The organism is Nocardiopsis akebiae, assembly GCF_018316795.1.
Lineage (GTDB): Bacteria > Actinomycetota > Actinomycetes > Streptosporangiales > Streptosporangiaceae > Nocardiopsis > Nocardiopsis dassonvillei.
In genome coordinates this window covers 6143189-6200012 of record NZ_CP074132.1, presented here as the reverse complement: position 1 = coordinate 6200012, position 56824 = coordinate 6143189, and the positions used below count along the sequence as shown (strand labels likewise).

53 protein-coding genes, 1 tRNA gene and 1 pseudogene (2 of these 55 cut by a window edge) are annotated in these 56824 nt (G+C 72.5%); 35 read left to right on the top strand and 20 right to left on the bottom strand.

Annotated features, from left to right (window positions below):
• From KGD83_RS26520 to KGD83_RS26455, 14 genes are all read left to right on the top strand, one after another.
• On the top strand, nucleotides 1-263 hold the 3' portion of the coding sequence (locus KGD83_RS26520; RefSeq protein WP_013156042.1) for a NuoB/complex I 20 kDa subunit family protein. 283 nt of this gene lie to the left of the window's left edge; only the last 263 of its 546 coding nucleotides appear in the window; its start codon lies beyond the left edge, outside the window; its stop codon occupies nucleotides 261-263.
• Nucleotide 264: 1 nt separating this feature from the next.
• Nucleotides 265-1005: an NADH-quinone oxidoreductase subunit C gene (locus KGD83_RS26515; RefSeq protein ID WP_212641651.1), complete on the top strand. Its 741-nt coding sequence runs from the start codon at nucleotides 265-267 to the stop codon at nucleotides 1003-1005.
• 43 nt (nucleotides 1006-1048) lie between these two features.
• On the top strand, nucleotides 1049-2344 hold the full coding sequence (locus KGD83_RS26510; RefSeq protein WP_212641650.1) for an NADH-quinone oxidoreductase subunit D: 1296 nt from the start codon (nucleotides 1049-1051) through the stop codon (nucleotides 2342-2344).
• Nucleotides 2341-3087 (top strand): NADH-quinone oxidoreductase subunit NuoE, encoded by a 747-nt coding sequence (gene nuoE / locus KGD83_RS26505; RefSeq protein WP_212641649.1) that lies wholly within the window; start codon nucleotides 2341-2343, stop codon nucleotides 3085-3087. The genes KGD83_RS26510 and nuoE overlap by 4 nt, the downstream gene beginning before the upstream one ends.
• Complete coding sequence (gene nuoF, locus KGD83_RS26500; protein ID WP_212641648.1) at nucleotides 3084-4403, top strand: NADH-quinone oxidoreductase subunit NuoF; 1320 nt, start codon at nucleotides 3084-3086, stop codon at nucleotides 4401-4403. The genes nuoE and nuoF overlap by 4 nt, the downstream gene beginning before the upstream one ends.
• The gene (locus KGD83_RS26495) at nucleotides 4400-6892 is read left to right on the top strand and encodes an NADH-quinone oxidoreductase subunit G (RefSeq protein WP_212641647.1); all 2493 of its coding nucleotides are present in this window, start codon (nucleotides 4400-4402) and stop codon (nucleotides 6890-6892) included. Before nuoF ends, KGD83_RS26495 begins: the two co-directional genes overlap by 4 nt.
• Nucleotides 6889-8262, top strand: coding sequence for an NADH-quinone oxidoreductase subunit NuoH (nuoH, locus tag KGD83_RS26490; protein WP_372491815.1), 1374 nt, complete (start codon nucleotides 6889-6891; stop codon nucleotides 8260-8262). The genes KGD83_RS26495 and nuoH overlap by 4 nt, the downstream gene beginning before the upstream one ends.
• The gene (gene nuoI, locus KGD83_RS26485) at nucleotides 8255-8812 is read left to right on the top strand and encodes an NADH-quinone oxidoreductase subunit NuoI (protein ID WP_013156049.1); all 558 of its coding nucleotides are present in this window, start codon (nucleotides 8255-8257) and stop codon (nucleotides 8810-8812) included. The genes nuoH and nuoI overlap by 8 nt, the downstream gene beginning before the upstream one ends.
• Before the next feature lie 20 nt (nucleotides 8813-8832).
• On the top strand, nucleotides 8833-9849 hold the full coding sequence (locus tag KGD83_RS26480) for an NADH-quinone oxidoreductase subunit J (protein WP_249352033.1): 1017 nt from the start codon (nucleotides 8833-8835) through the stop codon (nucleotides 9847-9849).
• Nucleotides 9837-10136, top strand: coding sequence for an NADH-quinone oxidoreductase subunit NuoK (gene nuoK / locus KGD83_RS26475; RefSeq protein ID WP_013156051.1), 300 nt, complete (start codon nucleotides 9837-9839; stop codon nucleotides 10134-10136). Before KGD83_RS26480 ends, nuoK begins: the two co-directional genes overlap by 13 nt.
• Before the next feature lie 14 nt (nucleotides 10137-10150).
• Nucleotides 10151-12094: an NADH-quinone oxidoreductase subunit L gene (gene nuoL, locus KGD83_RS26470; protein ID WP_212641645.1), complete on the top strand. Its 1944-nt coding sequence runs from the start codon at nucleotides 10151-10153 to the stop codon at nucleotides 12092-12094.
• Nucleotide 12095: 1 nt separating this feature from the next.
• On the top strand, nucleotides 12096-13754 hold the full coding sequence (locus tag KGD83_RS26465; protein ID WP_212641644.1) for an NADH-quinone oxidoreductase subunit M: 1659 nt from the start codon (nucleotides 12096-12098) through the stop codon (nucleotides 13752-13754).
• A gap of 8 nt (nucleotides 13755-13762) precedes the next feature.
• Nucleotides 13763-15412: an NADH-quinone oxidoreductase subunit NuoN gene (gene nuoN / locus KGD83_RS26460; RefSeq protein WP_212644616.1), complete on the top strand. Its 1650-nt coding sequence runs from the start codon at nucleotides 13763-13765 to the stop codon at nucleotides 15410-15412.
• Between the two features lie 267 nt (nucleotides 15413-15679).
• Nucleotides 15680-16684 carry a polyprenyl synthetase family protein gene (locus tag KGD83_RS26455; RefSeq protein WP_212641643.1) on the top strand — a complete coding sequence of 335 codons (1005 nt, stop codon included), beginning with the start codon at nucleotides 15680-15682 and terminating at the stop codon, nucleotides 16682-16684.
• A gap of 157 nt (nucleotides 16685-16841) precedes the next feature.
• Here KGD83_RS26455 and KGD83_RS26450 read toward each other — a convergent pair whose 3' ends face one another.
• From KGD83_RS26450 to rarD, 4 genes are all read right to left on the bottom strand, one after another.
• Nucleotides 16842-17762, bottom strand: a complete 921-nt coding sequence (locus KGD83_RS26450; RefSeq protein WP_212641642.1) for a phosphotransferase — start codon at nucleotides 17760-17762, stop codon at nucleotides 16842-16844.
• Nucleotides 17763-18051: 289 nt separating this feature from the next.
• Nucleotides 18052-19380 carry a hypothetical protein gene (locus KGD83_RS26445; RefSeq protein ID WP_212641641.1) on the bottom strand — a complete coding sequence of 443 codons (1329 nt, stop codon included), beginning with the start codon at nucleotides 19378-19380 and terminating at the stop codon, nucleotides 18052-18054.
• 210 nt (nucleotides 19381-19590) lie between these two features.
• Complete coding sequence (locus KGD83_RS26440; RefSeq protein WP_212641640.1) at nucleotides 19591-20571, bottom strand: flagellar associated protein; 981 nt, start codon at nucleotides 20569-20571, stop codon at nucleotides 19591-19593.
• Between the two features lie 120 nt (nucleotides 20572-20691).
• Complete coding sequence (gene rarD, locus KGD83_RS26435) at nucleotides 20692-21753, bottom strand: EamA family transporter RarD (RefSeq protein ID WP_212641639.1); 1062 nt, start codon at nucleotides 21751-21753, stop codon at nucleotides 20692-20694.
• Nucleotides 21754-21984: 231 nt separating this feature from the next.
• Between rarD and msrA the strand changes: the two genes are divergently transcribed.
• From msrA to KGD83_RS26415, 5 genes are all read left to right on the top strand, one after another.
• Nucleotides 21985-22674, top strand: a complete 690-nt coding sequence (gene msrA / locus KGD83_RS26430; RefSeq protein WP_212641638.1) for a peptide-methionine (S)-S-oxide reductase MsrA — start codon at nucleotides 21985-21987, stop codon at nucleotides 22672-22674.
• A 287-nt stretch (nucleotides 22675-22961) separates the two neighbouring features.
• Entirely contained in the window at nucleotides 22962-23435 is a 474-nt protein-coding gene (locus tag KGD83_RS26425; protein WP_249352032.1) for a hypothetical protein, read from the top strand.
• Entirely contained in the window at nucleotides 23423-23578 is a 156-nt protein-coding gene (locus KGD83_RS28865; RefSeq protein ID WP_249352031.1) for a hypothetical protein, read from the top strand. The genes KGD83_RS26425 and KGD83_RS28865 overlap by 13 nt, the downstream gene beginning before the upstream one ends.
• Nucleotides 23579-23625: 47 nt before the next feature.
• Complete coding sequence (gene hisS / locus KGD83_RS26420; protein ID WP_212641637.1) at nucleotides 23626-24921, top strand: histidine--tRNA ligase; 1296 nt, start codon at nucleotides 23626-23628, stop codon at nucleotides 24919-24921.
• A gap of 202 nt (nucleotides 24922-25123) precedes the next feature.
• Nucleotides 25124-25450 carry a hypothetical protein gene (locus tag KGD83_RS26415; protein WP_212641636.1) on the top strand — a complete coding sequence of 109 codons (327 nt, stop codon included), beginning with the start codon at nucleotides 25124-25126 and terminating at the stop codon, nucleotides 25448-25450.
• Nucleotides 25451-25606: 156 nt separating this feature from the next.
• Here KGD83_RS26415 and KGD83_RS26410 read toward each other — a convergent pair whose 3' ends face one another.
• Both KGD83_RS26410 and KGD83_RS26405 read right to left on the bottom strand, forming a co-directional pair.
• Nucleotides 25607-26446 (bottom strand): NAD-dependent epimerase/dehydratase family protein, encoded by an 840-nt coding sequence (locus tag KGD83_RS26410; protein WP_212641635.1) that lies wholly within the window; start codon nucleotides 26444-26446, stop codon nucleotides 25607-25609.
• Nucleotides 26443-26883 carry a nuclear transport factor 2 family protein gene (locus tag KGD83_RS26405; protein ID WP_212641634.1) on the bottom strand — a complete coding sequence of 147 codons (441 nt, stop codon included), beginning with the start codon at nucleotides 26881-26883 and terminating at the stop codon, nucleotides 26443-26445. The genes KGD83_RS26410 and KGD83_RS26405 overlap by 4 nt, the downstream gene beginning before the upstream one ends.
• Nucleotides 26884-26965: 82 nt before the next feature.
• Between KGD83_RS26405 and KGD83_RS26400 the strand changes: the two genes are divergently transcribed.
• Nucleotides 26966-27541, top strand: a complete 576-nt coding sequence (locus KGD83_RS26400) for a TetR/AcrR family transcriptional regulator (protein ID WP_212641633.1) — start codon at nucleotides 26966-26968, stop codon at nucleotides 27539-27541.
• Nucleotides 27542-27631: 90 nt separating this feature from the next.
• Here KGD83_RS26400 and KGD83_RS26395 read toward each other — a convergent pair whose 3' ends face one another.
• The 4 genes from KGD83_RS26395 to KGD83_RS26380 form a co-directional block, all read right to left on the bottom strand.
• The gene (locus KGD83_RS26395) at nucleotides 27632-28471 is read right to left on the bottom strand and encodes a carbohydrate ABC transporter permease (RefSeq protein WP_212641632.1); all 840 of its coding nucleotides are present in this window, start codon (nucleotides 28469-28471) and stop codon (nucleotides 27632-27634) included.
• Nucleotides 28464-29456, bottom strand: coding sequence for a carbohydrate ABC transporter permease (locus KGD83_RS26390; RefSeq protein WP_212641631.1), 993 nt, complete (start codon nucleotides 29454-29456; stop codon nucleotides 28464-28466). Before KGD83_RS26390 ends, KGD83_RS26395 begins: the two co-directional genes overlap by 8 nt.
• Before the next feature lie 60 nt (nucleotides 29457-29516).
• Nucleotides 29517-30836, bottom strand: coding sequence for a sugar ABC transporter substrate-binding protein (locus KGD83_RS26385; RefSeq protein WP_212641630.1), 1320 nt, complete (start codon nucleotides 30834-30836; stop codon nucleotides 29517-29519).
• A gap of 225 nt (nucleotides 30837-31061) precedes the next feature.
• Nucleotides 31062-32114: a LacI family DNA-binding transcriptional regulator gene (locus KGD83_RS26380; RefSeq protein ID WP_212641629.1), complete on the bottom strand. Its 1053-nt coding sequence runs from the start codon at nucleotides 32112-32114 to the stop codon at nucleotides 31062-31064.
• Between the two features lie 210 nt (nucleotides 32115-32324).
• On the opposite strand from KGD83_RS26380, the gene KGD83_RS26375 reads away from it, so the two are divergent.
• The 3 genes from KGD83_RS26375 to KGD83_RS26365 all read left to right on the top strand — a co-directional run bounded on the left by KGD83_RS26375 (nucleotide 32325) and on the right by KGD83_RS26365 (nucleotide 35764).
• Nucleotides 32325-33197: a phosphorothioated DNA-binding restriction endonuclease gene (locus KGD83_RS26375; RefSeq protein ID WP_212641628.1), complete on the top strand. Its 873-nt coding sequence runs from the start codon at nucleotides 32325-32327 to the stop codon at nucleotides 33195-33197.
• Between the two features lie 207 nt (nucleotides 33198-33404).
• Complete coding sequence (locus KGD83_RS26370) at nucleotides 33405-35081, top strand: ATP-binding protein (protein ID WP_212641627.1); 1677 nt, start codon at nucleotides 33405-33407, stop codon at nucleotides 35079-35081.
• A complete protein-coding gene (locus KGD83_RS26365) occupies nucleotides 35078-35764 on the top strand; it encodes a response regulator (RefSeq protein WP_212641626.1) in 687 nt (228 codons plus the stop codon). The genes KGD83_RS26370 and KGD83_RS26365 overlap by 4 nt, the downstream gene beginning before the upstream one ends.
• Here KGD83_RS26365 and KGD83_RS26360 read toward each other — a convergent pair.
• Complete coding sequence (locus KGD83_RS26360; protein WP_394358126.1) at nucleotides 35746-36363, bottom strand: Uma2 family endonuclease; 618 nt, start codon at nucleotides 36361-36363, stop codon at nucleotides 35746-35748. The two genes, KGD83_RS26365 and KGD83_RS26360, sit on opposite strands and share 19 nt — an antisense overlap.
• Before the next feature lie 163 nt (nucleotides 36364-36526).
• Between KGD83_RS26360 and KGD83_RS26355 the strand changes: the two genes are divergently transcribed.
• Nucleotides 36527-36895 carry a VOC family protein gene (locus KGD83_RS26355; protein ID WP_047870979.1) on the top strand — a complete coding sequence of 123 codons (369 nt, stop codon included), beginning with the start codon at nucleotides 36527-36529 and terminating at the stop codon, nucleotides 36893-36895.
• A 133-nt stretch (nucleotides 36896-37028) separates the two neighbouring features.
• Here KGD83_RS26355 and KGD83_RS26350 read toward each other — a convergent pair.
• Both KGD83_RS26350 and sigJ read right to left on the bottom strand, forming a co-directional pair.
• Nucleotides 37029-38175, bottom strand: a pseudogene (locus tag KGD83_RS26350) (FAD-dependent oxidoreductase).
• Nucleotides 38176-38179: 4 nt separating this feature from the next.
• Nucleotides 38180-39073 carry an RNA polymerase sigma factor SigJ gene (gene sigJ / locus KGD83_RS26345; protein WP_212641624.1) on the bottom strand — a complete coding sequence of 298 codons (894 nt, stop codon included), beginning with the start codon at nucleotides 39071-39073 and terminating at the stop codon, nucleotides 38180-38182.
• A gap of 189 nt (nucleotides 39074-39262) precedes the next feature.
• Between sigJ and KGD83_RS26340 the strand changes: the two genes are divergently transcribed.
• Nucleotides 39263-39799 carry a GNAT family N-acetyltransferase gene (locus KGD83_RS26340; RefSeq protein ID WP_212641623.1) on the top strand — a complete coding sequence of 179 codons (537 nt, stop codon included), beginning with the start codon at nucleotides 39263-39265 and terminating at the stop codon, nucleotides 39797-39799.
• A gap of 107 nt (nucleotides 39800-39906) precedes the next feature.
• On the opposite strand, the gene KGD83_RS26335 is transcribed toward KGD83_RS26340, so the two are convergent.
• From KGD83_RS26335 to KGD83_RS26310, 6 genes are all read right to left on the bottom strand, one after another.
• Nucleotides 39907-40122: a hypothetical protein gene (locus tag KGD83_RS26335; RefSeq protein WP_212641622.1), complete on the bottom strand. Its 216-nt coding sequence runs from the start codon at nucleotides 40120-40122 to the stop codon at nucleotides 39907-39909.
• 95 nt (nucleotides 40123-40217) lie between these two features.
• Complete coding sequence (locus KGD83_RS26330; RefSeq protein WP_212641621.1) at nucleotides 40218-40430, bottom strand: hypothetical protein; 213 nt, start codon at nucleotides 40428-40430, stop codon at nucleotides 40218-40220.
• 301 nt (nucleotides 40431-40731) lie between these two features.
• On the bottom strand, nucleotides 40732-41247 hold the full coding sequence (locus tag KGD83_RS26325) for a hypothetical protein (protein ID WP_212641620.1): 516 nt from the start codon (nucleotides 41245-41247) through the stop codon (nucleotides 40732-40734).
• A 153-nt stretch (nucleotides 41248-41400) separates the two neighbouring features.
• Nucleotides 41401-42069, bottom strand: coding sequence for an SDR family oxidoreductase (locus KGD83_RS26320; protein ID WP_212641619.1), 669 nt, complete (start codon nucleotides 42067-42069; stop codon nucleotides 41401-41403).
• 116 nt (nucleotides 42070-42185) lie between these two features.
• On the bottom strand, nucleotides 42186-43277 hold the full coding sequence (locus tag KGD83_RS26315) for a 2-oxoacid:ferredoxin oxidoreductase subunit beta (protein WP_212641618.1): 1092 nt from the start codon (nucleotides 43275-43277) through the stop codon (nucleotides 42186-42188).
• Nucleotides 43270-45120 carry a 2-oxoacid:acceptor oxidoreductase subunit alpha gene (locus KGD83_RS26310; RefSeq protein ID WP_212641617.1) on the bottom strand — a complete coding sequence of 617 codons (1851 nt, stop codon included), beginning with the start codon at nucleotides 45118-45120 and terminating at the stop codon, nucleotides 43270-43272. The genes KGD83_RS26315 and KGD83_RS26310 overlap by 8 nt, the downstream gene beginning before the upstream one ends.
• 526 nt (nucleotides 45121-45646) lie before the next feature.
• On the opposite strand from KGD83_RS26310, the gene KGD83_RS26305 reads away from it, so the two are divergent.
• The gene (locus KGD83_RS26305; RefSeq protein WP_212641616.1) at nucleotides 45647-46510 is read left to right on the top strand and encodes a M48 family metalloprotease; all 864 of its coding nucleotides are present in this window, start codon (nucleotides 45647-45649) and stop codon (nucleotides 46508-46510) included.
• Nucleotides 46511-46889: 379 nt separating this feature from the next.
• Here KGD83_RS26305 and KGD83_RS26300 read toward each other — a convergent pair whose 3' ends face one another.
• A complete protein-coding gene (locus tag KGD83_RS26300; RefSeq protein WP_212641615.1) occupies nucleotides 46890-47387 on the bottom strand; it encodes a YajQ family cyclic di-GMP-binding protein in 498 nt (165 codons plus the stop codon).
• Nucleotides 47388-47619: 232 nt separating this feature from the next.
• Between KGD83_RS26300 and KGD83_RS26295 the strand changes: the two genes are divergently transcribed.
• The 9 genes from KGD83_RS26295 to KGD83_RS26255 form a co-directional block, all read left to right on the top strand.
• Nucleotides 47620-47701, top strand: a tRNA-Tyr gene (locus KGD83_RS26295).
• A 781-nt stretch (nucleotides 47702-48482) separates the two neighbouring features.
• Nucleotides 48483-48734: a hypothetical protein gene (locus KGD83_RS26290; protein WP_013156080.1), complete on the top strand. Its 252-nt coding sequence runs from the start codon at nucleotides 48483-48485 to the stop codon at nucleotides 48732-48734.
• Between the two features lie 56 nt (nucleotides 48735-48790).
• Nucleotides 48791-49042: a hypothetical protein gene (locus tag KGD83_RS26285; RefSeq protein ID WP_212641614.1), complete on the top strand. Its 252-nt coding sequence runs from the start codon at nucleotides 48791-48793 to the stop codon at nucleotides 49040-49042.
• Nucleotides 49043-49052: 10 nt separating this feature from the next.
• A complete protein-coding gene (locus KGD83_RS26280; protein WP_013156082.1) occupies nucleotides 49053-49316 on the top strand; it encodes a hypothetical protein in 264 nt (87 codons plus the stop codon).
• A 10-nt stretch (nucleotides 49317-49326) separates the two neighbouring features.
• Nucleotides 49327-49653, top strand: a complete 327-nt coding sequence (locus tag KGD83_RS26275) for a hypothetical protein (RefSeq protein WP_212641613.1) — start codon at nucleotides 49327-49329, stop codon at nucleotides 49651-49653.
• Nucleotides 49654-49790: 137 nt separating this feature from the next.
• Nucleotides 49791-50345, top strand: a complete 555-nt coding sequence (locus tag KGD83_RS26270; protein WP_212641612.1) for a hypothetical protein — start codon at nucleotides 49791-49793, stop codon at nucleotides 50343-50345.
• 190 nt (nucleotides 50346-50535) lie between these two features.
• The gene (locus KGD83_RS26265; RefSeq protein WP_212641611.1) at nucleotides 50536-52158 is read left to right on the top strand and encodes a DUF2397 family protein; all 1623 of its coding nucleotides are present in this window, start codon (nucleotides 50536-50538) and stop codon (nucleotides 52156-52158) included.
• Nucleotides 52158-53558, top strand: a complete 1401-nt coding sequence (locus KGD83_RS26260) for a TIGR02678 family protein (RefSeq protein ID WP_212641610.1) — start codon at nucleotides 52158-52160, stop codon at nucleotides 53556-53558. Before KGD83_RS26265 ends, KGD83_RS26260 begins: the two co-directional genes overlap by 1 nt.
• A protein-coding gene (locus KGD83_RS26255; RefSeq protein WP_212641609.1) for a TIGR02680 family protein crosses the window boundary here: on the top strand, nucleotides 53503-56824 show its 5' portion. Its footprint extends 1427 nt past the window's final position; 3322 of the gene's 4749 nt are visible here — the first part of the coding sequence; it begins with the start codon at nucleotides 53503-53505; its stop codon lies beyond the right edge, outside the window. Before KGD83_RS26260 ends, KGD83_RS26255 begins: the two co-directional genes overlap by 56 nt.

The following is a 56824-nucleotide window of genomic DNA, read 5'->3' as shown; positions in this document are numbered from 1 at the left end:
AGTGGGTCATCGCGATGGGCGTGTGCGCCTCCAGCGGCGGCATGTTCAACAACTACGCGATCGTCCAGGGCGTGGACCACGTCGTCCCCGTGGACATGTACCTGCCCGGCTGCCCGCCGCGGCCGGAGATGCTCCTGGACGCCGTGCTCAAGCTGCACGACAAGGTGCAGAACACCAAGCTCGGCGCCCACCGGGAGCAGGAGATCACCGAGAACGAGGAGCGGATGCTCCGCCGTTCGCTGCCGCTGGTGAGCAAGGACTGACATGAGCACCGAGAACGAACGCGAACGCGACGAGGAAGCGGCCAACCTCCCCGACAAGCTGGGCCGCGAGCGGTTGGCCGCTCCGGTCCGGCGCACCGGGATGTTCGGCGCCACGACCACCGGCGACACCTCCGGCTTCGGCCGCCTGCAGGTGAGGGGGAGCGCTCCCGCGCGCAGCCAGCGCCCCTTCACCGACCCCGAGGATCCGCGCACCGCCGACTTCGACCGGGTGGCCGACGACCTGGAGGCCGCCCTGGGAGAGGACGCCGGAGCGGTCGAGCGGGTCGAGGTGGCCCGCGGCGAACTGACCTTCCACACGCGCCGCGAGGCGCTGCCGAGGCTGGCCCGCCTGCTGCGCGACGAACCCGCCCTGCGCTACGAGCTGTGCACGGGCGTGACGGGCGTGCACTTCCCCGACGACACCGGCCGGGAGCTGCACGCGGTCTACCACTTCCGGTCGATCACCCACAACAGCGAGATCCGCGTCGCCACCACCTGCCCCGACGCCGACCCGCACGTGCCCTCGATCGTGTCGGTCTACCCGACCAACGACTGGCACGAGCGCGAGGCCTGGGACTTCTTCGGGATCGTCTTCGACGGCCACCCGGCGCTGACCCGCATCCAGATGCCCGACGACTGGCACGGCCACCCGCAGCGCAAGGACTACCCGCTGGGCGGCATCCCGGTCGAGTACCGCGGAGCCACCGTGCCCCCGCCGGACGAGCGGAGGTCCTACAAGTGAGCCCCGCCAACCCCACGCACTCCGTCACAGAGGGAGGCCCGGCATGACCATCACCGAGGACTACATCGACGCCTCCGGCGGGGACTGGGACGACGTCATCGAGAAGGCGCAGGCCACCAGCGCCGAACGCCTCGTCGTCAACATGGGACCCCAGCACCCCTCCACGCACGGCGTCCTCCGGCTCATCCTCACCCTCGACGGCGAGACCTGCACCGAGGCGCGCGTCGGTATCGGCTACCTGCACACCGGTATCGAGAAGAACATGGAGTACCGGACGTGGACGCAGGGCACCACGTTCGTGACCCGCATGGACTACCTGACGCCGCTGTTCAACGAGGCGGCGTACTGCCTGGCGGTCGAGAAGCTGCTCGGCATCCAGGACCGCGTCCCCGAGCGGGCCAGCGTCATCCGCGTGATGATGATGGAGCTCAACCGGATGGCCTCGCACTTCGTGGCGATGGCGACCTTCGGCATGGAGCTGGGCGCGACCACGGTCATGACCAACGGCTTCCGTGAGCGCGAGATGATCCTGGACATCTTCGAGCTGGTCACCGGCCTGAGGATGAACCACGCCTACATCCGACCCGGCGGCGTCGCCCAGGACCTGCCGCCCGGCGCGACCGGCAAGGTCCGCGAGCTGCTCAAGGAGATGCCCGAGCGCATCGCCATCATGCGCAAGCTCCTGGACGAGAACCCCGTCTACCTCGCCCGCACCCAGGACGTGGCCCACCTCAACCTGCCCGGCTGCATGGCGCTCGGCGTCACCGGCCCGCTGCTGCGGGCCTCCGGCCTGGCCTGGGACCTGCGCAAGGCCAAGCCCTACTGCGGCTACGAGGACTACGAGTTCGACGTCCCCGTCTCCGACGGCGGCGACGTCTACGCCCGCTACCGGGTGCGCATGGCCGAGATGGAGGAGAGCCTGAAGATCATCGAGCAGTGCCTGGACAAGCTCCAGCCCGGCCCGGTGATGATCCAGGACGCCAAGATCGGCTGGCCCGCCAAGCTGGCGCTGGGGCCCGACGGCCTGGGCAACTCCCCCGACCACATCGCGCACATCATGAGCGGCTCCATGGAGGCGCTCATCCACCACTTCAAGCTGGTCACCGAGGGCTTCCGGGTCCCCGCGGGCCAGGCCTACGCGGCCGTCGAGAGCGCCAAGGGCGAACTCGGATGCTACGCGGTCAGCGACGGGAGCACCCGCCCCCACCGCGTGCACTTCCGCGACCCCTCGTTCACCCACCTGCAGGCCGTCGCGGCCATGTGCGAGGGGGGAACGGTGGCGGACGTCATCGCGGCCGTGGCCAGTATCGACCCCGTGATGGGAGGCGTGGACCGGTGAGCGAGCACGAGACCACCGAGACCGCGGCGACGGCCGAGCCCCGCGAGGCCTTCGCCGCCGAGGTCACCGCGCGGCTGGAGCCCGAGGCCAAGGAGATCATCGGCCGCTACCCGCGGCCGCGCTCGGCGCTGCTGCCGCTGCTGCACCTGGTGCAGGCCGAGGAGGGGCACGTCAGCAAGGCCGGTATGCGCTTCTGCGCCGACCAGCTCGGCATCACCCTCGCCGAGGTGAACGCGGTCGCCACGTTCTACACCATGTACCGCCGCCGCCCCGGCGGCGACTACCAGGTGGGCGTGTGCACCAACACCCTGTGCGCGGTGATGGGCGGCGACGAGATCTTCCAGACCCTCAAGGACCACCTGGGGGTCGGCAACAACGAGACCACCGAGGACGGCAGGGTCACGCTGGAGCACGTCGAGTGCAACGCGGCCTGCGACTTCGCGCCGGTCGTGATGGTCAACTGGGAGTTCTTCGACAACCAGACCCCCGACACGGCCAAGCGGCTCGTGGACGACCTTCGCCTGGGCCGGGACGTCGCGCCCACGCGCGGCCCCGCCAGCCTGTGCACCTGGAAGCAGGCCTCCCGGGTGCTGGCCGGGTTCGAGGACGGCCGCGCCGGCGAGGGCGTCCAGGCCGCCGCCCCCTCCCTGGCCGGACTGAGACTGGCCCGGGAGCGCGGCTGGACGGCTCCGGACCCCGACAACCTTCCGCCCCGCGAGCAGGGTGAGGAGGACGCCAAGTGACCACCCTGACCCCGATCCTGTCGCGCGACTGGGACCGCCCCGACTCCTTCACCCTGGAGGGCTACCGGGCCACCGGCGGCTACGGCGCGCTGCGCAAGGCGCTGGCCATGGAGCCCGACGCCATCGTGGACCTGGTCAAGGAGTCCGGCCTGCGCGGCCGCGGCGGCGCCGGGTTCCCCACCGGGATGAAGTGGGGCTTCCTGCCCGCGGACAACCCCAACCCGCGCTACCTCGTCGTCAACGCCGACGAGTCCGAGCCGGGCACCTGCAAGGACATCCCGCTCATGCTCGCCAACCCGCACGTGCTGGTGGAGGGGGTGGCGATCGCCGCGTACGCGATCAAGTCCAGCCAGGCCTTCATCTACGTGCGCGGCGAGGTCCTGCACGTCATCCGGCGCCTGCGCCGGGCCGTCGCCGAGGCCTACGAGGCCGGACTGCTCGGCAGGGACGTCCTGGGCACCGGCTTCGACCTCGACGTCGTCGTCCACGCCGGGGCGGGCGCCTACATCTGCGGCGAGGAGACCGCGCTGCTGGACTCCCTGGAGGGCTACCGGGGCCAGCCCCGGCTCAAGCCGCCCTTCCCCGCGGTCGCCGGGCTCTACGCCTCGCCGACCGTGGTCAACAACGTCGAGTCCATCGCCAGCGTGCCGAGCATCGTGGCCAACGGCGCCGACTGGTTCACGTCCATGGGCACCGAGAAGTCCGCCGGGTTCGGCTTCTTCTCCCTGTCCGGGCACGTGGCCAACCCCGGCCAGTACGAGGCCCCGCTGGGCGTGACCCTGCGCGAGCTGCTCGACATGTCGGGCGGGATGCGGCCCGGGCGCCGGCTCAAGTTCTGGACGCCCGGCGGCTCCTCCACGCCGATCTTCACCGAGGAGCACCTGGACACCCCGCTCGACTTCGAGTCGGTGGGCGCCGCCGGGTCCATGCTCGGCACCCGCGCCCTCCAGATCTTCGACGAGACGACCTGCGTGGTGAAGGCCGTCGGCCGCTGGATCGCCTTCTACGCGCACGAGTCCTGCGGCAAGTGCACGCCCTGCCGCGAGGGCAACTTCTGGATGGTCCAGGTCCTGGACCGTCTGGAGAACGGGCAGGGCACCGAGGCCGACCTCGACAAGCTCCTGGACATCTGCGACAACCTGCTCGGCCGCTCCTTCTGCGCCCTCGGAGACGGCGCGACCAGCCCGGTCACCTCCTCGATCAAGCACTTCCGCCAGGAGTACATCGACCACGTGGAACAGGGCGGCTGCCCCTTCGACCACTCCCGGGCCACCCTGTGGGGCGACCGGCCGACCACGACGGGAGGACAGCAGTGACCGTCACCTCCAACTCCTCCGGCGGAGCCGCGCCCGCACCGCCGCCCGAGGACCTCGTCACCGTCACCATCGACGGGTTCCAGGTCCAGGTGCCCAAGGGGACCCTGCTGATCCGGGCCGCCGAACTCCTCGGCATCCAGATCCCGAGGTTCTGCGACCACCCGCTGCTGGACCCGGTCGGGGCCTGCCGCCAGTGCCTGGTCGAGATCCCCGACATGGGCAACGGGCGCGGCATGCCCAAGCCGCAGGCCTCCTGCACCATCACCGTCATGGAGGGGATGGTGGTCAACACCCACCTGACCTCCCCGGTGGCGGAGAAGGCCCAGCGCGGGATCATGGAGTTCCTGCTCATCAACCACCCGCTGGACTGCCCGGTCTGCGACAAGGGCGGCGAGTGCCCCCTCCAGAACCAGGCCATGTCCACCGGGCAGGGCGAGACCCGCTTCGTCGACGTCAAGCGGACCTTCCCCAAGCCGATCGCGCTGTCCACCGAGGTGCTGCTGGACCGGGAGCGCTGCGTGCAGTGCGCCCGCTGCACCCGCTTCGCCGCGCAGATCGCGGGCGACCCGCTCATCGAGCTGATGGAGCGCGGCGCCGACGAGCAGGTCGGCATCGCCGAGGGCGAACCCTTCCAGTCCTACTTCTCCGGCAACACCGTGCAGATCTGCCCGGTCGGCGCGCTCACCGGCTCCGCATACCGGTTCCGGTCGCGCCCCTTCGACCTGGTGTCCACGCCCAGCGTGTGCGAGCACTGCGCCGACGGGTGCGCCCAGCGCACCGACCACCGGCGCGGCAAGGTCATGCGCCGCCTGGCCGGGGACGACCCGCAGGTCAACGAGGAGTGGAACTGCGACAAGGGCCGGTGGGCGTTCAGCTACACCACCCAGTCCGACCGCCTGTCGCGCCCGCTGGTGCGCGACGGGGAGTCCCGGGCCCTGGAGTTCGCCTCCTGGTCCGAGGCCATCGGCGTCGCCGCCCAGGGCCTGGCCGCCGCGCGCGGCCGGGTCGGCGTGCTGACCGGGGGCCGCCTCACCTACGAGGACGCCTACGCCTACGCCAAGTTCGCCCGCGTGGCCCTGCGCACCAACGACGTGGACGCCCGCGCCCGCGCGCACTCGCCGGAGGAGGCCGACTTCCTGGCCGCCCACGTGGCCGGGACCCCGGTCGGGGTGGACTTCACCGCCCTGGAGAAGGCGCCCGCGGTCCTGCTGGCCGGGTTCGAGCCCGAGGACGAGTCGCCCCTGGTCTTCCTGCGGCTGCGCAAGGGCGTGCGCAAGCGCGGCCTCAAGGTCTACTCGGTCGGCTCCCACGCCAGCCTGGGCCTGACCAAGACCCACGGAACCCTGGTCCGTGCCCTCCCCGGCGACGAGGCCCGCGTCCTCAACGCCCTGGACGCCGACGACCCCGACGTCGTCGCCGCCCTGAACCAGGAGGGCGCGGTCGTCATGGCGGGCGAGCGCCTGGCCGCCGTGCCCGGCGCCCTGACCGCCGCCGCGGCCCTGGCCGAGCGGACCGGCGCCCGCCTGGTGTGGGTGCCGCGCCGCGCCGGGGAGCGCGGGGCCGTGGACGCCGGGGCGCTGCCGGGCCTGCTGCCCGGAGGCCGACCGGTCGCCGACCCCTCCGCCCGCGCCGAGGTCGCCCAGGTCTGGAACGTGGGCTCCCTGCCCGAGACCCCCGGCCGCGACACCGCCGCCATCCTCGCGGCGGCCGCCGCCGGTGAGCTGGACGCCCTGGTCGTCGCCGGGGTGGAGCTGGACGACCTGCCCGACCCCGACGCCGCACGCGCGGCCCTGGCCCGGGTGCCGTTCGTCGTCAGCCTCGAACTGCGCGCCAGCGACGTCACCGACCGCGCCGACGTGGTGCTGCCGGTGGCCGCCGTCGCGGAGAAGTCCGGCACCTTCGTCAACTGGGAGGGCCGCCACCGGCCCTTCGGCGACGCGCTCAGGGTGCCCGGCGCGCTGTCGGACCTGCGGGTGCTCTCCGCGATCGCGGACCAGATGGACGTGCACCTGGGCCTGCCCGACGCCGCGTCCGCCTACGGCGAGCTGATGGAGCTGGGCCTGTGGACCGGCGAGCGCGCGGACGGACCCCGCGTGCGGCCCGTCGAGGTCGTGCGGCCCGAACCCGGCCAGGCCCTGCTGTCCACCTGGCGGCAGCTGCTCGGCACCGGCCGCATGGAGGACGGCGAGCCCTACCTCGCCGGGACCGCCCGGCAGGCGCGCGCCTACCTGTCCCCGGCCACGGCCCAGGAGATCGGCGTCCCCGACGGCGGAACCCTGCACGTCACCGGCGCCCGCGGATCGGTGACCGTGCCGGTCATCGTCACCGACATCGCCGACCGCGTCGTCTGGCTCCCGGCCAACGCCGACGGTTGCGACGTGCCCCGCGACCTGGGCGGAGGCGCCGGGCAGACCGTCCTGCTGTCCGCGTCCACCACCACCGGAGCCGGTAGCAACGGGTCCGCCAGCACCCACGGGAGGCAGCAGTGACCCCCGCCGCTCTCGGCCAGGGCGTGACCGCCCACCTGGCCTCCGAGGAGACGCTGAGCGCCTTCGGCGGCGACCCCTGGTGGATCACCACCATCAAGGCGCTGGCGATCTTCGTCTTCCTCATGCTCTGCGTGCTGATGATGATCATGGCCGACCGCAAGGTCATGGGCCGGATGCAGCAGCGCCACGGACCCAACCGGATGGGCCCCTTCGGCCTGCTCCAGTCGCTCTTCGACGGCATCAAGCTCTCCCTGAAGGAGGACCTGATTCCGCGCGGGGTCGACCGGTTCGTCTACATCGCCGCGCCGATGATCGCGGCCGTGCCCGCCTTCATCGCCTTCTCGGTCATCCCGATCGGGCCCGAGGTGAACCTGTTCGGGGTCATCACCCCGCTCCAGCTCACCGACCTGCCCGTCGCGGCCCTGGTGGTCCTGGCCACCGCCGCGCTGGGGGTCTACGGGTTCGTGCTCGGCGGCTGGGCCTCCCAGTCGCCCTACGCCCTGCTCGGCGGCCTGCGCGCCTCCGCGCAGGTGATCAGCTACGAGATCGCGATGGGCCTGTCCTTCGTCGCGGTCTTCATCATGTCGGGGACCCTGACCACCTCGGGGATCGTCGAGTCCCAGCGCGGACTGTGGTTCGCCGTGCTGCTCCTGCCGTCCTTCCTCATCTACCTGGTGACGATGGTCGGAGAGACCAACCGGCTGCCCTTCGACCTCGCCGAGGGCGAGGGCGAGATCGTCGGCGGCTTCATGACCGAGTACGGGTCCATGAAGTTCACGATGTTCTTCCTCGCGGAGTACGTGAACATGTGCACGGTCGCCGCCGTGTCCGTCACGCTCTTCCTCGGCGGCTGGCTCGCCCCGCCCGGGATCGCGGCGATCCTGCCGGGCGCCAACGAGGGCTGGTGGCCCGCCCTGTGGTGGCTGCTCAAGTTCGTCTGCGTGATGTTCCTGTTCATCTGGGCGCGCGGCAGCCTGCCCCGGGTGCGCTACGACCAGCTCATGAAGCTGGGCTGGAAGGTGCTCATCCCGATCCAGCTGGTCTGGATCACCGCCGTCGCCGTCGTGCGGATGCTCGTCCTGGACGGCGCCTCCCCGCTGGTCGTCGGCGCGGTGATCGCCGGCTTCACCGCCGCGACCGTGGCCGCCTTCGCCGCCTGGCTGCGCCACGTGCGCCGCGAGCGCGCCGAGGAGGCCCGCCAGCGCGCGGAGAACGCCCGACGGGCGCACCGGGAGCCCGCCTTCGGCGGCTTCCCGGTTCCGCCGAGCGCCGCACCGCACTACGGCAGCAGCGTGCTCGCCGAACCGCCGCGGACGGCCCCTGCCGCCGCCGACCGCAACAAGAAGGGTGAGGAGGTTACCGGTGCTTGAGTGGCTCAACCCCGTCAAGGGTTTCGGTGTCACCTTCCACACGATGTTCAAGAAGGTGCCGACCGTCGAGTACCCGGAGGTCAAGCGCCCCACGGCGCCGCGCTTCCACGGGCGGCACCAGCTGAACAGGTGGGCCGACGGCCTGGAGAAGTGCATCGGGTGCGAACTGTGCGCCTGGGCCTGTCCGGCCGACGCCATCTACGTGGAGGCCGGTGACAACACCGACGACGACAGGTACTCGCCCGGCGAGCGCTACGGCCGGGTCTACCAGATCAACTACCTGCGGTGCATCCTGTGCGGGCTGTGCGTGGAGGCCTGCCCCACGCGCGCCCTGACGATGACCAACGAGTACGAGCTGGCCGACGACAGCAGGCAGAGCCTGATCTGGACCAAGGAGCAGCTGCTGGCCCCGCTGCGCGAGGGCATGGAGCAGCCGCCCCACCCCATGCGCCTGGGCGAGACCGAGCAGGACTACTACGCCACCGGGCGCGGCCAGCACGGCTCGCAGGACGGGCACGAGGCGCCCGAGACTCCGGAGGCGGTCCGTTGAACCCGCTCACCAATCCTCCTGTGCCGCTCGGCCAGCCGCTGCACCTGGCCGCGCCGATCGGCGGCGGCGAGGCGACCGCGTTCTGGATCCTGGGCGCCGTGGTCCTCCTCGGCGCCCTGGGCGTGGTCTTCTCCCGCAAGGCCGTGCACTCGGCGATGTCCATGGCGCTGACCATGGTCGGCCTGGCGATCTTCTACGGCATCAACGCGGCGCCCTTCCTCATGGTCGTGCAGATCGTCGTCTACACCGGCGCCGTCCTCATGCTGTTCCTGTTCGTGCTGATGCTCATCGGCGTCAGCTCGGCCGACTCCCTGGTGGAGACGCTCAGCGGACAGCGCCTGATGACGGCCGTCGTCGCCCTGTGCTTCGTCGGCGCCCTGGCCGCGGGCATCACCCGCATCGCCGTGGGCGACCCGGTCGGCCTCACCGAGGGCGCCGCGGCGGCCGGGGGCACCATCCCGTGGATCGCGGGAGAACTGCTCCTGCGCTACGTGATCGCCTTCGAGGCCACCGGCGCGCTGCTCATCACCGCGGTCCTGGGCGCGATGGTCCTGGCGCACACCGCCCGCACCAAGAAGCGCCGCACCCAGCGGGAGATCGCCGAGGACCGCATCCGCGGCGACCACCCGACCCCGCTGCCGGGACCGGGAACCTACGCCCGGCACAACGCGATCGACATGCCCGCGCTGCTGCCGGACGGCACGGTCTCCCAGCTCTCGCTCAACCCCGTACTGGCCGCCCGCGCCCCCGAGTACCAGTCCCAGGTGCCCGAGACCGTGCGCGCCGGCCAGGCCCCGCTGCCCGGCGGGGCCTCGGACTCGGCCGACTCCAAGACGGCTGAGCCGGTCGCCGACGACCGGGCCCGGCCCGCCGTGCAGGCGCCCGGGAACCGGGTGGGGAACGGAACGCGGGTCGCGGCCGAGGACGACGCCGACGAGGGCGGCGGGGCCGCGGGCCCCGACGGCCCCGGCGACGCGGACGGGCCGCGCAACGGCAACGGCAACGGGCAGGAGGTCGAGTCCTCGTGGACCCGATGAACTACATCGTCCTCGCGGCGCTGCTGTTCACCATCGGCGCCGTCGGCGTCCTGGTCCGGCGCAACGCGATCATCGTCTTCATGTGCGTGGAGCTGATGCTCAACGCCTGCAACCTGGCGTTCGTGGCGTTCGCCCGGATGCACGGGGACATCGAGGGGCAGGTCATCGCCTTCTTCGTGATGGTCGTCGCCGCCGCCGAGGTGGTCGTGGGCCTCGCGATCATCATGCAGATCTTCCGAACCCGCAGGTCGGCGTCGCTGGATGACGCCAACCTGCTCAAGCACTAGAAGGCGACGTGGCTGTGACATCTCACGCGTACCTCGCCGCCGAACCCGTGGTGGCGACCGCGGCCGACAGCGCGGTGCTGTCGGGCGCATGGCTGCTCATCGCCCTGCCCCTCGCGGGCGCGGCGATCCTGCTGCTCGGCGGCGGGCGCACCGACAAGTGGGGGCACTGGCTGGCCACGGCCCTGCCGGTCGCCTCCTTCGCCTGGGCGCTGCTCGTCCTGTTCGACCTGCTCGGCAGGGCGGCCGACGCCCGCAGCGTCTCCGTCCCCGTCTACGAGTGGTTCTCCGTCGGAGGGTTCTCCGCCGGGGTGGACCTGCTCGTCGACCCCCTCTCGATCAGCTTCGTCCTGCTGATCACCTTCGTGGGGTCGCTCATCCACATCTACTCCATCGGCTACATGGCCGAGGACCCGGGCAGGCGGCGCTTCTTCGCCTACCTCAACCTGTTCGTGGCCGCCATGCTCGTGCTGGTGCTCGCGGACAACTTCGTGCTGCTCTTCCTCGGCTGGGAGGGCGTGGGCCTGGCGTCCTACCTGCTCATCGGGTTCTGGCAGTACAAGCCCTCCGCCGCGGTGGCCGCCAAGAAGGCGTTCATCATCAACCGCGTCGGCGACATGGGCCTGCTCATCGCGATCATGATCATGTTCGCGGTGCTGGGCGCGGTCAGCTTCAGCGACGTGTTCGCCGCCGTCCCCGGCGCGAGCGACGGCGTGCTGCTCGCGATCGGGCTGCTGCTGCTCCTGGGCGCCTGCGGCAAGTCCGCGCAGCTGCCGCTCCAGGCGTGGCTGCTCGACGCCATGGAGGGCCCGACCCCGGTGTCCGCGCTCATCCACGCGGCCACCATGGTCACCGCGGGCGTGTACCTCATCGTGCGCGCCGGACCCATCTTCGAGGGCGCCCCGGTCGCCCAGACCGTGGTCACCGTCGTGGGCGCCGCCACCATGCTGGCGGGCGGGATCATCGCCTCGGCCAAGGACGACATCAAGAAGTCCCTGGCCGGGTCCACGATGAGCCAGATCGGCATGATGGTCCTGGCCGCCGGGCTCGGCCCGGTCGGCTACGTGGCCGCCATCGCCCACCTGGTCACGCACGGCTTCTTCAAGGCCGGGCTGTTCCTGGGCGCCGGATCGGTCATGCACGCCATGAACGACGGCGTGGACATGCGCCGCTACGGCGGCCTGGCCCGGGTCATGCCGGTCACCTTCGTCACCTTCGGCCTCGGCTACCTGGCCATCATCGGCTTCCCGCTGCTGTCGGGCTGGTGGACCAAGGAGAGCATCATCTCGGCGGCCTTCGGCGTGGGCGGCACCCAGGGCATGGTGCTCGGGACCGCCGTCATCGCCGGCGCGGGGCTCACCGCCTTCTACATGTCGCGGATGGTCTTCATGACCTTCCTCGGCGAGAAGCGGTGGGACGAGGGCGTGCACCCGCACGAGTCGCCGGTCAGCATGACCGCCCCCATGGTGGTGCTCGCCGTCGGGTCGGTCGCGCTGGGCGCCTTCCTCACGCTCGGCGACCGGTTCGCGGGCTTCCTGACCCCGGCCACCGGGGCCCACCCGCACCACTTCGACGTCGTGCACGCGTTCACCGCGCCCTACGGACTGGCCGCCCTGGGCGTCATGGTCCTGGGCGTGGCCGCCGCCTGGGCGGTCTACCTGCGCAGGCCCGTGGAGCGCACCGCGCCCCGGGGCAACCCCGTCACCGTCGCCGCCAGCCGCGAGCTGTACGGCAACGAGATCAACGAGGGCCTGCTCATGCGGCCCGGCCAGCAGCTCACCCGGGCCCTGCTCGTCATCGAGGACAAGGTCATCGACGGGGCGGTCAACGGGCTCGGCGCCGGGGTGCGCGACTCCTCCAGCGGGTTGGGCCGGGTCCAGACCGGGTTCGCCCGCACGTACGCGCTCACCATGCTCTTCGGCGCCGTCATCGTCGCCGCGACGCTGGCTGTGAGGTTCTGACATGATCCCCTGGCTCACCATCGCGATCGCGCTCCCCGCGGTCGGCGCGGTCCTGGTCTGGGCGCTGCCGCGCACCGCCGAGACCGCCACGGAGCGGACGAGCGCTGCCTCGTCCGCCACCGCCTCCTCCGGAGGCGCCACCGCCACGGCGACGGCCGTGCGGCCCGCCGCCGCGGCCAAGGGCGGGGCCCCTGCCGAGACCGCCAAGCGGATCACGCTGGGCTTCTCGCTCGCGACCCTGCTCGTGCTCGGGGCCATGGCCCTGCAGTTCGACACCTCCCGGGCGGGAGCCCTCCAGTTCGAGGAGGTCTACCCCTGGATCCCGCGCTTCGGCGTCAGCTACGCCGTGGGCGTGGACGGCATCGCCCTGGCGCTGGTGCTGATGTCGGCCGTGCTGGTGCCGCTGGTGGTCCTGGCCGCCTGGCGCGAGCACGACGACCGCGAGGACGGGGGGCGCGGGTACTTCGCGCTCATCCTGGTCCTGGAAGCGATGATGATCGGCGTCTTCGCCGCCACCGACGTCTTCCTGTTCTACGTCTTCTTCGAGGCCATGCTCATCCCGGTCTACTTCATGATCGGGCGCTACGGGCGCGGCGACGACCGGTCCAGGGCCGCGGTCAAGTTCCTGCTCTACAGCCTCGCCGGCGGCCTGGTCATGCTGGTCGCGGTGATCGGCGTGTACGTCGTCGGCGGCACCTTCCTGTGGAGCGACCTGGTCGGCGAGGGCAGCGCCCTGGCCGCCGTGGACCCGGCCACGGCCCGCTGGCTGTTCCTCGGCTTCTTCATCGCCTTCGCGATCAAGGCGCCGATGTGGCCCGTGCACACCTGGCTGCCCTCGGCGGCGGGCGCCTCGCGCCCGGGCACCGCCGTGCTGCTGGTGGGCGTGCTGGACAAGGTCGGCACCTACGGGATGCTGCGCTACTGCCTGGAGCTGTTCCCGGCGGCCGTGTCCTGGTTCGTGTGGCCGGTGGTGGCGCTGAGCCTGGTGAGCATCATCTACGGCGCGATCCTGGCCATCGGACAGAACGACATGATGCGCCTGGTGGCCTACACGTCGGTCTCCCACTTCGGCTTCATCACCCTGGGCGTCTTCGCCCTGACCGCGCAGGGGCAGGCCGGGGCCGCCCTGTACATGGTCAACCACGGGTTCGCGACCGGGGCGCTGTTCCTGGTCGTGGGCTTCCTGATCGCCCGCCGCGGCTCCGCGCTCATCAGCGACTACGGCGGCGTGCAGCGGATCGCGCCCAAGCTGGCCGGGGTGTTCCTGGTGACCGGCCTGGCCGGTCTGGCGCTGCCCGGTCTGGCGCCGTTCGTCAGCGAGTTCCTGGTGTTCGTCGGCGTGTACGCGTTCAGCCCGGCACCCGCGATCGTCGCGGCGGTCGGCGTGGTCCTGGCCGCGCTCTACATCCTGTGGATGTACCAGCGCACCATGAACGGACCCACCCGGGAGGACCTGACCGGCCTGCGCGACCTGTCCGCGCGGGAGACGTGGGCGGTGGCCCCGCTGCTCGCGCTCATCATCCTGCTCGGCCTGTACCCGCAGCCGGTGCTGGACGTGATCAACCCCGCGGTGGAGCGCACCGTGGAGGTCGGCGCGGGCCCTGACAGCGGGACCGGGGGCGCCGCGGGCGCCCAGGAAGAGGAAGGAGACGCGGAGTGATCCCCCACATGGACCTTCCCGTCATCACCGAGGCGGCGCCGCAGATGGACTGGTGGCTGCTCGCGCCGCTGCTCCTGGTGTTCGCCGCCGGTGTGCTGGGCGTGCTGTTCGAGGCGTTCGTCCCCCAGGGGCGGCGCCGCGCCGTCCAGATCGGGCTCGCGGCGCTCGCGCTGCTGGCCGCGTTCGTCCTGCTGGTGCTCCAGGTGGGCTCGCTGCCCGAGGACGCGCCGGGGGTGACGGTCGGCGCCGGGGCGCTGGCGGTGGACCGGACGGTGATCTTCTTCCAGGGCACCATCACGGTGCTCGCGCTGGTGAGCCTGCTGCTGATCTCCGAGCGCAGGGACGGGCGCGACGCCTTCGCCGCGCAGGCGGCGACGGTGCCCGGCAGCGAGGAGGAGCGCGCGCACATCCTGGCGGGCTCCCAGCACACCGAGGTGTACCCGCTGGTGATGTTCGCGGTGCTGGGGATGCTGATGTTCCCGGCCTCGAACGACTTCCTGACGATGTTCATCGCGCTGGAGGTCATGAGCCTGCCGCTGTACCTGCTGTGCGGGCTGGCCCGGCGCCGCCGACTGTTCTCGCAGGAAGCCGCCGTCAAGTACTTCCTGCTGGGCGCGTTCTCGTCGGCGTTCTTCCTGTTCGGCGCCGCCATGGTCTACGGCTACGCGGGCTCGGTGAACTTCGGCGAGATCCGCGTGGCCGTCGAGGCGGGCGGCGCGGACGTCTTCCAGGGCGGAGACGGCGAGCCGCTGCTGCTCATGGGCATCGGCCTGGTGGCGGTCGGCCTGCTGTTCAAGGTCGGCGCGGTGCCCTTCCACAACTGGAAGCCGGACGTGTACCAGGGCGCGCCGACCCCGATCACGGCGCTGATGGCCTCCTGCACGCTGGTCGCCGCGTTCGGCGCCCTGCTGCGGGTGTTCTTCGTGCCCTTCGGGGGCTCGGCCCAGAGCTGGGAGCCGATGCTGTGGGCGGTGGCCGTCCTGACGATGGTCGTGGCCGCGGTGATCGCGGTGACCCAGCGCGACGTCAAGCGGCTGCTGGCCTACTCGTCGGTGGTGCACGCCGGGTTCATCCTGACCGCGGTCGTGGCGGGCAGCACGGACGGGCTCGCGGGCGCCATGTTCTACCTGGCGGCCTACGGGTTCACCACGCTGGGCGCGTTCGCCGTGGTGACGCTGGTGCGCACCAAGGACGGCGGCCAGGAGCTGGGCGACCTGGACCGGTGGGCGGGGCTGGGCCGCCGCTCGCCCGCGCTGGCCGGGGCGCTGGCGCTGTTCCTGCTGGCGTTCGCCGGGATCCCGCTCACGAGCGGCTTCATCGGCAAGTTCGCGGTGTTCGAGGCCGCGGTGGCGGCCGGGGCCGTGCCGCTGGTCGTGGTGGGTGTGCTGAGCAGCGCGGTGACCGCGTTCTTCTACGTGCGGATCATCGTGGTGATGTTCTTCCGGGACCCGGAGGGCGAGGGCCCCACGGTGGTGCGCGCCGGAGCGGCCACGGGCGGGGTCATCGCGATCGGGGTGGCGGCGACGCTGCTGCTCGGCGTGTACCCGGGAGCGGTGCTCGACAACCTGCTGCCCCCGTCCGACGCCGACCAGGCCCCGACCTCGGTGATGGTCGAGCAGGCGTCGGCGCAGGCCGGAAGCGACGGAGGCACGGAGTGACCGGCGGCCGTGAACGCACGGTGACCGGCGGGTACGGGCTCCGGGTTCCGGTCGGACGCCAACGCTGACCGCGGATGACCGGCAGAGTGACCAATTACCTGTTCTGACCTGGGATTCGTCACCTGCCGGTTCCGTACCCGGGTGTGGCTTTGGCTGTTCATTCCGGGTCGGATACCGTGGCAAGTCGGATCATGTTCATGTGCTGAGCACGCGGTGGCCCCCTCACCCGGGGTCACCTCCGTGCCGTTCGACAGGTGGAGCTGTACGGTGAGCGGTGCTGTCCCGAGCGGGTTTCTCGCTCTGCCGAGAGTCGACGATGCCCTTGCCCGGGAGGTCCAGGACAACCTGGAGAAGGTCGAGGACCTGCTGCGGGAGTCGGTCGCGTCGAGCGACCCCCTGCTGACCGAGGCCGCGTCCCACCTGCTGGCCGCCGGGGGCAAGCGCTTCCGCGCGACCCTGGTCCTGCTGGCCGCCCACTTCGGCGACCCGACCGTGCCCGACCTCATCCCGGCCGCGGCCGTGGTGGAGCTCACCCACGTGGCCACGCTCTACCACGACGACGTCATGGACGAGGCGGAGCTGCGGCGCGGCGAGCCCAGCGCCAACCAGCGCTGGGGCAACAGCGTCGCCATCCTGACCGGCGACTACGTCTTCGCCCGCGCCTCGGAGATGCTCGCCGACCTGGGCACCGAGGCGGTCCGGCTCCAGGCGACCACGTTCGGGCGCCTGGTGCAGGGGCAGATCCTGGAGACCTCCGGTCCGCAGGAGGGCACCGACCCGCTGGACCACTACCTGCGGGTGATCAGCGACAAGACGGCGTCCCTGATCGCGTCGTCGGCGGAGTTCGGCGGCATGTTCGGCAAGGTCGACCCCGAGACGATCGGAACGGTCACGCGGGCGTGCGACGCGCTGGGGATGGCCTTCCAGCTCGCCGACGACCTGCTGGACGTGGCGAGCGAGAGCACGGACTCGGGCAAGACCCCGGGGACCGACCTGCGCGAGGGCGTGCTGACCCTGCCGATGTTCTACGCGCTGCGATCCCGGGACGCGGCGGACGAGCGGCTCAAGTCGCTGCTGGGCCGCCCGCTGGACGACGAGGAGGCCGAGGAGGCGCTGGCGCTGCTGCGGGTGCACCCGGCGATGGCCGAGGCCGAGGCCACGCTGCGCGGCTGGGCCGACAAGGCGCGCGCGGAGCTGGCGACCCTGCCCCAGAGCCCGGCCAGGAGCGCCTTCGAGGCGCTGTGCGACTACGTGGTCGAGCGCTCGGGCTGACCCTCGGCGGGTGTCCGCGAGGACGCCCGCGGCGGCCGGGGGCCCGAGGACCGACGACGGCGCCGCCCGCTGGGCGGCGCCGTTTCGCTGTCCTCGGGGACGGTCGCCGACCACCCGGCGCATCCGGCGGAACGCGCGGTCCGAGCGCGCCGACGACCTACTCGCGGAACCGGGCCGGACGCTCGGCCAGGACCCGGTCGAGCGCCGCCCGCCCCGCCGGGCCCCACGCCGGCTTGCCGCCGGGCAGGCCGCGGTCCCCGTTCTGGCCCATCAGCACCAGGAAGAGGCTCTTCAGCGCGGCCAGCCCGCGGGCGCGCCGGACCGTCGCCTCGTCGGCCTCCGCGTAGGCGGCGAAGAAGCGTGCCGCCGCGCCCGTCGGCAGCAGCACCCAGGCGGCTGCCAGGTCCGCCGCCGGGTCGCCGGCGGACAGGTCGCCGAAGTCGACGACGCCCGCCAGCGTCCCGTCCGCGACCAAGACGTTCGCGGGATGCAGGTCGCCGTGCACCCACACCGGCGGACCCTCCCACGCGGGGGCCGCGACGGCGTCGTCCCACACGGCCCGGACGTCGGCGGCGTCGGCGCCGGTCGCGTCGGCGTCGAGGGCACCGAGGAACCGGTCGAAGCCCTCCGCGCAGTCCCTGGGGGTCAGCGCGCCCCGGCCCGTGCCGACCGGTGCGTCGGCGGGCGCCGGCACGTGCAGCGCCCGCAGGAACGCCGCCAGGGCGTCGGCCGCGTGCCCGCCGCGGGTGATCGACCCGCGGTCCAGCGGCAGGCCCGGCACCCACGTCATGACCGTCCACATCTTGGGGAACCGCTCGCAGGGGGTACCGCCGCGTACCGGTACGGGGACGGGCAGCGGCAGGCGCGGGGCGAGCAGCGGCAGCCACCGGCGCTCCTTGAGCTGGTCGTCGGGGTCGGTGTCCATGCGCTGGATCCGCACGGCCAGTCCGTCCCCGAGGCGCCACATCTGGTTGCCCCAGCCGCCGTCCACCTCGCGCAGGGGCAGCCCGGCCAGGTCCGGGTGCTGGTCGCGCAGCAGGTCGCGGACGAGACCCGCGGTGATCTCGATCTCGGTCATGCGGAGCACCCTACGGGGTTCGACCACGACGCCGTCATGCATCGGGCGGTCGCGGCGCCGCGACCCCGCGCGAACCCGAACGCGGTCGACCTCGGCCGTCGTGCCGGTGACGTGACGACGGCGCCGCCCGGTGGGGCGGCGCCGTCGCCGTGTCTCTCAGTCCCGCCGTGCGGGGAGGCCGCGCCGGTGTCGCGGTGGGATTCCGTTCAGGTGCCCGGCGGACCGCCCCGCGACCGGCGGACGCGGCGGGGGAGAGCCGCCGCGACCGCCGGTTGTGCGGGGTCGCGCCCTAGCTGATCACGGGCAGGGCCTCGGAACCGGGCAGGTCCATGAAGGTCGGGTGCTGCGTCATGCCCGCGGGGGTCTCCTGCGGGACGGTGCCGCCCTCGACGGACAGCAGGTCGCTGGTGTCCACGTCGTTCAGCAGGTCGGTGCCGCGGCTCAGCTCCGCCACCAGGTCTTCGGCGGTCTGGGTGTCCACGCCCTCGGCGATCGTGGGCACCCCGGCGTCGGCGAGCTGGGGCACGACGGAGTCCACCGCGTCGTCGACCACGGGCACGCCGGTGCCGGACAGGCGGGGCACCTCGGACTCGGCCAGGGGACCCTCCACGTTCAGGGGCCGGAGCTCGGCGGCCCTGAGGTCGCCGCTCTCGGCGCCGCTCGCGAGGGCCTCGGTCAGGTCTCCCAGACCGGGCGACGCGGGCGCCGACTGGTGGACGGTGGTGAGGGGCTGGTCGAGGTTGCGCTGGCCGATCATGCCGAGCACCCTCTCCTCGCCGAGGCTGACGTAGTTGTCCTCGGTCAGGTGGGTGGCCTCCATGAGGTCCTGCACGCCGCCCGGCGTCTCCAGGCCGAAGACGTAGGCGATGTCCCACATGTTCGGGACGGGGGGCGCGGCCGCGCTCTGGCGCACCGTGGGGGAGCCGCCCAGACCCAGGGCCTCCTCCAGGACGGGCGCCTCGGCGCCGTCCAGCGACAGGCTGTTGCCGCCGGTCACCGAGGACAGGTCGGAGGTGTCGGGCAGCTGGGCGGAGTCGCGGAGCCGGGAGGTGTCGGGCAGTTGGGCGACCTGGCCGACCCGGGGCAGGTCCACCTGCTCGCGCAGCCCGTAGACCGACTCCAGGGTGTGCGGCAGCACCGTGACCGCGGTCTCCTCCACGGCCTCGCCCGCACGGTGGCCGCCGTGCTCCAGGGCCCGCCCGGCGTCGTGGCCGATGGTGTCGTGGGGGTCGCCGTCCAGGCCGGTGGCGTCCTGGACCCCGGAGACGGTGTCGGCCAGCTCGGAGGTCGGGTTGTGCACCTCGCCCAGCGGGGTCCGGATGTCCCGGCCCTCGGGCAGCGGGGCTGCCAGGTCCGGAGCGGGCTTCTCGGAGTTGTGCGCGGTCTCCTGGAGTTCGCTCAGGGCGCTGCCGGCGATCGGCCCGACGCCCTCGGGGGCCACGCTGTTCATCGCGGGGGCGACACCCTCCACCAGGGTGCGCTCGACGAGGGGCGCGATCTCGTGGACGGGAGAGGAGAGGGACTCGGCGCCGGAGACCCCGGCGCCGAGGGCGACGAAGCCCGCCGTTCCGGCGGCGAGGAGGACGGCCCTGGCTGATATGCGCTTGACCTGCGTCATGGGTTTCCCTTCGGAGGTTGTGCTCTGGATCAGTGGATACGGGGACCGAACGCGTGGGGCGCGTCCGGCCGGAGCCGGGGCGGACCACCGGCTGGCGTGAATTCCGTGAACGGGGCACGGGACTCAGGTCAGCTCCCAGAGGGCGCGCAGAGGGCCTGGCTGGGACGGGTCCGTGCGCGGGGTGTGCGTCCGCGCTGAAGGGGACGCGTCCTAGTCGGGGGAGACCGTGGGGTCGTCGCTGGGGCCGCCGGGCACCGTGAGCAGGGCCCTGGCGGCGAGCAGGACGGCGTCGGCGGAGGGCGCGGTGACGGGCGCGGCGGTGAGGTACGCCGCGACGGCGGGAACGGGCACGCCGCCCCCGGCGGGCGCGGTCGAACCGGCGGTGAGCTGGTGGGCGGAGGAACCGGGGGCCGGGGCCGCTGCGTCCGGGCGCTCGCCCGCGTCCGCGCCGGCGGAGGCCACGGCGGCGCGGGCCGGGATGACGGAGCCGTGCCCGTAGACGGTGCCGTGCCCGGCCCCGGGAACGGTGTCCTCGTCCTTCGCCCGCTCGCGCGGGCCGCCCTCGGAGCCGTCGCCGTCCCGCGCCGGGGCGGGGTCGTGGGCCGAGGTGGCCGGGAGCCCCGCGTCGGCGTGTCCGTCGCGGTCGAGTCCGCCGACCAGGCTCCGTGCTCCCCCGCCCGTCCCGGCGACCGGCCACGCGGCCTCGGGCAGGACGGCGGCGGTCTCGGCGGCGGTGCGCTCGGCCCCGTGTTCGAGGCGCTGGTGCACCGTGCCCAGGGTGGAGGCGACCGGCTCGGCCACCTGGCCGACGCCCTCGGGAACGACCTCGCCGAGGCGTCCGGAACCCTCCAGCCCGAGGGAGGGGGCGTCCAGGGCCGCCCGGCCGGAGGAGACGCGCTCCCGGAGGGCGTGGTGCGTTGCGGTGCGCTCCGAGGAGGCCTGCTCGGGGTTCCCGGAGGTGCCGGAGAAGCCGTCCGACAGCCGACCGCCGGTCAGCGGGCCCCCGTCGAGCAGGGACCGGGAGCCGCCGGTGTCAGCGCCGGAGTCGGCGGCGGCGGGGGCCGCGCCGAGCAGCCACAGGCCGACCAGCAGCGCCCCGACCACCAGCGGCAGCAGGAGCAGGGAGGGCGCCTCGGGGCACACGGCCGCTACGGCGCGCGTGGCGCGTGCCGTTCGGCTGGTGCGAGGCATGGAAGGGCCCTCCGGGACGTGCGGCCTGGTCCGGGCCGGAGGCTGCCCCCGACCCGCGACCTGACGTTAGCACAGAGTCACAGAGGGTAGTTTGGGTTTTCCGGAACAGGGAAGACCGGATCACTCCGCGGACTCGGGCCGGGCGGGTCCCCCCGGGAGCGGCCTCCCGGGCTGTCCGAGTTCGCGTCGCCGCTGTTCGTCGGGGGTTCCGTCGTCCTCCCCGGCCTCCTCCCCGGACTGTTCCGCGACCTCCGTCCCGATCCCTGCGCCGACCTGATCCCCGGGCCGGGCGGAGGCGCGCGACCGGGAACGGGCGTCGCGGACCTGGTCGACGACGAACGCGCACAGCGCGAGCCACACCAGCGCGAAGCCCAGCCAGCGGGCGGGCGGCATCTCCTCGCCCTGCACCAGCCAGCCGACGAAGAACATGATGACCGGGGCGATGTACTGGAGGATGCCGATGACGCTCAGCGGGACCTGGCGCGCGGCCACGCCGAACAGCAGCAGCGGCAGGGCGGTCACGAAACCGCTGCCGACCAGCAGGACGGTGTGGCCCGGGGACACCGAGAACACGGTTCCCGCACCGGTGGCCTCCAAGTGGACCACGAAGCCCAGCGCGGGGAGGAACATCACCATGGTCTCGACGGTCAGGCTCCGCACGCCGTCCAGGTCCACGTACTTCTTCACCGCGCCGTAGGCGGCGAAGGTGGCGGCCATGAGCAGCGCCAGCCACGGGGTCACGCCGTAGGCGACGGTCATCACGGCCACGGCCAGGACGCCCAGGCCGACCGCCACCCATTGGAGGGCCCGCAGCCGCTCTGAGAACAGCAGCACCCCCAGGCACACCGACATCAGAGGGTTGATGAAGTACGCGAGCGAGGCCTGGAGGGTCTGCTCGGTGGAGACCGCGTAGATGAACCCCCACCAGTTGACGGAGATCAGCACCGCCGCGGCGGCCACCGGCAGCAGGCGGCGGGGGCTGCGCAGCACCGAGGGGAACCAGGACCAGCCCCGGCGTGTGACGAGGATGACGACGCACATCGCGAGCAGCGCCCACACCATGCGGTGGGCGAGGATCTCGCTGGGTTCGGATGAGGAGAGGAGCGGCCAGTACAGGGCCGCTACGCCCCAGAGGAGGAAGGCGGTCGCCCCGAGGACGACGCCACGCTTGGATTCCGGCACGTCAGCAATCGTAGGACGAATCGTCCGGAGTGTCCGCATGGCCAGGGCGGGCGGGCGAGCGCGGCCTCCGTGCCGCGGGCGGGAGACGGGAGGGGGCGCGCAAGGACCGGTGAGGGGGAGAGCGGCGCGTCCCGGTTCGGCGGGTGCTCCGGCGACGGCCGCCGACCGTGTCCGTCCACAGGTTCGATCGCGTCCGTGCGCCGGGCCGGGCCCGTGGATACCCTGGGAAGCATGTTCGGGAGAAAGACGACCATGGTCGATCCAGCACGCGCCCTGCCCGGTCGGGACACCCCGATGGACGTGCCCTTCGGGCACACGGTGCTGGGCACCAGCCTCACCCCGCCCTACCCCGAGGGCAGCAGGATCGCCGACGTGGCGATGGGCTGCTTCTGGGGCGCCGAGCGCATGTTCTGGCGCCTGGGCGCGGAGCGGGGGATCATCACGACCGCGGTGGGCTACGCGGGCGGCTACACGCCCAACCCGACCTACGAGGAGGTCTGCTCGGGCCTGACCGGGCACACCGAGGCGGTGCGGGTGGTGTTCGACCCCGAGCGCATCTCGTACGAGGAGATCCTCAAGGTGTTCTGGGAGGGCCACGACCCGACCCAGGGCATGCGCCAGGGCAACGACGTCGGCACCCAGTACCGCTCGGCGATCCTGTACCACGACGACGCCCAGCGGATCGCGGCCGAGACCAGCCGCGACGCGTTCCAGCCGGTGCTCACCCGCGCGGGATACGGGCCGATCACCACCGAGATCGCGCCGCTGCGGGAGTTCTACTTCGCCGAGGACTACCACCAGCAGTACCTGTCCGACGCCAAGAACCCCAACGGGTACTGCGGGATCGGCGGAACCGGCGCCAGCTGCCCGATCGGTGTCGTGACCTCGGACGATGCGCCCTCGGGGCGCGCGGCCGAGTAGTACGGCGGAGTACGTGCGAGTACGCCCGCGCACGTTCCAATGATGGCTGAGTGACGGCTCGGCCATCATTCGATGATGGTTGGTGCGCTCTCGGTCTCGGTGCGGGCGGTGGAATCGCTGGAGGTCGGACGTGCGGGGAAGGACGTGTTTTCAGCGACTCGCCGGGGTCGGCTGCGCTACCGGAGGTCTGCTGAAAAACGGCCCTGCTTTGGCTGAGTCGCGGGCTGTTCGACCTTCGGCTTTACCGCCGGGTCCTCATCGCCCCCGCGAGGGGTAGCAGCATGTAGGTGCCCGCTCCGATGCGCGGCCTGGACCGCTACGTCCGGGCCGAAGGGCCGCGCCCCGACCAGGTGCCTTGCTTCACGGTGGTCCTGGACCCGCTGTGGCGGGTAACCGCCGCCGACCGCGCCCGCGACCTGTGCGGGGGGTACGGGTTCGGCCACCGCGTGCTCCACCCCGAGGACATCGCCTCCCTCCTGGGCGTGTCGGCGTCTCCCCGGGCCCTGTGGCGTGAGGTCCGCTCCACCTACGGCGCCGACGCCAGCCACGTGGACTGCTCCATGCCCGTCTGGGACGTGCCCGAGGTGCTGCCGGACTCCTGCTATCGGCGGGTGAGCGAAGTGAACTACAGCGAACGGATCGACAGCACCGCCCCGCGGCGGTCCTCGATCTACTACCAGGCCCATGCCCTGGACGCGATCGTCCCCCGGATGTCCCTGTCCCTGATGACGGGGGTGCGAGACCTCTCATGGACTCCCTGAACGGGTGGGAGACCCTGGAGGAGATCGACGGTACGCCGCTCGTTCGCACCGGTCACGCAGATCCGGGGGAGAGGAAAGCGCTGGTGAGGCTGCTCAGCCGGTACTGTCCCGACTGGCCGGTCGGCGAAGCGCACCAGCAGTAGTCTGGCGCTGTCCACGCATTCACCACGGCACGGGAAGCGGCACCGACATGGCTAAGGCGCAGGCACCCTCAGGAACGCGGGACTTCCTCGCGGACGACCTGAGGCGCAGGAGGGCGGCCATCGCCACCGTCTCCGAGGTCTTCGAACGCTACGGGTTCGACCCGTTGGAGACCCCTGCGTTCGAGCGGATCGAGGTGGTCACCGGCAAGTACGGCGAGGAGGCGTCCAAGCTCCTGTTCAAGATCCTGCGCCGGGGCGTCCACGAGGCCGGCGGACAGCCCGACCTGGCTCTGCGCTATGACCACACGGTGCCGCTGGCCCGTGTCATCGGCACCCACGGCTCCAAGCTGCCCTCCCCCTTCAAGCGCTACGCCATCGGCCCGGTGTGGCGGGCCGACCGCCCCCAGGAAGGCCGGTTCCGCGAGTTCGTCCAGTGTGACGTGGACACCGTGGGCTCCACCTCACCGCTGGCCGATGCCGAGATCGTGCGCGCCATCGCCGACGGTCTCGACGCCCTGGGAGTCGGGAGCTTCCGCTTCCTGGTCAACAGCCGTGAGGCCCTGCGCGGTCTGCTGGAGGTCTACGAGGTGGCCGAGGACCGCGGTGACGGGGTCCTGGCCACCCTGGACAAGCTCGACAAGATCGGCGTCCAGGCCGTCGCGAAGGAACTCATCGACGAACGCGGCCTGGACGTGTCCGTCGCCGAGAGCCTGGCCGAGGACGTGGCCGCCGACGACCCGGAGCTCATCCGCTCCAAGCTCGCCACCACCGAACGCGGGCAACGGGGTCTGGCCGAGATCGACAGCCTGTTGGAACTGACCGCCGACCTCGGGGAGCGTGTCGTCTTCGCCCCCCGTATGGTGCGCGGCCTGGACTACTACACCGGAGCCATCTGGGAGGTCGAAGCCGAAGGCTTCCCCGGCTCGGTCGCGGCCGGAGGGCGCTACGACGGCCTGGTCGCCTCCCTGGGCGGCCCCGACGCACCCGCCTGCGGTGGCTCCATCGGTATCGAGCGCATCCTGGCCATGCAGGACTCCCAGGACGCCGAACCGCGCGGCCTCGACGTCGCCCTGACCGTTCTGGGCGGGGAGGCCGAGCTGATGCGCCTGGCGGGCGAACTGCGCTCGGGCGGTCTGCGCGTGGGCATGTTCCTGGGGGCGTCGCGCAAGCTCGGCAAGCAGCTCCAGTGGGCCAACGCCCAGCACGCCCGCTTCACCGTCCTCTACGGTCCCGAGGAACAGGAGTCCGGTGAGGTGACCGTCCGCGACATGGAGTCTGGCGAGCAGACCCGCGCCCCCCTCGGCACCGCCGCCTCCTACCTCCAGGAGCTGATCGAAAGGTAAGCCCCTCGACCGCGCCCACCCCCTGCCTCGCACGGTCACTCCCACCCGCGCTCCGGCGCTGCCTTCTCCGACAGGTCGCTGTCCGGCTCGGTACCGATCTCATCGAGGGGGAGCGGCCACCGACACCGACCGCGTCTCCCTCGTCCAGGAGGACATCGACCGCTCCATCACCCAGGCGTTCGGAGGGTGCGCCGACACGACCGTGTCCGACTGGCGCATCGGTCACGGCGACCTGCACTGGGGGAACGTGACGGCCACGGAGCTGTTCCTGCTCGACTGGGACAGCTGGGGACGAGTGCCGCGTGGGCTGGACGCGGCGAAACCCTGGGAGGCGTCCTACCGCGTTCCCGAACCGGGTGCGGAGATCATCGAACGGTTCCCCGTCCCGTCCACACGGGACGGACTCATCAGCCGCGTGCTGGTGTGCGCGAACCGCGTGCTGGGCGCGCGCAGGCGGGGCGGGAACTCCGTTCAGGCAGACCACGCTCACCGGTCAGGCACGCGACTCCCGCGGGAGCTGGCGTCGTGAACCGACGGAGCGGGCGATGACCCTCGCTCCGCAGCAGCCGACCACGGCGGGCCCGCGGCCTTCTCGTGCCAAGTTCCCGGGAACGGCTGGCGCCCGCGGACCGAGCGGGCCGCCCTCCCGGGCGCCGGGGGCACCGGCAGCAGGAGACGACGGTCCTCACCAGGTCCATCCGGCGGCGACGGCGGCGAAACTCCGGGGCGGGAGGCCGGTGATCCGCTCGACGACGGGGGTGACCCGGTCCTCCGCTCCATCGGCGATCGCCAGGTCCAGGTCCGTCAGCATCGCCGCGTACTCCCGGGGCATGGTGGCCGCCAGATGGTCGCGCATCCGCTCCCGGTCCACCGCCAGGTGGCGCACCGGCCGGCCCGAGACCCGCGAGATCGTCGCGGCGACGTCGTCGTACCCCAGTGCCTCGGGGCCGGTGAGGACGAGGTCGGTGTTGGGCGGCTCCTCGCCGGTCAACACCCGGGCGGCCACCGCGGCGATGTCGTCGGCGTCGATGAAGCCGACCCGTCCCCGGCCCGTGGCCGTCATGACGAACCCCTCCTCGCGAATGCTCACGGCGTGGGGTCTGTCCCCGATGAAGTTCTGCATGAACCACGAGGGGCGCAGGACCGCCCACTCGTCGAACAGCTTCGGCAGGAGGGTGTGCACCCCACCCGCGCCGGGTCCGCCCTCCGGGATCGCCGAGGAGCTCAGCAGTACGGCCCGGCGCACCCCGGCGGCGACCGCCTGTTCGAGGAACGGCGCCATCACGGCGGCGGGATCGGTGGTGTCGACTGGCGGGACGAGGTACATCCGGTCTACGCCGCGCAGCGCCTCCCCGAAGGTCGCGGGGTCGTACCAGTCGAAGCGCACCGACGAGCCGCCGCCCCGGGCCGGGGCGCGGCGGCTGGCCGCCCGCAACCGCGGGCCGAGCGCGTCGAGGCGGGAGGCGACCCGGCTCCCGGTCGTGCCGGTGGCGCCGGTGACCAGGACGGTGACGGCGGAACTCATGCGTTCTCCCCCTTCGGTGCGGCCGTCTTGGCCTCGCGCATGGAGTCGGGCACCACGAGCGGGTTCCAGTAGTCGCGGTAGCGCGTGACGCGTCCCCGACTCGCCGTCACCACCACCACGTAGGAGATGTCGGTGTCCTGTCCGGTCGCCACGAGCCGGGCCCGGGCCCGCATCTCGGCGACCACGGTTCCGGGATCGGTGGTCTGGTGGACCTCCAGGTGGGGAAGGTCCTTCAGGTGGACGTGGTCGGTGTAGTCGCTCATGTACCCGGCGAGCCGTTCCCTCCCCTCCAACCGCCGGGGCCAGCCGTCTGGGGCGAAGGGGAACTCGACGATGACGTCCTCGTCGCACAGGGCCACCCAGTCGTCGATCCTCCCGTCGAGGAGCAGTTCCAGGCCGTGTCGAAACAGATCCGCCGTTGCCAGGTCATCGTTCACGGGATCTCCACCCTCTAGAATGTGGACTGCTGGTCCGTTTGAATATATGGACTGTCAGTCCGTTTGGCAAGTGGGGTGGATGATGGCCGTACGTGGGGAGCGCGCCGACGCGCTGCGCAACAGGGAGGCGGTACTAGCCGCCGCGGACGGGCTCTTCGCTCGCAGCACGAGTCCCGGAACCGTGTCGATGGACGAGGTCGCGGCCGCCGCCGGAGTGGGGAAGGGCACCCTCTTCCGCAGGTTCGGCGACCGAGGCGGGCTGATCCGGGCCCTCATGGAGGTGCGTATCGGCCCGTTGCGCGGGGCCGTCGCGGATGGCCCCGCCCCGCTGGGCCCCGCGACGCCCCCGCGCGAACGGGTCCCGGCGCTCCTGCTCGCTCTGCTGCGCTTCAAGCTCGACAACCGCCACCTGGCCCTGGCGCTGGAGAGCGACGGCGGGAACAGTCCCTACCAGGCCGACCACTACACCTGGTGGCACCGGACGCTCGCGGACGCACTGGCCGCGGTTCCCAGCGTGCCCGACGCGGACTTCGCCGCGCACGCGCTGCTGGCCGCGGTCCGCGCCGACCTGGTGGAACACCTGGCCGGGCGTGAGGAGACGCCGCAAGAGGTGCTGGAGGAGCGGATGAGGGCCTTCACCGCCAAGGTCCTCGCCTGAGGCCCCCCGCCCGTTCGGGGCCCACCGCCTCACGGTGCCCCCCGCGGCCGGCCGTCAACCGTCGTGACCGGCCGCGGGCGGCACCCGCCCCTACTTCACCGCGCCCGCCGACAGCCCGGACACGAGGTAGCGCTGGACCAGCATGAAGGCCACGACCACCGGCAGGGAGACGGTCACAGACGCGGCCAGCAGCTCGTTCCACAGGGTGTCGGTCTGGCTGGTGTAGAGCTTCAGCCCGATGGAGAGGGTGCGGGTCTCGGTGTCGGTGAGCACCGAGGCGAACAGCACCTCTCCCCAGGCGGTGATGAACGCGAACACCCCCACGGCGAGGATGCCCGGGCGGGCCACGGGGAGGATGATCCGCACCAGGGCGCCGATCCTGCTGGTGCCGTCGATCATCGCCGCCTCCTCCAGGCCCTCGGGGATGGCGCTGAAGTACCCGGCCAGCATCCAGATCGAGAACGGCAGGGCGAAGGTCAGATAGGTGATGATCAGCCCGGTGTAGGAGCCGGTGAACTCGATGCCGGTGAGGTCCTCCAGCCGCACGAAGATCAGGAAGAGCGGCAGCAGGAACAGGATGCCGGGAAACATCTGAGTCGAGAGCACCGTCATGCTGAACAGCCGCCTGCCGCGAAAGCGCAGCCGTGACAGCGGATAGGCGGCCAGCACCGCCACCACCAGCGCCAGGGCCGTCGCCGTGGTCGTGACGATCAGGCTGTTGGTGAGGTAGCGGGCCAACGGGATCGTCGTCCACATGTCCGCGTACGGCTGGAGGGTGACGCGGTCCGGCAGCCAGGTGAACATCCCCCGGACGTTCTCCAGCGGCTTCACCGAGGTCACCACCAGCACGTACAGGGGCAGCACCGTGAACACGGTGAGGAAGGTCAGGACGATCCGCCGGAACCAGCGGAATCCCCGTGTCTCACGCATTGTCCCTCCCCTTGGGCAGCACCAGTCGGACGTAGACCGCCGACGCGATGACCAGCGCGACGAGCAGCAGAACGCTCATCGCGGAGCCCAGGCCGAAGTTCCAGTTGACGAAGGAGTGCTCGTAGATCAGCGGTGAGATCAGCCGCGCGCTCTCGGGCGAGGTGTCGCCGAAGAGCAGGAAGGGGATGTTGAACTCGTTGAACGTCCACAAGGTCATGACGAGCAGGACGACCGCGTTCGCCGGGCGCACCATGGGCAGCGTGATGCCGGTGAACCTCCTCCAGGTCGAGGCGCCGTCGATGGCCGCGGCCTCGTACATGTCCTCGGGGACGCTCTGCAGCGCCGCCAGGAGCATCAGGAACGCGAACGGCCACAGCCGCCACACCGACACGACCACCAGCACCCAGAAGGCGTTCTCTCCGATGAGCCAGAACGGGCGCTCGTCCAGCAGCCCCAGGTCCTCCACGAGCAGCCGGTTGACCATGCCGTCGCGCTGGTTGAACATGAACGCCCAGATGATCGCGGCGACGTAGACCGGCAGGGCGTAGGGCACGAGGAACAGCGTGCGCAGCACGCCGCGCCCCCGGAACTTCGTGTTCAACGCGACCGCGGCGGCCATCCCCAGCACCCACGACACCCCCACCACCAGCACGGTGTAGACGGTGGTGCGGAACAGGCTCTCGAAGAGGGCGCTGCCCAGGGCGTTCCCGGGATCGAGGCCGCGGACGAAGTTCTCCAGGCCGACCAGCGGCGCCGTCGTCCAGCGCCGGATGGTCAGCTGCGTCAGCGAGGTGAACGCGATGTAGATCCCCAGGGCCATGGGGACGATATGGACCAGCAGCTCCAGCACCGCCGCGGGCAGCACCATGCCGTAGGGCAGGAACCACCCCGGGCGGCGCGGACGCCGCCCGCCCGGTTTCTGCACCGGGCCGTTCCGGGGCGGGGCCCCGACGGCGCCGGGCCCCTGTTCTTCCGTAGTCGACATCTAGCGCCTCCATCAGACGGCCGCCCCGCCGAGTGGGCGGGGCGACCAGGGACACACTCCCTAGTTCGCGGCGTCCATCTGGGTCTCCGCCGCCTCCATGGCCTGGCGGACGTCGGCCTCGGTGACCTCGCCCCCGGTCGCCACCTGGGCGAAGAGCCCGCCGATCGCCTCGCCGAGCACCGTCTCCATCTGACCCTCCTCGGGGATCAGCGGCATCGGCGCGGAGTGCTCGGTCAGGATCGTGCGGAAGGTCTCCATGGAATCGCTCCGCAGTTCCTCGCTCTCGTAGGCCTCGGTGGCCACCGGCAGCGTCTGGAACTCCTGGGACAGGTACACCTGCTCCTCCGGGCTGGTCAGGTGCTCGACCAGTTGCAGAGCGCCCTCCTTGTCGCCGGTGTCTTCGAAGACGCTGATGTTGATCCCGGCCGCGTGGCTCTGGATGGGCTCGCCCGGCAGCGGGTCGAGCATCGGCACCTGGGCGACCTCGTAGTCCTCGAAACCGCGGGCGGCCATGCTGGTGCGGGCGCTGCCCTGCACGATGATCATGGCCGCGCGCCCGTCGACGAAGTCGCTGATGCCCTGGGTGCCGTCGCTGAACTCGGCGCTGCTGGGGTCGACGACCTCTTCCACCGCCATCAGGTCCACCCACTGCTTGACCGCGGCGACCTGCTCGTCGGAGGAGAAGGAGGGCCCGTCCCCGCCCCAGAGCTGTCCGCCCCGCTGCTGGCCGAGGATGAAGGCCATGTGGGAGTTCTGCCGCTCGTTGCCGCCCTCCAGCACGAATCCGTACTGGTCGATGTCGCCGTCGTCGTCGGTGTCCCTGGTCAGCTCGTCCGCGGTGTCGACGAACTCGTCCCAGGTCGCGGGCGGTTCCTCTACGCCCGCCTCCTCGAACATGTCGGGGTTGTAGAACAGCGCGTAGGACAGCCCGTAGAGCGGCACCGACGTCGGCGTCTGGCCCTCGGCGCCGCCGGTGGCGAAGCTGGTGCCGACGAAGCGCTCCTCGCCGCCCACCGCCTCCAGGTCCGCGCCCTCGTAGGGCACGAAGGCGCCGGTCTCCTGGAGGCTGGCCGCCCAGGTGTTGCCGATGTTGAGCACGTCGGGGCCGTCGCCGCTGCTGACCGCGGTGAGGATGCGGTTGTACAGCTCGCTCCAGGGGATGACCTCCAGCTCGACCTCCACCCCGGTCTCCTCGGTGAAGCGGTCCAGCACGGGCTGGAGGACCTCCCGGTCCTCCTCCACGCTCGCTCCCTGGTTGCTGGCCCAGTAGGTCAGCGCCTGCTCCCCGGAATCCTCGCCGGAACCGCAGCCGGTCAGCGCGGCGGCCAGTACCAGCGCCGTCGAGGCGGACAGGAGTGCTGTGGGGGGTGGTGTCTTCACGGCCGTCTCCGTTTCTCTGTAGGCCATGTGAGCCCGTCGTCAGCGTCGTCAGCGTCGGCGGTGACGGAGCGGGCCGGTCGGACGCGCCCGTCGGTCCGTGGGCAGGAGCGTCGGGAACCGTGGGCCACGCCTGTCGTTCCGCGTGACCCGATGATCAGGTAAACCGGTTTACCTCGGCAGTGTAGGCGAGATCACAGAAAGGCAGGAGGGGCAGTTGTGGAACCGTTACAAGCCGTGCACCGGCTGTCCGGACGACTTCCTCGGGCGGAGCTCGCCGACCAGCACGGTCGACAGCGGCGGCTCCTGGCCCTTGAGCATGTCCAGCAGGATGCGGGCTCCGACACTGCCCAGCGCGCGGTGCCTGTTGCGCACGGTCGTCAGCGGCGGCGTGACGAACGAGGCCAGGGGGATGTCGTCGAACCCGGCCACCGCCATGTCGTCGGGGACGGTCAGGCCCGCCTCCCCCAGCACGGAGTAGCCGCCTATGGCCATGAGGTCGCTGCCGTAGAAGACGGCGGTGGGGCGCTCGGCGGCGGGCCTGGCGAGGATGCGCTCCGTGGCCCGGGCCCCGCCCTCGATGGTGTAGCCGCCGTGCTCCTCCACGGGCCCCGGCTCCAGCCCGAACTCGCGCACGGCCTCCTCCCAGTGGCGTCGGCGCTGGTGCGCGTGCAGCATGTGGGGGTCGCCCTGGACGTGGGCGATGCGCTCGTGCCCCGCCTCGACGAAGCAGCGGACCAGGCCGCGGATGGCCTCCCCGGAGTCGTTGGTGACGGTGGGGAAGTCGGAGGAGCCCTCGGGCGCGCCCACCACCACGGCGGGCGCGCCCAGGCGGCGCAGCATCGCCGGACGACCGTCGTCCGTCCGCAGGTCGGTGACCAGGAAGCCGTCGACGAAGTGGTCGTTGAACAGCCGCTCGTAGGTGGCGGCCTCGGTCCGCTCGTCGGGTACGAAGCGGATGACGGTGGCGTGCTCCTCGCCGGAGAGCACCGACTCGATACCGGACAGGAACGAGGGGAAGAACGCGTCGAAGTCGAGTATCTCGGGGGAGCGGCGCACGATCAGGCCGATGGTGCCCAGCGACTTGCCGTTGAGCGCGCGCGCCGCGTAACTCGGGCTCCACCCCAGTTCGACCGCCGCCTGGCGGATGCGTTCCCGGGTGCTGGCGCTGGTGCCGGTACCGGTGTTCAACGCCCGTGACACAGCGCCCTTGCTCACGCCCGCCCGGCGGGCGACGTCGCTGATCGTGGGACGCTTGCGACCCGTGTTCCCGGTTGCCATGGTGAAGATGGTAGTCCGCCGGGCCTCGGGGCCCGCGCCGAAAGCGCCTGGTGCCGCGGCCGTCGAGCGTCCCGGTGCCGGAGCGCGTCCCGCGGCGCGGTGCGGCCCCGCGACCGCGTCGAACCTCCCGGTCCGCCCGGCACACGGCCCCTCCGGGGAGGAGCACGCCCCGGAAGCCGCCGAGGTCCTCCCGTACTAGGGTGTGGCGGTATGGACTGGACCCAGCGGCTCGGATCCGTCAAACGGTGGTCCCGTGCCGGGGTCCGCGCCCCCCACAAGCCCCTCCTGCTGCTGTACGCGCTCGCGTACCACCAGCGGCACGGCAACGCGCCCATCGTCTACAGCGAGGCCGAGGCACGGCTCGCCCGACTCCTGCGGGAGTTCGGTCCGGCGAGACCCACCAGCCCCGGCTACCCCTTCCACCACCTGGAGACCGACGGGTTCTGGCGGGTCACCACGGTGGACGGCGAGGGGTCTCCGGGCTCGGGGGTGGCCCTGCTGCGGGAGAAGGAGGCGCGGGGCAGGCTGGACCCCGACCTGGACGCGGCCCTGTGCGCCGACCCCGGCCTGGCCGCCCGCATCGGCCGCCACCTGCTCGACGAGAACTTCGCACCCTCGCTGCACGAGGGCATCATCGCCCTCACCGGACTCCGCGTGGGCCAGGGGCCGGTCCCCGCGCCGGGGGATGGCGGCGTCCGCGACCCCCGGTTCCGGGAGGCCGTACTGACCGCCTACGAGCACCGGTGCGCGTTCTGCGGCTACGAGGGGCGGCTGGACGGCGTGTCGGTCGGGCTGGAGGCCGCCCACATCCGCTGGTGGTCGTACGACGGCCCCAACGACCTGGACAACGGCCTGTGCCTGTGCCCGACGCACCACCTGCTGTTCGACCGCGGCGTCCTCGGGCTCACCGGCGAACTCACCGTCGCGGTGTCCCCGCGCTTCGAGGCCCGCACCCCCGCGGCCCGGACGGTCGTGCTCTCCCTCGCCGGACGCGACCTCGTCCGCCCGGTTCCGGGCGGCCCCGCCGTCGAACCCGCCCATGTCGCCTGGCACTTCAAGCAGGTCTTCCGCGCCGCCGCCTGAGGGCCGCCGCCCCTACCGGAGCGTCCCGCCCCCGCGGACCCCCTCTCCGAGGGCCGCCGAACGGGCTGGAACGCGACCCGGATCACGCGCGTGTCAGGATCGTGTTAACACCCGCGTCACGTTCGGTCGTATTGTTCGTGCAACGCCCACCTGCGCGTTCGCCCGGCGGGGGCTTCCGCGTCCCCCACCACGGCGCCTGGAGAACACATGATCACGTACCCCGCGCGCTTTCGACTATCGCTCACCGGCTCCCTGTTCATCGGCTACGTGCTCCTGCTGGCGCTGGCACTGGCCGCCGTGGGCGCGCTGTGGGCCGTCCACATGGACCGTGCCACCGACCGCCACTACGCCGAACGGGTCCTGAGCCTGGCCCGGTCGGTGGCCGTGACGCCCGAGGTCGTCGAGGGCCTCCAAGCCGCCGACCCGGCGGCCGAGCTCGCCCCCCTGGCCGACCGGATCGACTCCGCCACCGGCACCGAGTTCGTGGTCATCGCCTCCCCGGAGGGGATCCGCTACTCGCACCCCGACGACGAACTCATCGGCCGCACCGTGTCCACTCCCCCCGGGCCCGCCGCGGAGGGACGGGAGTGGACGGGCGTGCAGGAGGGGACGCGGGGACGCACCGTGCGCGCCAAGGTCCCGGTGTTCTCCGAAGGCGGCTCGGTCAACGGCGGCGACGCGCGCGGCGAGGTGGTCGGCTACGTCTCCCTGGGCATCCTCGCCTCCAGCGCCGCCACCGAGGCCAGGGCCGCGGTCCCCGCCATACTGGGCACGGTGGCCGTGGTGCTGGTCCTGGGCGTGGCCGGTGCGTGGGCCCTCTCCCGCCAGGTCCGCGCCAAGACCCACGGGCTCGAACCCGCCGACATCACCTCCCTGCTGGAGAGCCGGGAGGCCCTGCTGCACGCGGTCCGCGAGGGCGTACTCGCCGTGGACGGCTCGGGCCGCCTCGTCCTGGCCAACCCGCCCGTCCGGGAGATGCTCGGCCTGCCCGAGGACGCCGAGGGCCGGGGCCTGGACGAACTCGGCCTGTCCGAACGCGTCCGCGACATCGTCTCCGGCGACGACCCCGGCGACGACCGCCTCCTCCTGGCGGGACACCGCATCCTGGTCGCCAACCGGATGCCGGTCCACGTGCGCGGCCAGGACGCGGGCGCGGTCGTCACCTTCCGCGACCGCACCGAGCTGGACCGGCTCACCGGCGAGCTCGACGGCGCGCGCACGGTCACCCGCGGCCTGCGCGCCCAGACCCACGAGTTCGCCAACCGGGTGCACACCATCGCCGGAATGCTCGAACTCGGCGCCCACGAGGAGGCCCGCGCCTACCTCGCCGACCTCTCCGCGACGCACAGCCGCACCAGCGCGGACATCTCCCGGCACGTCGGCGACTCCGCGCTGGCCGCGCTGACCATCGCCAAGTCCGCGCAGGCCTCCGAGCTGGGCGTGGAACTGCGCCTGTCCCCCCTCACCAGCGTCCCCGCGCTGAACCGGGAGGTGCGCTCCGACGCGCTGCTCGTCCTCGGCAACCTGGTCGACAACGCGCTCGACGCGGTGGCCTCTACCCCGCACGGCTGGGTGGAGCTGATGGTGCGGCTGCACCGGGCCGAGGGCACCGACCTGCCCCACGACCTGCTGGAGATCCGGGTGACCGACTCCGGGCACGGGGTGGCCGACGACGTGGCGGAGGAGATCTTCCGGCTCGGGTTCACCACCAAGGCGTCCCGGGACGGCGGCACGCGCGGGCTGGGCCTGGCGCTGGTCAAGCAGGTCTGCGAGGGAAGAGGGGGAAGCGTGGAGATGGAGGCGCCCGACGCCGACGAGGGAGCGGTGTTCACCGCCTGCCTGCCCCTGGCGGGGGCCGAGGCGCCGCGGGGGGCGGCCCGATGATCCGCGTGCTGGTCGTGGACGACGACGTGCGGGTGGCGCGCAACCACCAGGAGCTGGTGGAGTCGCTGCCGGGGTTCACCGTGGCGGGGGTCGCGCACACGGCGGCCGCCGCCCTCACCCAGATCCGGGGGCACCAACCCGACCTGGTGCTGCTCGACCTGCACCTGCCCGACGCGTCGGGGATCTCGGTGATGCGCGCCCTGCGCGCCGCCGCCACCAGCGCCGCGCCCCAGCGGACGGACTTCCTGATGATCACCGCCGTGCGCGACATCGGCCAGGTGCGCTCGGCCATGCACGGCGGGGCGGTCCACTACCTGCTCAAGCCGTTCCCGCTCAGCGTGCTGCGCGACCAGCTGGAGCGCTACGCCGTGGCGCGCCGGAGGATGGACGCCGACGGGGAGGCCACCCAGCAGGAGGTGGACCGGCTGTTCGGGCTGCTGCGCCCGGCCGGGGGCCGGTCGCTGCCCAAGGGGCTGACGGCGACCACGGTGGACCTGGTGGCGGGAGTGCTGCGGGAGGCGGAGGGGGACGTGTCGGCCTCGGAGGTGGCCGAGCGCGCCGGGGTGTCCCGGGTGACCGCGCGCCGCTACCTGGAGCACCTGTGCGCGGTCGGCCGGGCCGAGCTGCGCATGCGCTACGGCTCGACGGGGCGCCCCGAACACCTCTACCGCTGGACGGCCTGAGCCTCCTCGGGTTCGCCACCGATGCGCCTCTTCCACGGGCCGCTCGCGACGAGCCAGTGCGGCACGAGCTTCACGGGGAAGGGGAGGTCGGTCTCGAAGACGTCCTCGCCGTGGACCTGGACGACCTCCTGGTAGCAGCCGTCCTCCAGACGGAGCTCGATGAGCCCGACCTTGTCGGCAAGGGGGTTGATGATCCAGTAGGAGGGGATGCCGAACGCCGCGTATTCCTGGCGCTTGGTGTGGTTGTCCCGTAGGACGCTTTCAGGGGAGACGGTCTCCACGGCGAGGGCCGGGGGAACGTCGAAGTAACCCTGTGGTGGCAACTCGCAGTCGAAGACCGCCAGATCAGGGATGCGGTGATGGGTTCGGTCTCCGTCGAGGTCGATCCCCGGACCGGTGAGGACCAGGAACTCGTCCGGTGCCTTGAGAGCCAGGTGCATGGTCAGACGGGAGTCCACGACGCTGTGCAGTGGTTTGGGTGCTGGCGACACGTCAAGCCGCCCGTCGACCAGCTCGTACCGCCGACCGTCGTCCGGCGTTTTCTCCAGGTCGTCCACGGTCAGGCGTCGTTCGGGTGCTTCCGGGTGCCCGGTAGTCATGACCGACATCATGCCTCCTCGTCTTCATGAGGGCCAGGATTCTGACGCACGCTCGGCTACCGGCGGGTTTCGCAGAGAAAGAACCGCAAGAGTGTCCGAAAACCGGCCCTGCACCTGGCCTCTTACCCCCGGAAGTGTCGGTGGCCCGTGTCACGCTCATCCCATGTTGGACCACCTCGGAATCCAGGTCAGCGACCCCGCGGCCAGCGCCGCCTTCTACGACGCCGTCCTCGCCCCGCTGGGCGCCCGCCGCATCCTCGACTACGGCGAGAACGTCGGCTACGGCACGTCCGAACCCGACTTCTGGATCGGACCCGCGCCCGCACCCGGTGAGGCCCGCGAGTCGCACTTCGCCTTCACCGCGCCCGACCGGGCTGCGGTGGACGCCTTCTTCGCCGCAGCCGTCGAGGCGGGCGCGGAGGTGCTCCACGAGCCGAAGGTCTGGCCGGAGTACCACGAGCACTACTACGGCGCGTTCGTCCGCGACCCGGACGGCAACAACGTCGAGGCCGTCTCGCACGCGCCCGCCTGACCGGCCCGGCCAGGAACACGCCACCGCGCGGGCGGCCGCGGAGCCGGTCGTGCCGCCTGACAGAACATGCCGTCGGGGCCCGGGCGACGGGAACGGCGGAGGACTCCACGGGGCCTTCCGCAGCCCCGGCCGCCTAGACGGCGCGGACGGAGCGCCCGCCCGTGGCCGCCTCCGCCGCCGCGACCGCGCTGTTGAGCGACACCTCGCCCAGGAGGCCGGGCGCCGCCACCGCGTCACCCGCCAGGTAGACGCCGTGTCCCCGGTCCACGGCCGGGCGGTCCCGCCACGTGTACCCCGGCGGGTCCAGCGCGCCCGTGCGCCCGCGCGCCACCTGGTCGCGCCGCCACGTCACCCGCTCCCGCCACCCCGGCAGGGACAGGTCCAGGAACCGCTCCAGCCGCTCGGTGACCCGCGCCCGGGACTCGCCCGGCCGCACCGGCAGCTGCGCCTGGACCAGCTCCTCTCCCCCCGGGGGCGAGCGTGCGGTCCACCGGCGAGTAGCGCTCCAGGAAGCCGCACTCGTCGGCGTCGAAGACGATGAAGGGGTCCCGGCCGCGCCGCAGCCCCAGGTCCGCCATGAGGGCGTGCCCGCTCTCCCACTCCAGCGAGTCGTCGCCGAGCAGCGCGCGTGCCGAGGCCAGCGACGTCGCGACGATGACCGGGGCACCCGGGAGCGCGTCCACCCGCTCGCCGGTCCCCACGCGCACTCCCATCTCCCGGGCCCGTCCGGCCAACCGCTCCACCAGCGAGGACCAGCCGCCGACGAGGTACTTCGGCGAGGGCCAGCCGGGGTTGGCGACCCGTAGGAACCGCTCCCAGACGAACGCGGCCGACAACCGCGACGGGTCGGAGTCGAACAGCGCCACGCCCATCGTGTTCGCGGCCACGCGCGCGGGCTCCGCGCCGAGCGCCTCCCGCGCCCACGAGCCGAAGTCCCGGTCACGCGGAGCCCGTAGCCGCCGCCGCGCGGCGGCCCGGAGCAGGGAGACCGGCGGTGCTCCCACACGCCCCCGGTCGCGCACGCGCACCCGGGGCGCGGCGCGCGCGGGGAAGCGCAGGTACGGCGGGAGCAGGTCGCGCCCGGCCAGCCACGCGAACAGCGGACCGTCGCCGTAGAGCACGTGCGGCCCCTCGTCGGCGGTGTACGGCGGTCCGGTGGAGCGCGCCCGCCCGCCCAGGGTCCGGTGCGCCTCCAACAGGGTGACGTTCGCGCCCCTCTCGGCGCTGGCGACGGCCGCGGTCAGTCCGGCGAGCCCACCGCCCACAACGGTGATGTCCATGCCGCTAGGACGGTTCGGGCGACCGCAGACGTGACATCTTGTCGGGGTTGGCCACGAGGTACACGTGCCGCACACGGCCGTCGGCGATGTCCGGGGACAGCAGTGCGACCGCCCTGCCCCCGACGGAGACGACCGCCGCCGGACCGCCGTTGACCTCGGTGACCGCCGAACTCAGCTCCTCCTCGCCGTCCAGGCCCGCGGAGACGAGGAAGCGCTCCGCGTTGCGCGGCCGCGCCAGCACGGACAGGAACCGGCCGACCTTCGCCGCGCCCTCCAGGATCCGGTGGGGCGCCCTGGTCCGGCCGCCGCTGTCGCTGACCAGCGCGACGTCGTCGGCGAGCAGGCCGGTCAGCCCCTCCAGGCAGGCTCCGAGGAAGCGCTCGGTGATCCGTCGCCGCACGGCCCGGTCGGCCTCGAACCGGGGACGCCTGTCGCGTACGTGGTCGCGCGCCCGCCGGGCGAGCTGGCGGGTGGCGGCCTCCTCTCGGCTGATCACCGCGCCGATCTCGGCATAGGGCATCTGGAAGGCCTCGCGCAGCACGAAGACGGCGCGCTCCAGCGGGCTGAGCGTCTCCAGTACCACCAGCAGCGCGAACTCCACCGAGTCCGCTAGTTCGGCGTGCTCGGCCCCGCCGGGGATGTCGCTGACCGGCTCGGGCAGCCAGTCGCCCACGTAGGACTCCCGCCGGGACCGGGCGCTGCGCAGCCGGTCGATGGCCAGCCGGGAGGTGACGGTGACCAGGTAGGCGCGCGGGTCCTCCACCGCGGCCGGATCGACGGAGGACCAGCGCAGCCAGGCCTCCTGGACGGCGTCCTCCGCGTCGGAGGCGCTGCCGAGGATGCGGTAGGCGACACCGGTCAGCAGGGAGCGGTGCTCTTCGAAGGCGTCGGTGGTCATGGAAGGCAGACGTACCAGCTCCGGCGGTACGTGACATCGCCCGGGCGCGGAGCTGGCTCTCCCTCCCGGCGGGCGGGGAGGCGGGGGCCCGCTGGGGGAGGTCCGCGGGCGCACCCTCCCCGAGGGCGCGGAGGAGCGGTGGTTGTAGCGTGGCGCGTTCAGAGCGCTGACGAGGAGGAGGCAGCCCCCGTGTACCGACTGCGCGAGTGGGAGCCCGGGGACGCCGACCGGGTGCTGGAGGCCTTCGCCGAGCCTGAGTTGGCCTGGCAGTCGCCCGAGGTCCCCCGTACCCCGGAACTGGCCGCCGCCTGGATCGACCGGCAGCGCGTCCGGTCTGAGGAGGGCGCGGCCTTCGGTTTCGCGGTCGTCGGGGACGGCGGTCCGGTGCTGGGACACGTCCAGGTCACCGTGACCAGCAGAGCGCACGACACCGGCTGGGTGTCCTACTGGACCCTGGCCGAGGCGCGGGGCCGGGGCGTGGCCACGGCCGGGACGCTGCTGGTGAGCGAGTACGCCTTCGCCGAGGCGGGCCTGTTCCGGCTGGAGCTGGGGCACCGGCTGAACAACCCGGGGTCGTGCCTGGTGGCGCGCCGGTCCGGGTTCCGTCCCGAGGGGATCGAGCGGGGCAAGCTCCGCTACGGCGCGGAGCGCTTCGACACGGGCGCGCACGCCCGGCTGGCCACCGATCCGGTGGAGGGCGTCGATCCGCGGCCCTGCGCGTCCTGACCACCGCGTCCGAGCCCCGGACACAAGAACGCGGGGCGCGGCGTGCGCCGTGCCCCGCGTCCACCCCCACAGAAGGTCGTACGCAAGAGGTTCGTCGGGTCGACAGGCTAGTCCTCGACGGAGATTCCGGAGGTGCTGGTGCCGGAGATCACGTTGCAGTCGCCGCCCAGCTCGACGCCGGTGAAGGCCAGCACGTCGGCGCAGATCGGCACGGTGACGTTCTGGATGTTGGCGTTGTTGTCGGCGGCGGCGGTGCCGGACATGGCGCCCAGGGCGAGACCGGTGGCGAGGATGAGGCCGGAGACGGAGGCGAAGCGCTTCATGGTGTTGGTCCTTTTCGGTTTGTGGTGTGATCGTTGGTGCTGACGGGACCCGCAGGTCCCGCGGTGACGGAACCGGGCGCGAGGGCGGGCCGGTCCTAGTCCTCGACGGAGATGCCGCTCGTGGAGTCCCAGTTGACGACGTTGCAGTCGCTGCCGCTGACGCCGGAGGCCTTGAGGACGTCCAGGCAGATCGGGATGGTCACGTTCTGGATGTCGGCGTTGTTGTCCGCGGCGGCGGTCCCGGTGAAGGCACCGAACGCGAGGCCGGTGGCGAGGACGAATCCGGAAACCTTGGCAATACGGGACATGCTTCTTACCTTTCGGAAGTTCAAAACAGGGTGGCTGCATCCGCCGGAATTAACTTAGCGTAGTCGTGGACGTGCTTGGAGTACTTTCAGGGAAGAATCCAGAGTTTCCCTGGAGTTTCTTCGGCTTCGGGGTGTACATGCCGGACATATCGCCTCTTCGTCGGGTGAAGGTTTTACCCAACCGAAAGCAGGGTCAGCGGCGATGTCCGTCGAATGCATCGGAACCCGTATTTGTCCGACATCAGGCGCAGGAAAAGGGCCCGCACGGCTGACCGTGCGGGCCCTTCTCCCGATTGCGGAACTACCAGCCCTGCTGCTGCCCGTAACCCGGGTACTGCTGCCCGTACCCGGGCTGCTGGCCGTACCCCGGCTGCTGCCCGTACCCGGGGTACTGCTGCTGGTCGTAGCCCGGGTACTGCTGCTGGCCGTAGCCGGGCTGCTGGCCGTACCCCGCGTACGGGTCCTGCGGCTGCGCGCCCGTCGGCGGGTGCGGGTAGGCGTGCTGCTGGCCCGAGGGCTCCTGCTGGTGCTGCTGCTCGGCCCTGGCGGCGTCGTCCTTCTTGCCGTCGGGGTCCGGACGGAAGATGAACAGGCGGGCGGGCTTGTCACCCTCGTCGCCCGGGGTGATCAGGTCCAGCCGCCACCCGGCCTCCTCGATCCCCTCCAGGATGCGCGTCAGCCCGGGGCGCAGCTTGCTGGAGGCCTCGTCGTAGGCGTTCACCTCCAACTGGATGATGAACATCCGGCGCTTCTGCTGCGCGGCGACCTTGGCGTGCTCGACGACCGTGCTGTCCCTCACGACCTGCGTGACGCTCATGAATAACCGTACCCATCTGCTCTGCGTGGAGCTTGCCGTACTCGTCGGGCTGACACCCGGTCATCCGCGTCCACCGTGGCGGGGCTCCGCCGGGCTCCGCAACCATCATGCCCCCTGGAGGAGCATCTGGCCACAGAGAGCCGCGGCCACCCCTCAGGAGGAGGCGGCGGCGGCGCGCACGGCCTCGGCGACGGGTGTCTCCCCGTTCACCAGGTTGAGAACCCTGCCGACCGTTCCCGGTTCGTCCAGAAGGGCGACGATCACCGAGGCCACGTCGTCACGGGTCACCGCGTCGCGCTCGACCTCCCCGCCCAGTTCCACCCGGCCGGTGCCCGGGTCGTCGGTCAGCCGGCCCGGGCGCAGGATCGTCCAGTCCAGCTCCAGGTCGCGCTCGCGCAGGTCGGCGTCGGCGGCCCGCTTGGCCTCGACGTAGGCCGCCCACACGTCGTCGGTGCCCTCCGGCACGGGTTCGTCCACGCCGATGGCCGACACCTGGACCAGGCGGCGCGCACCCGCCAGGGAGGCCGCGTCGGCGGTCAGCACGGCGGCCTTGTGGTCGACGGTCGCCTTGCGGGCGGCGCCGCTGCCCGGGCCCGCGCCCGCCGCGAACACGACGGCGTCCGCGTTCATGAGCTTCTCCGTCAGCTCGGTGACGGTGGCCTTCTCCAAGTCGATCACGACCGGTTCGGCACCGGCGTCGCGGACGTCCTGGGCGTGGTCGGGGTTGCGGATGAGGGAGACGGGCTCATCACCTCGGTCGGCCAGCTGCCTGGCCAGCCGCAGCGCGATCTTCCCGTGTCCTCCGGCGATGACGATACGCATGGGGGAGAGCGTACGCCCCCGCGGCGCGGTCGGCGGGGCAGCGCACCTGTCCGCCGTGTCACACCCGGCCGCCGGGTGCGCCCGGGCCCCGCACCCGGCGGGGCCCGGGCACTGCCCTACTCCACCCTCCAGGTGTCCCCGCTGGCCAGCAGGGCGGCCAGCTCGCCGTCGCCGCGCTCGGCCCGCGCGTCGGCCACCTGCTCGTTCACCAGCTCGTCGTAGGCCGGGCGGCGCACGTCCCGCAGCACCCCGATCGGCACGTGCTCGAACGCGGGCTGGTCCAGGCGCGACAGCGCGAACGCGTACCCCGGGTCCTCCCGGTGCGCGTCGTGCCGCAGCAGCCGGTCCTCTCCCACCGAGTCCACGTCCACGACCTCCAGGCCGCCGAACTCCCCGGCCACCACGCCCCGGTCCGGGCCCAGCCGCAGCGGCTCGCCGTGCTCCAGGCGCAGCAGCCGCACGTCCCGCGCCGCCGGGTCCTTCAGCGGCTCGAACGCGTCGTCGTTGAAGATCGGGCAGTTCTGGTAGATCTCCACGAACGACGCGCCGGGGTGGTCGGCCGCCGCCCGCAGCACCGACGTGAGGTGCTTGCGGTCGGAGTCGATCGTGCGGGCCACGAACGTGGCCTCCGCGCCCAGCGCCAGCGACAGCGGGTTGAACGGGTGGTCCAGCGACCCCACCGGCGAGGACTTGGTGATCTTGCCCGGCTCGGAGGTGGGGGAGTACTGGCCCTTGGTCAGCCCGTAGATCCGGTTGTTGAACAGCAGGATGTTGATGTTGACGTTGCGGCGCAGCGCGTGGACGAGGTGGTTGCCGCCGATGGACAGCCCGTCGCCGTCACCGGTCACCACCCACACCGACAGGTCCGGGCGGCTGGTGGCCAGCCCGGTCGCGATCGCCGGGGCGCGCCCGTGGATCGAGTGCATGCCGTACGTGCTCAGGTAGTACGGGAACCGCGAGGAGCAGCCGATGCCCGACACCATCACCACGTTCTCGCGCGGCACGCCCAGCTCGGGCAGGAAGGACTGGAAGGCGGCCAGGATCGCGTAGTCGCCGCAGCCCGGGCACCAGCGCACCTCCTGGTCGGACTTGAAGTCCTTCATCTTGTACGCGGTGTCGGTCCTGGGCACCAGGCGCAACCCGCCCAGGGCCTCCGGGGCCCCGTGGACGCGGCCGTTCGCGCCGGTACCCGTCACGTTCTCAGTCACGGTCGATGACCTCCTGAAGCACGCCCGCGAGCTCCTCGGCCTTGAAGGGCAGGCCGCGGACCTTGTTGTAGCCGATGACGTCGACCAGGTACCTGCCGCGCAGCAGCAGGGACAGCTGGCCCAGGTTGATCTCGGGGACCACCACCCGCTCGTACCGGTGGAGCACCGTACCGAGGTTGGCCGGGAACGGGTTGAGGTGGCGCAGGTGCGCCTGGGCCACCCGGCCGCCCGCGCGGCGCACCCGGCGCACCGCCGCGGTGATCGACCCGTACGTCCCGCCCCAGCCCAGGACCAGCACGTCCGCCTCCCCGCCGGGGTCGTCCACAGCCAGCTCGGGGAGGTCGCGGGCGATCGCGTCGATCTTGGCCTGGCGCGTGCGCACCATCAGGTCGTGGTTGGCGGGCGTGTACGAGATGTCGCCGCTCTGCGCGTGCTTCTCGATACCGCCGATCCGGTGCTCCAGCCCCGCCGTGCCCGGCACCGCCCACGGGCGGGCCAGCGTCTCCTCGTCGCGCAGGTAGGGCAGGAAGGTCTCGCCCGGCCCGTTGGGCCCGGTCGCGAACGCCGGGTCGATCCGCGGCAGCTCCGAGACCTCAGGCAGCCGCCACGGCTCCGAACCGTTGGCCAGGTACCCGTCGGAGAGCACCACCACCGGCGTGCGGTAGCGCACCGCGATCCGCACGGCCTCCAGCGCGGCGTCGAAGCAGTCCGCGGGGGAGGCGGGCGCCACCACGGGCACCGGCGACTCGCCGTTGCGCCCGTACATGGCCATGAGCAGGTCGGTCTGCTCGGTCTTGGTGGGCATGCCGGTGCTCGGACCGGCGCGCTGCACGTCCACGATGACCAGCGGCAGCTCGGTCATCACCGCCAGCCCCACCGTCTCCTGTTTGAGCACCATTCCAGGACCCGAGGTGGTGGTCACGCCCAGGGAGCCGCCGAAGGCCGCGCCCAGGGCGGCGCCCACGCCGGAGATCTCGTCCTCGGCCTGGAACGTGCGCACCCCGAACCGCTTGTGCCGCGACAGCTCGTGCAGGATGTCCGACGCCGGGGTGATCGGGTACGAGCCCAGGAACAGGGGCAGCCCCGACCGCTCGGACCCGGCGATCAGCCCGTAGGCGGTGGCCAGGTTGCCGGTGATGTTGCGGTAGGTGCCCGCCGGGAGCCGCGCGGGCTTGATCTCGTAGGAGACCGCGAAGTCCTCGGTGGTCTCGCCGAAGTTCCACCCCGCCTGGAACGCGGTCAGGTTCGCGGCCAGGATGTCGGGCTTGGCGGCGAACTTCGACTTCAGGAACGAGGTGGTCCCCTCCGTCGGCCGGTTGTACATCCACGACAGCAGGCCCAGGGCGAACATGTTCTTGGCCCGCTGCGCGTCCTTCTTGGAGACGTCGGCGCCGGAGAGCGCCTCCACCGTCATGGACGTCAGCGGCACCGCGCTCACCTTGAACCCGTCCAGCGTCCCGTCCGCCAGCGGGTCGGCCGTGTACCCGACCTTGGCCAGGCTGCGCTTGGTGAACTCGTCGGTGTTGACGATCACGGTGGCGCCCCGGGGCAGGTCGCCCAGGTTGGCCTTGAGGGCAGCGGGGTTCATCGCCACCAGCACGTCCGGTGCGTCCCCCGGGGTCATGATGTCGTGGTCGGCGAAGTGCAGCTGGAAGCTGGACACCCCGGGCAGGGTCCCGGCGGGAGCGCGGATCTCCGCGGGGAAGTTCGGCAGCGTGGACAGGTCGTTGCCGAACGACGCCGTCTCCTGTGTGAAGCGGTCACCGGTCAGCTGCATGCCGTCGCCGGAGTCCCCGGCGAAGCGGATGATGACGCGGTCGAGCTGTTCGATCTGTTTGGCCACTGAGATCGACGACCTCCTTGGTGAGCCGCCGGTCGTGACGGGCGGCGGCGCTCGGGTGTCGCCCCCGACCGGACCGCACCGTCGCGGGCCGGGTGCCTGGTTCGGGGACGTGGGGACAGCGTTCGCGGCCCTCGCGATCGCCGGATGCGCCAACCCGGTCTCGCGCGGTGCGGCCGCGCCGCGACGGCCGGGCCGTGAAGGGGCCAGCCTTCAACGACACGGCCGCCCGCGCACCGGACCGAGGGGGTGGAGTCCCGACGGCCTGGTACGCGCAGTGATGAGGGCCACGTTCGCACTATAAGTCGTCGGGGGTGCCGAGACCGCGGGCGGGTGGCCATTCTCACACGGAGGGGGTTCGGAGGAGTGCGGCCGTGGACGAAGGTGCGGGTGGTGCGGGAGAGACAGCAGGTGAAAGGGAGATCAGTGATGCCTCGGACGTTGGTCCCGTAACGGGAACGCGAAGCGGCGACCCGCACGTTTGCCACCATGTACGCATTCATCGTCGGCTGAGCGAGGAGGTGGTGGCGTGCACGCCAGCGTGGCCCGCGCGGCCGGCCTGTTCGTCGGCGCCGCGGTGCTCGTCGTCCTGGTCGGCTGGCTGTGCGGAGCGGAGAAGGGCGCCCAGTTCTCGGTGGCGCTGGTGCTGTGCGCCGGGGTCCTGGTCTACCTCTTCGGGGAGTCCCTGGCGCTGCGCGCGATGCGCGCGCGGCCGGTGAGCGAGATCGAGCGCCCCGAGCTGTACAGGATCGTCCGCGAGCTGGCCACGGCCGCCCGGCAGCCGATGCCCCGGCTCTACCTGTCGCCGGTGCGCTCGCCCAACGCCTTCGCCACCGGCAGCAGCCCGCGCCGCGCCTCCCTGTGCTGCACCACGGGGCTGCTGCGCACGCTGGACGAGCGCGAGCTGCGCGGCGTGATCGCCCACGAGCTGGCGCACATCCGGGCCAACGACACGCTGATCAGCTCGGTGGCCGCCACCCTGACCGCGGTGATCACGTCGACGACCGCCATCGCCCTCCTGGTCCCGCTGGGGGACTCCGAGGAGAGCGACATGCCCACCCTGCTGGGCGGCCTGATGACGGTGCTGCTGGCGCCGCTCGCGGCCATGGTCGTCTACTGCGGGGTGGGGCGCCGGCGCGAGTTCCGGGCCGACGAGCAGGCCGCGCGGCTGACCGGCGACCCGCTGGCGCTGGCCGACGCCCTGCGCAAGCTGGAGGTGGGCGCGCTCCGGTACCCGCTGCCCCGGGAGCGCAGCCTGCTGGCCTCGGCGCACCTGATGACCACCAACCCGTTCCCGAACGGTGTGGGCCGCCTGTTCGCCGCGCACCCGCCGACGGCGGAGCGCGTCCGGCGCCTGCGTGGGCTGCGCCGCAGCTGGGACCTGGGCCACTGAGACGGTGCCGACGGGGCCGCGGGACGGCTCCGTCGAGGCGGCCCGACCACGCCGGTGCGGTGGGACGGCGACGGCCGCCCTCCCCTCGGGGACGGGCGGCCGTCGTGTCCTCGCCGTCGGCTAAGCCTGCCGGTCCGCCACCGCCAGGCAGTGTTTTCTCGGACCTCCGCTCCGGCCCGTGTCCGGGCGCCCGGAGAACGGGGACCTTCGGCGCCTATGACGGGTGACGGGTTCGCCCGCGCCCACCCGTCGCCCGCCACCACCCTCAACCGACGCCTACGGCGCGGTTCCCCCACGGGAACCCGTCTCCGGCCCCTCCGGAACCCCGTGGGCGCCCGAACCGGCCCCCGCAAGCCGAGACCGGTTCAAAGAACAGCCCTTAGCGGTAGTTGACGAACTGGAGCGCCAGGTCGAAGTCCTTCTCCTTGATGAGGTTCTGGACGTTCTGGAGGTCGTCCTTCTTCTTGGAGCTGACGCGCAGCTCGTCGCCCTGGATCTGGGCCTTGACGCCCTTGGGGCCCTCGTCGCGGATCAGCTTGGAGATCTTCTTGGCGTCCTCGGAGGTGATGCCCTCCTTGAGGCCGACCGGAAGGCGGTACTCCTTGCCCGAGAGCCGGGGCTCGTCGGCGGGGTCCAGGATCTTCAGGGAGAGCTTGCGCTTGACCAGCTTCTCCTTGAAGACCTCCAGGGCGGCGTTGACCCGCTCCTCGGAGTTGCCCCTGACCTCGATCCCGTCATCGCCCTGCCAGGCGATGGTGGTCCCGGTGCCCTTGAAGTCGAACCGCTGGGCCAGCTCCTTGGCGGTCTGGTTCAGCGCGTTGTCGACCTCCTGACGGTCGAGTTTGGACACGACGTCGAAACTGGATTCGGCGGCCACGTTCGCTCACACCCCGCTAGGTCTTCATGGGTCGCGGGCGCCCGTGGACGCCCGCGTGGGTTACTCGTCGCCGCGCAGGTACCCCGCGCGGACGGTCCTCAGAGCTTAGCCGCGCGCCGATCGGACGCCCGACGTGCCCGGTCGGGGCGCGCCCGGACAACCGATTTCAGGTTCGGGCGGATCATCCGCTATTCTCGGTGATGCGCCGCGACGAACACGTCGCCGCAGCCCAGGCAGGTTGCCCGAGCGGCCAATGGGAGCGGACTGTAAATCCGTCGGCTTTGCCTTCCAAGGTTCGAATCCTTGACCTGCCACACGGGGAGTAGGCCCCGGTGACCAGCGGAAACGCTGGGCGCCGGGGCCTACTCGCGTTCCCGGCCCCGCGCGGGTGTCCGCGCAACGGCCGCGGAACGCTCCCAGGCCGCGATTCCGGGTGTGTCGCCGATCACCCCGGTAGCCCGCCCGCGCCCGTCGCGGCCACCCGCGCGGCCGCCGTCCCCCGGGGCCGTCCGGACGCCTCGCGCGGCGCCCCTGGCGAGCCTCCGTCCCGACGTGGGCGCGTCACCCCACAGTGGGGGAGACGCGGGTCACATTCCCCTCGCCCCTCCGGCGGTCGGAGGGTGTTCCGGACCCCGTGCGGCGCTGTTTTCCGGATACGGCCGGTCGCGGATCCGTCGCGTTCGAGACACGGACGGATAACGCGAATGGCCGCTGTCCCGTCGTGGGCGCCGCGAGCGCGTCTTGTGTACGGGTGGGCGCTGACCTGCGGTTTCGCCGTCGGCCTCGGAGGACTGGCACGCGGAATCCGTCCCTTCTGCGGAGATGGCGGGTGATGTGTCCGCTTCGCCGGTCCGGAGATGTCTTGGCACGGAGTCGGCCCTTTGGGTGTGTCGGGCGGAAAGAAAGCCAATGTGACCATTCGCGGTCAGTGCGAAAAGAATGGTCGCGACAATCTGGACAAAATGCTTCGCGAGTTTCGGCGTTGACAAAAACCGAGGGCCGGATGATGATTGCCCCAGTCCACCGCGACACAGGTGCAACAAGCGCCTGAGTCTTTTTCTGTCAATACCTCGTAACCGATTCTCGGGGGAAGTCATGTTCAAGAAGATGGCCGTTGCTGGCCTGGTCGCCGGTGCCGCGATGGGCGCGCTCCTCATGGGAGCCCCGGCTCACGCCAGTGGTTCGCACGGTGGTGACCAGCAGTTCAACCAGAACCTCCAGCTGGTCCCGATCCAGTCCTGCAACCTGCAGGCCAGCGTCGGCCTGGTCGCCGTGACCGTGCCGGTCCTGTCGCCGCAGACCACGGGCGACTGCACGAACGGCCCCGTCGGCACCAACATCAGCTAGTTCCGGCAATCCGTCCGCAAGAAACGCTATCTCAAACTTTCTCGAAGGGTAATTCAATGCTGCGTAAGCTCGGAGTTGCCGGCCTCGTCGCTGGTGCCGCTTTCGGTGTCGTCCTCGCCGGTTCCCCGGCCTCCGCCAGCGGTTCGCACGGCGGCGACCAGCAGTACAACCAGAACCTGCAGGCCATTCCGGTCCAGCTCTGCAACACGGACGCCACCGTCGGCCTGGTCGCGGTCACCATCCCGATCCTGTCGCCCGACACCACCGGCGACTGCACCAACGGCCCGATCAGCACCAACATCGACTAGGAGACCCGGCATGCTGCGCAAGTTCACCACCGCCACCGCCATCGCCGGTGTCGCCCTGGGCGCCATCCTGGCCGCCACGCCCGCCTCCGCGGGTGAGTCGCACGGTTCGCACGGCGGCGACCAGCAGTACAACCAGAACCTCCAGCTGGTTCCGGTGCAGCTGTGCAACACGGACCTGACCGTGGGCCTCCTCGTCGGGGTCACCGCGCCGATCCTGTCGCCCGACACCACCGGCGACTGCACCAACGGCCCGGTCAGCACCAACATCGACTAGGAGACCCGGCATGCTGCGCAAGTTCACGGCGGCCACCGCCATCGCCGGTGTCGCCCTGGGCGCAATGCTCGCCGCCTCACCCGTGTTCGCCAGCTCGCACGGCGGCGGCCAGCAGTTCAACCAGAACCTCCAGCTGGTTCCGGTCCAGATCTGCAACGCCCAGCTGTCCGTCGGCCTGGCCGGTGTGACCGTGCCCATCCTGTCGCCACAGACGACGGGTGACTGCGTCAACGGTCCCGCCAGCACCAACGTCCAGCACGACAGCTCCGAGGGCCGCGACAGCGGCGACTCGGAGGGTCACAAGGACGAGGGTGAAGACGGGGGCAACGGGTACTAGCCACCTCCGGGTGGCGGGATCCCAGATCCCGCAGTGACGGAAAACGCGAGTGGTTCGTCGAGGCCCTCCGGCAGCCTGCCGGAGGGCCTTGCCGCAGGTAGGACATCCGAGGGAACCGACGTGGGGGGAGATGCCAGATGAAGCGCACGGTCCTGACGGGAGCGGTACTGCTGTTGGCCGCCACCGGCTGCGGAGAGCAGTTGAGCGTGCCCGACCCGCCCGCGGCCACGAATGCCCCGGAGACGGAGCAGAGCCCGCAGGGGGAGACCGCCGGTCCGCAGGAGCAGGCCAGTCCGGAGGAGACGCGGCCCACTCCGCAGGAGGACGGCGACCAGAGCAGCGGGACCTTCGTCCTCAACCGGTACGGGAACGAGAACGGGTTCGACGACCAGACGCCCACCGAGTACGTGGCCACGGAGTTCACCACCTTCACCGACATGGAGTGGGGCACGTGGGCGGACGAGGTCGCGCGCGGCGAGGGAGGGGTCAAGGGGACCTGGTGCATGCAGGAGGGGTGTCAGGACGACCCCTACGAGGTCGAGGTCGAGCTGGGCGACCCGGTGGACGTCGACGGCACCATGTACTTCTCCACGTACACGATCACCGACTACGGCGAGGAGATGTCGGAGGAGATGATCGGGACGCTGCAGGAGGTCGACAGCGAAACCCTGACGCTGCCCGAACCCGAGTGATCCGGACCGGGCGCCGGGGCAGACGGCCGTGTCCGGTGGAGGTGAGCTTCGCCTCCCTCCGCAGAATCATGCCAAAGTTCCTCAAAAGTACATAACTCCTGCTCAAAACGGGTGACGCGGCCCTCTTTCCGGGACCGGAGGGGGCCGAAACGGGCGTGGCGCGCCCGTGAGGTCTCTAGTCTGCTGAGTTGTGGGACTCAACCAGTGGACGGACAACCACGCGGACGACGGACGCGGCGCCGACGGGCGGCCGACGCCACGGCACGGCCGCGCCTCTCTGCTGCGCCTGGCCGCCTGGTTCGAGGAGGCCGACCCGGACCGCGCCGACGCCCTCGCCGCCGCCTCGTACGCCCTCCACCCGGCGCTCCACCTGGAGGGAAGGGTGGACGAGGGTGTCGCCGCCACCACCAGCTGGTGGCAGGCCGACGCCGACCGCAGCACCGTCACCGAGCACCCGGGCGCCCGACCGCCCGAGCCGGTGAGCGACCACCGCGCCCAACAGGCGCGCCTGCGCGACGCGGCCGAGTCCTCCGCCCACTGGCGCCGCGCCGGTGCCGCGCAGATCCGCTCCCTGCTCACAGAGCCCACGGGCCGCCGCGCCCGCCTGGACCTGTCCGGGGCCGGGATGGAGGTCCTGATGGAGCTCCTCACCGCGGCCCTGGGCTCCGGTGACGCCAGCAGGCGCCCCACCTCCGCCGGGGACCTGGAGTTCGCGCTGCGCCTGCACGTCGTCGCCGCGCCGGGCGCCGACGTCACCATCCGGGGCGAGGGCGGGGAGCTGACCCTGGAGGGCCTGCGCCTGCTGGTGACCCCCTACGAGCAGCACGGCCCCGGTGACCTCGACCCGCTCCCCGAGGAGCCGGAGGAGGACGGGGCGGACCCCCTCGCGGCCGGTGCCCCCGAGGGGGACGACGCCTCCGCGAGCCCGGGCGCTCCTGCTGCCCCTTCCGCCTCTCGTGCCCCGGGCGCCTCCGAGCACTCGGAGTCCCCGGACGGCGCCGCTGACACCGGGGCATCGACGGTTCCCCCGGCCCCAGCGGACACGAAGGACCCCGAGGACCCGGCAGGACCGTCCGTTTCCGAAGGTCCCGAGCCCCCCTCCGACCCGCGGATTCCCGTCACGTCCGGGAGCGCGGAGTCCCCGGACGGCCCACCAGCCCCCGCCGACTCCGCCGCTACCGCGAGCCCGGACGCCCCTGTCGACGCCCAGGCCTCGGCAGCACCGTCCGTTTCCGACAGCCCTGAGGACCCCTTCGACCCGCGGATTCCCGGTACACCCCAGAGCGCCGAGACCTCAGACGATCCGCTGGGCTCCGCCGCCTCCGGACACCCCGCCGCCCCGGACCGCTCGACCAGCCCGGACGCCCCTACCGGCACCGAGGCTCCGGCGGCTTCCTCCGTTCCGACAGGTCCCGCGGCATCCGAGGCCCCGTCCGCGCCCCGCAACCCCTTCGCCCCGCCCGCCTCCGAGGACCCGAAGGCCCGACTGTCCCCGGCCGCACCCCGTGCCCCCCGTACACCGGCCGCGTCGACGGAACCCCCTTCCCCCCGCTCTCCGGCGGTCCCGCCGTACTCCACGCACCCCGGCGCCCCGTCCGTCCCGGAGGTCCCCGGGACGCCCACCGCCCCGTCCTACGCGGACATCCTGGGGGTTCCGGCCCCCCCGGCGTCCCCGCGACCCTCGCCGGACCCCGACGCGGCGCCCCGCCCCGAGGACACCGAACCCACCGGTAACCTCCCTGGACCGGACCCGCGTCCCCCCGGTCCGGACGACCTGTCCGCGAACCCGCCCGAGAAGCGATCGTGGGAGTGATGGAGACGGACACCTACAGCGAGGACGCCGCGCTCATCGGCGAACGCCAGGCCGCGGCCCGCGCCCTCCTGGCCCACCCCCTGCTCACCGAGCGCACCCGCCCCGCCGAGTTCGCCCTCGTGCGCTCCCACACCGAGTGGCTCGTCCAACGGTTCCAACGCGTGCTCGGCTACCGCCTGACCGTCGCCGAGGACCACGCCCGGCTGATCAAACGCGGCCTCGTCACCGAGGTCGCGCGCCCCCTCGCACGCGTGACCGGCGCCCCCTTCACCCCGCGCACGCACACCTACCTCGCGCTGTCCCTGGCCGTCCTGGTCGAGGAGCGCGGCCCCACCACCGTCCGGGGCCTGGCCGCGCGGGTCCGCTCCGCCGCGCACGAGGCCGGGGTCGACGCCGACCCCGAGCGCGGCCTCGCCGAGCGCCGCGCCTTCTGCGCCGCCCTGCTCCACCTGGTCTCGCTAGGCGCCCTCACCGAGGACTTCGGCACCATCGCCGACCACCGTGAGGACCCCTCCGCCGACGCGGAGCTGATCCCGCACACGCAGGTCCTGCGCTCGGTCGCCGTCCACCTGCCCCGCGCCTCCGACGACCCCGACTCCTTCCTCGCCGCCGCACGCGACACCGACCCCGAGGGCGACCACCAGGGCGAGACCGCCCTGCGCAGGCTCCTCGCCGAGACCGCCGTCGTCTACCGCGAGGAACTCCCCGACCGCCAGCGCGACCGCCTCGCCGCGCACCAGTGGCGGGCCGCCGCGGCGCTCGGCAACCTCCTGGGCTGCGACACCGAGGTCCGCGCCGAGGGCGTCGCCCTCGTGATGCCCGACGAGGCGGGCGCCCGACCGGTCTTCCCCTCCGACGACCCCGCCGGACAGGTCGCCCTGGCCCTGGTCCGCCACCTCTCCGGCCGCCTGCAACCCGGCCGCCCCGCCACCTCCGCCCCGGTTCCCGAGGAGGAGATGAACACCGCGCTGGAGGCCCTCTGCGGCGCCGACGCGCCCGCGCGGGCCGAGTGGGCCCGCACCGCGGGACCCGAGATCCCCGACCCCGGACGGCTCCGCGAGCGGGTCCTGGTCCTGCTGGCCGACCTCGGACTGCTGCGGGGCGCCCCCGGACGGTGGCGGCTCACCGCCGCGGCCGCCCGCTACGGGGCCGAAACGGACATCCGCGTCCCCCCGATCCAGGACAATGACGAAGACAGCCGGACACACCCCGATCCGGTGCGCGCCCCCGGCGACGACGAGGGTGGACCCGACGCCCCCGACGCTCCCGCCGACCCCCGCGGCGACCTGGGCCGGGTGGCGTCCGTGCTGCAAGCGGTGGCGAACGAGAAGGTGAGCGCGACCAGTGGTGACTCAGGAGACCAGCCAGGCCCCGGAAGCGGCGGCGACGGGTCCGGCTGATTCCGCCGGTACCGGCGCCTCCGACGGCGTCCCCCGCTACCGGCTCGAACGCGCGGGCATCCGCAACGTCTGGCAGTACGACGACCACGTCCTTGACTTCGCGGAGGGTCGTCTGCTGCTGCGCGGCCGCAACGGCGCGGGCAAGTCCAAGGCGCTGGAGATGCTGCTCCCCTTCCTGCTCGACGGCGACGTGCGCCGCCTGGACACCACGGGCACCAACCGCACCAGCCTGCGCTGGCTCATGGCCGAGGACACGCGGCCCGGCCGCCTCCACGGAGCCGAGGAGGACGGTCCCGACCTGCTCGGCGGCCCGGGCGCGGAGGACGCACCCGCCGAAGGCCCGCACGGCGCCGACGCCCCCGGCGGCTCCGCCGAGGAGGAGTCCGGCCCCGCCACCCGGCTCGGTTACCTGTGGGTGGAGTTCACCACCGAGCGCGGCGACCGAGGACTCGACGCCGCGGCCCGCTCCGGAACCGGCCGGGGGGCCTCCGCGCTGCTCGCCGGTACCGGCGCCAGCAGCGCCTCCGCGCTCCTCGCCGCCAGCGCGGCGGCCACCGCCGCCGAGTCCGGCGCGGCGGCGCGCGAACCCGAGCCCCGCGACCCCGACGCCCCGCCCAGCCACCTGACCCTGGGCGCCGCCGTCATGGCGGTCGGCGACTCCGACCCGCGGTGCGTGTTCTTCGTCACCGACCGCCGGGTCGGCCACGACCTCGAACTCGTCACCGACGGCCGCCCCAAGCCCGTCGACCGCCTCCGCTCGGAGATCGGCGCCGACAACTGCTTCACCAGCCCCGTCCCCTACCGGGCCCGCGTGATGCACGACCTGTTCGGCATCGACGACTCCGTCCGCTACCGCAACCTCATCCACCTGCTCTACCGGCTGCGCCGCCCCACCATCGGCGACCGCTTGGAGGCCGGGGAACTCGTCGGCGTCCTGTCCGAGGCGCTGCCGCCCATGGACGAGACGATCCTGGACGAGGTCGCCCGCAACATCGCCGACCTGGAGCGGGCCCGCTCCGACAAGGACGCCCTCACCGAGGCCGGGGCGGGCGTCACCGCCTTCCTGGAGGACTACCGGGGCTACCTCGTCCACACCCTGCGCGCCCGGGCCGCCGAGGTGCGCGAGCAGATCGACGCCGCCGCGGACCGCACCGAGGAGACCGAGCGGCTGCGCGCCGAACTCGACGACCTCATCACGGCGGAGAGCCAGATCTCCGAGGAACGCGACCAGGCCCGCCGCACCCGCGACACCGCCCGGTCCGACGACACGACCCTCGCCGCCGCCCAGGGCGGCGCCGCCACCGCCACGGACGGCGAGCGCCGCGCCTACGACGCCGCCGTGGGCGCCTACATCCGCGCGGCCGAGGCCGCCTGGGTGGCCGCCGAGCACGCCGAACGGGTCGAACGCCACACCGTCGAGCGCATCGGCGAGGACACCGCCACGATCGAGCGCGCGCTCGACGTCCTGCGCCAGACCCACGCCGAGGCCGCGCGCGCCGCCTCCGCGGCGGGCATGGATCCCGGCGTCCTCGGCACCGTCCCCGACCCGGTCGCCACCGTCCACGCCCCCCGCGAGAGCACCACCCGGGTCGACCTGCGCGGACTGGAACAGGCCGTCGAACGCGAACCCGTCGAGGGCGTTGACCTGGACGGCCTGCGCGAACGCCTGGGCCGCCTCCACGACCGCCTCACCGGAGCCGCCGACCGCGCCGCCGACCGCGCCGACCTGGCCGCCCGCCTGACCGGGCTCACCGCCGCCGAGGCCGCCGCCGACCGCCGCCTCGTCGCGCTGACCAGCGAGGCCGAGTCCGCCGACGCCGTGCTCGAACGCGCCCACCAGCGCGAGCAGGACGCCGTCGGCCTCGTACGGCGCCAGAGCGCCGCCTACGCCGAGGGCGTACGTGAGTGGTCCGCCCGGCTGCGCGACTCCAGCCACGCGCACGCCCTGGGCGGGGCCATCCACGAGCTGGAGGGCAGCGTCGAACTGCCCATCGACGACGCGCTGCGCGTCCTGGACCCCGCGGTCCCCGGCAGGGTGGCCCGCCTGGCGCACGCCGCCGTGGACCCCCTCCTGGAGGAACTGCGCGCACGCCGCGACGTGGCCGTCGGGGAGGAGGGCCAGCTCTCCGGCGAACTCGCGGAACTGGCGGACCGGCGCACCAAGAACGCCGAGCACGCCCCCGAGCGCCCCGGATGGGCCACCTACCCGCGCCCCGAGGGGGACGGCCTCCCCCTCTACCTGGCCGTCGACTTCGCGGACGGGCTCAGCACGCGCGAGCAGGCCGGCCTGGAGGCCGCCCTGGAGGCCAGCGGACTGCTGGCGGGCTGGGTCCGCGCCGACGGGGCCCTGCACGACCCGACCACGCGCGACCTCATGGTCTCCCCGGTGCCGGTCCCCGCACTGTCGCGCCCCGTCCGAGGCCGGACGCTGCTCGACGTGCTCGTCCCGGCCGCCGGGCCCACCACCGGACGCGGCGTCGCCCCCGACACCCTGCGCGCCCTGCTCTCCTCCATCGCCCTGGACTCCGGGGCCGAGCAAGTCCGCGACCCCGAGGACGCCGAGGCCGAACCGCGCCACCGCAAGGACAGCCCCGGAGCCGTCGCCCTCTCCAGCGCCGTGTCCCTCTCCGGCGGCTGGCGCCTGGGCGTGGCCTCCGGCGCCCACTACAAGAGCGAACCCGAGTACATCGGCGAGGCCGCCCGCAAACGGGCCCGCGACCGCACCACCGCCAACACCGACCGGCGCATGGCGATCGCCGAGGCCCTGCTCGCCGAGGCGGGCGAGCGCCGCTGGGCCGTCGAGCACTCCTACGCCGAACTCCTGGAGGTCTCCCGCGACCTGCCCGACGCCGCCCCCCTCATCCGCGCCTGGGCCGCCCTGGAGACCGCCCGGGACGACGTGGCCGCCTCGCGCCGCGCCCACGACGTGGCCCGCGACGCGGCCGAGGACTGCCGGGCCGAACTGCTCGACGTCCGCGAGAGCCTGCGCCGCGCCTCCGCGGTGGAGGGCACACAGGAGGGCGGACCCGCCGCGGGGGAGAGGGACCTGCCCACCGCGCGCGCCGACCTGGACAGCGCCCTGCGCGCCCTGGACCACCTGCGCGTCCTCATCGCCTCCGCGCTGCGCGACCTTGACGTCCTGGCCTGGGAGCTCGCCGACCACGAGCACCACGTCGCCGCCTGGCGGGCCGTCCGGGCCGACCGGGTGCTGGCCGAGGATGCCCGCGCCGCGGCGATCGACGACATGATCACCGTCCGCCGCCAGA

Coding starts and splice junctions, on each gene's coding strand:
- KGD83_RS26515 (WP_212641651.1), top strand. CDS start 265: ATGAGCACCGAGAACGAACGCGAACGCGACGAGGAAGCGGCCAACCTC.
- KGD83_RS26510 (WP_212641650.1), top strand. CDS start 1,049: ATGACCATCACCGAGGACTACATCGACGCCTCCGGCGGGGACTGGGAC.
- KGD83_RS26465 (WP_212641644.1), top strand. CDS start 12,096: ATGATCCCCTGGCTCACCATCGCGATCGCGCTCCCCGCGGTCGGCGCG.
- nuoN (WP_212644616.1), top strand. CDS start 13,763: ATGGACCTTCCCGTCATCACCGAGGCGGCGCCGCAGATGGACTGGTGG.
- KGD83_RS26450 (WP_212641642.1), bottom strand. CDS start 17,762: ATGACCGAGATCGAGATCACCGCGGGTCTCGTCCGCGACCTGCTGCGC.
- KGD83_RS26445 (WP_212641641.1), bottom strand. CDS start 19,380: ATGACGCAGGTCAAGCGCATATCAGCCAGGGCCGTCCTCCTCGCCGCC.
- KGD83_RS26440 (WP_212641640.1), bottom strand. CDS start 20,571: ATGCCTCGCACCAGCCGAACGGCACGCGCCACGCGCGCCGTAGCGGCC.
- msrA (WP_212641638.1), top strand. CDS start 21,985: ATGTTCGGGAGAAAGACGACCATGGTCGATCCAGCACGCGCCCTGCCC.
- KGD83_RS28865 (WP_249352031.1), top strand. CDS start 23,423: ATGGACTCCCTGAACGGGTGGGAGACCCTGGAGGAGATCGACGGTACG.
- hisS (WP_212641637.1), top strand. CDS start 23,626: ATGGCTAAGGCGCAGGCACCCTCAGGAACGCGGGACTTCCTCGCGGAC.
- KGD83_RS26410 (WP_212641635.1), bottom strand. CDS start 26,446: ATGAGTTCCGCCGTCACCGTCCTGGTCACCGGCGCCACCGGCACGACC.
- KGD83_RS26400 (WP_212641633.1), top strand. CDS start 26,966: ATGGCCGTACGTGGGGAGCGCGCCGACGCGCTGCGCAACAGGGAGGCG.
- KGD83_RS26395 (WP_212641632.1), bottom strand. CDS start 28,471: ATGCGTGAGACACGGGGATTCCGCTGGTTCCGGCGGATCGTCCTGACC.
- KGD83_RS26390 (WP_212641631.1), bottom strand. CDS start 29,456: ATGTCGACTACGGAAGAACAGGGGCCCGGCGCCGTCGGGGCCCCGCCC.
- KGD83_RS26380 (WP_212641629.1), bottom strand. CDS start 32,114: ATGGCAACCGGGAACACGGGTCGCAAGCGTCCCACGATCAGCGACGTC.
- KGD83_RS26375 (WP_212641628.1), top strand. CDS start 32,325: ATGGACTGGACCCAGCGGCTCGGATCCGTCAAACGGTGGTCCCGTGCC.
- KGD83_RS26370 (WP_212641627.1), top strand. CDS start 33,405: ATGATCACGTACCCCGCGCGCTTTCGACTATCGCTCACCGGCTCCCTG.
- KGD83_RS26365 (WP_212641626.1), top strand. CDS start 35,078: ATGATCCGCGTGCTGGTCGTGGACGACGACGTGCGGGTGGCGCGCAAC.
- KGD83_RS26360 (WP_394358126.1), bottom strand. CDS start 36,363: ATGACTACCGGGCACCCGGAAGCACCCGAACGACGCCTGACCGTGGAC.
- KGD83_RS26355 (WP_047870979.1), top strand. CDS start 36,527: ATGTTGGACCACCTCGGAATCCAGGTCAGCGACCCCGCGGCCAGCGCC.
- sigJ (WP_212641624.1), bottom strand. CDS start 39,073: ATGACCACCGACGCCTTCGAAGAGCACCGCTCCCTGCTGACCGGTGTC.
- KGD83_RS26335 (WP_212641622.1), bottom strand. CDS start 40,122: ATGAAGCGCTTCGCCTCCGTCTCCGGCCTCATCCTCGCCACCGGTCTC.
- KGD83_RS26330 (WP_212641621.1), bottom strand. CDS start 40,430: ATGTCCCGTATTGCCAAGGTTTCCGGATTCGTCCTCGCCACCGGCCTC.
- KGD83_RS26325 (WP_212641620.1), bottom strand. CDS start 41,247: ATGAGCGTCACGCAGGTCGTGAGGGACAGCACGGTCGTCGAGCACGCC.
- KGD83_RS26320 (WP_212641619.1), bottom strand. CDS start 42,069: ATGCGTATCGTCATCGCCGGAGGACACGGGAAGATCGCGCTGCGGCTG.
- KGD83_RS26290 (WP_013156080.1), top strand. CDS start 48,483: ATGTTCAAGAAGATGGCCGTTGCTGGCCTGGTCGCCGGTGCCGCGATG.
- KGD83_RS26285 (WP_212641614.1), top strand. CDS start 48,791: ATGCTGCGTAAGCTCGGAGTTGCCGGCCTCGTCGCTGGTGCCGCTTTC.
- KGD83_RS26280 (WP_013156082.1), top strand. CDS start 49,053: ATGCTGCGCAAGTTCACCACCGCCACCGCCATCGCCGGTGTCGCCCTG.
- KGD83_RS26275 (WP_212641613.1), top strand. CDS start 49,327: ATGCTGCGCAAGTTCACGGCGGCCACCGCCATCGCCGGTGTCGCCCTG.
- KGD83_RS26270 (WP_212641612.1), top strand. CDS start 49,791: ATGAAGCGCACGGTCCTGACGGGAGCGGTACTGCTGTTGGCCGCCACC.
- KGD83_RS26260 (WP_212641610.1), top strand. CDS start 52,158: ATGGAGACGGACACCTACAGCGAGGACGCCGCGCTCATCGGCGAACGC.